This is a genomic window from Chryseobacterium pennae, from assembly GCF_003385515.1.
In the GTDB taxonomy this organism is placed as follows: Bacteria; Bacteroidota; Bacteroidia; order Flavobacteriales; family Weeksellaceae; genus Chryseobacterium; species Chryseobacterium pennae.
Genome location: NZ_QNVT01000002.1, coordinates 346,027 through 403,697, shown reverse-complemented (window position 1 = coordinate 403,697; position 57,671 = coordinate 346,027). Strand labels below are relative to the sequence as shown.

The following is a 57,671-nucleotide window of genomic DNA, read 5'->3' as shown; positions in this document are numbered from 1 at the left end:
GAAAAAGTGATCCAAAGTCACTACAGTTTATCTCCCAAATACCTTTATAACTTCCTTGCAGACAACAATACCTCTCCGGAAATTATCTGGTCTTTAAATATGGATGGCGTAAAATCCAAAACCTATGGCGGAACTACCTTTTATGTATTGGCACAAACCGGGGGTACCATGCTGAATTACCTGAATATGGGAATTTCAGGAGGCTGGGGGAATATCCGTTTGCGTCCGGAGTTTGTAAATAAATTCCAGACTGCAGACCAGAATTTCAATACTTCAGACCCTAATGCATTTACAAAAGGGGATACCAGGGCATTGATCTTTAATGTGGGACATAAAAAAGAAATTGCAGCTCTTCCGGGAACCTTCCAGGACGGATATGCCTTTACCAAATGGAGAAATGTAGACAAAACCGGAAAAGCAGGATCCGACGCAGCCTATGTAGATACAGATTTTCCAATGTTCCGCCTTTCAGAAGCTTATTTAACAGCTGCTGAAGCGTATTTCAGAGTAGGGAATGCTTCATCTGCACTTAGTAATATTAATGTAGTCAGAAATAGGGCTTACAGCAACGGAGCCGGAGCCATTTCTTCTTCCGATCTGAATCTGAATTTCATCCTCGATGAAAGATCAAGAGAGCTTTCCTGGGAATTAACCAGAAGAACCGATCTGATCCGTTTCAACAAATTCACATCCGGAGATTATGTATGGAGCTGGAAAGGAAATACCAAAGACGGCAAAGCGGTGGATTCAAAATTCAATATTTTCCCAATTCCATCTGCAGATATTACAGCTAATCCTAATTTAACCCAGAATGCCGGTTATTAATTAATTTAAAAATAAAGCGGGAAAGTTTCAAAAACCTTTAAGCTCAGAAGTTTTTGAATTATCAAGCCTAAGTTTGAAGAGTGGTGGTTCTCTCTTTTCCCTGCTAAGGGTCTTCATTATGAAGGCCCTTTTTTGGTTTCTAATACCTTCAAAATTGATAGAAAAAGTGAGATTTTATAAACATTAAAAATTGCTTTCTCACCATAGCCTATGTAATAAAAAAACAAACTGAATATCTACCTGTTTTTAGCCATTAAAATATTTAATTCGAGCATCTGTGGCCATCAAAACATTATTCAGAATCTGCGTAATCCGCGTGAGAATATCTCTCCACATTCAATTTTATCGCAGATAAAATCCTTGCGACTTAAAAACATACAGTATATAAAAAAATTAGCGCCCTTGCGTTTCCAACAAAACAGCCCTTTTGAAATTGGAAATAATAAAATTGTATTATTTGTAGAAAAAATACGTTTAAAGCAAAAAAATCCCTACTTTTATTCTAACCAAGTAAACAATTCGTTTTGAGAACTACTCTTAAACCTGTTATCGCTTAAAATTAGCCTTCAGAAACCGCAGGCTAATTATTCTTTCGTTCGGGTAACTCTACCCGAACAGGTTTTCATTTAATCCTATCATTTACTGTATTGCCAATGAAGGCAACTGTATCTCTATTTCTGTTTTTGACGGTTTTACTGTTCAGAAGAGAATAGGAGAGGGTATTTCTATTCAATAGCTGTACTGATTTTGTAATGCGTGAATAATAGGTGAAAAATTACTAAAGAATATTAAGCACAAATTATAATGAGTATAGAGTATACGTGGGTAATCAAAGCGAAAAATACACCCCTTTTAAAAAAGAAATGCAACCATTGTGACAGCGAAAGGTTTCATTGCAGTGATAAATTCAGGCTGAATGCCCAAAAAAAGAACATCGATATCTGGTTAATTTACAGATGTGTGAAATGCCACCACCGATACAATATGACGGTATTTTCCAGGATCAGAACGGAATCTATCAGTAAAGAAATCTTTAATCGACTTTCGGCGAATGATACTGATTTGGCCTGGGAATATGCTTTTTCCCGCGAAACAAGACGAAAAAATAATGCCGAAGCGGACTTGGATAGTGTAGAATATGGAATTCAGTTTGATGAGGTTCCGATTGAGCAGATAATCTCTGGTGACGATGAAATGATGAGCTTTACCATCAAGTGCCTTTTTGAATTTAATCTCAGATAATCAACGGTGATCAGAACCTGTTTGAACCTTTCATCAAGTAAGTTGAATCAATTAATTGATGCAGAAGCTATTTTCGTTCATGAAAGACTTTTACAAAAAAAACATAAAGTTCAGAACGGAGATGTTGTCAGGATTCATAAGGATAAACTGAAGACGATCTTATGGAAGGAAGAGCTATATGATGAAGTTGCTGTAAAATAGCCTTAATCAAAAGGATCGCTTCATCTGAGGCGATACTTTTATTTTATTATTCAGAAGAAATGATTCTATGAAGAAAACTCATCCATCATATCTGCTGAAGGAACAAAAAATAAAGTTCCCGTCTGGGCGGTACTGAAATCCAGGATTCTGTCGTAATTTCCTTCAGGATCACCAATGAACATATTCGTCAGCATTTTTTCTACTGTACTGAATGTGCTTGCATAACAGATAAAATAAGTACCCATTTCATTCGTAGAAACATTTCCAAAAGGCATATTATCTCTCACTACCTTAAAATCATCACCTACATTGGCCAATGCAATATGGGAGTTTTTAGGCTTTACTTCATCATCCATTTCAATATCCTGTTCCTTTGATCTTCCGATCACTTTTTCCTGATCTTCCACAGAAAGAGATTTCCAGGCATTCATATTATGGATATATTTCTGGACAAAAAGATAACTTCCGCCTTCGTATTCAGGATCTGCATCTCCAATAACAGCAAAATAATCACGGTCTTTACCATGCGGATTTTCTGTGCCATCTACAAAACCTAAAATAGATCTGCTGTCCCAATAACGGAACCCTTGAACCTCAACCACACAATCAGAAATTTCTGTCATAAAATCCGAAATCGTGGAAGCCATATCATACGCCAGACTTTTTTCATCAGAACGAATGTGAAAATGAATATCTCCTCTCGTACTTACTGCTGTATGTTTACTGCCTTTTATTTCTTCAAATTTTTTAAACTCTTTAGGTAACGGGCTGGGTAAGTCAAGCTGTAACCAGGCTTCATAGCCAATTCCCAGAACACAGCTTGCTTTAGAATTGGGAAAACGGTCAAGTGCCGAATTATTCAGGTTAGTGACTAATGCACAGACTCTCTGGAATACCGATTTAACTTTTGATGGATCTGCATCCTGTTTGAAATTCCATACCAGAAAATAAGTATTGTTGTTAGGATAGTCGGTGACATTTTGAGAACTCATGTTTTTTTGTGTTTCGTTTGCAGGCATTTTTACTGTTTCTAATGAATCAAATTTAATAAATGATAATGGTACCTCATCACTTTATTCTTGAGATAAACAATTTATGACAATTTTTTCACAAATTACCGTAGAGACTTTTATATTTTCTGGCAGTATGCAAGCCGTAAAATGAGTATTATTGTAATAAAATTAACCTTCAATACATAATATGGGGCATTGGGAGATTTTTCTGTTGTTTTTGATAATTGCTTTTGTCTATTCCTCAGTAGGATTTGGTGGTGGTTCCAGTTATTTGGCAGTATTGGCAATGTATAGCCTGCCATATCAGGAAATCCGTTTAACAGCGTTGATCTGTAATGTGATTGTAGTTGTGGGAGGCGTATATATTTACATTAAGAACAAGCAGATCGATTGGAAAAAAGTATTGCCCATAACGTTGGTGAGTGTTCCCATGGCCTATTTGGGAGCCGTAATGAAAATAAGTCAGGAAACTTTCTTCCTGATCTTAGGAATTACGCTCGTCATAGTTGCCATCTTATTATGGATTAAAACGGAAACCAAAAACATAGAGAAATTGCAACAGGATTCAAAATCAGCAGTCTTTGGGAACAGTCTTTTGGGAGGCGGAATCGGGTTTTTATCCGGGCTGGTAGGAATAGGAGGCGGAATTTTTCTTTCCCCTTTACTGAATCTGATGAAATGGGATACACCAAGGAAAATAGCAGCCACTTCCAGTGTGTTTATACTGGTGAACTCTGTATCAGGCATTTTCGGACAGTTATCAAAACTTTCTGTAGATATGGATTATTTCAGGATCTTAAGTTTATGTCTTGCCGTTTTTATAGGCGGACAGATCGGATCCAGAATGTCCCTGAAATGGAATCCTTTGATTATAAAGAGAATGACCGCTATTCTTGTATTGGTAGCAGGAATAAATATTCTCATGAAATATTGGTAAAAATTTAGTTTAAAAATAAAATGAAACTTAAAATATTGGCTTTTGGAATAACGAAAGATATTTTCGGAGCATCAGAAAAAGAACTGGAAGTTGAGGTTGGTCTGAATGTCAGGCAATTAAAAGAAAATTTAGAAAAAAAATTTCCTCAACTTATAAAACTGAAATCCTATTTCATTGCTGTGAATGAAGAATATGCTGAAGACGATCAGATCCTTATAAACACAGACGAAATAGCCATCATTCCTCCTGTAAGCGGAGGATAAAACTTAAGCATTCAGGAATAATTCGTGCATTCGTGGCATTATTTACCACAAACACAGGAACAAAAATACTGTGTAGAATCAAAGTTAAAAATGTAAAGAAATGATTGATATCAGAATAACAGAAAATCCATTAAATATCACCGAATGTCTTGGTCTGGCGCAGGATCTGAGCAGTGGCGGGATTGCAACATTTATAGGAACTGTTCGTAACATTACTCAAAATAAGTCTGTTGTCCGTTTGGAATATGAATGTTATCAATCGATGGCCACAAAAGAAATTAAAAAGGTAGCAGATCAGGCCATGACCCTGTTTTCTGTACGAAATATTGTTGTTCATCATCGTACCGGAATTTTGTTTCCAGGTGATGCTGCTGTAATCATTGTGGTAAGTGATGGGCATCGGGATGCTGTTTTCGATGCATGCCGTTACGTTATAGATACCATAAAGAAAACGGTTCCTATATGGAAAAAAGAGATTTTTGAAGATGGGGAAGAATGGGTTTCGGCTCATCCGTAATTGAAGACCGGAAATTCGTATATTTACTATAACAGATTATTCAGATATGAAAACCAATACATTAGAAAATAAATCTGTACAGAAAATAGAGATTGTCAAAGTAAAAGAAGACAAAAGTTTTCCTTATACAGACGATATTTCTGTAGAAGAACCGCTGGAGATCCGGATTTCTTATGGCTCAAAAGGTCAGAGGGAGAGTAAAAATATATCTGTAACCATGAGAACTCCCGGTAATGATGCAGAATTGGCTGCAGGATTTCTATTTACGGAAGGAATTATTTCAGATGGAAATCAAATTCAAAATATAGATCATCTACAGGCAGAATGTTCCAGGAACGGGGAAAACATTATTGTAGTGGATGTGGCCGAAGATTTTATTCCTCACTTAAAAAATGTTGACAGAAATTTTTATACCACCTCCAGTTGTGGAGTATGTGGGAAAGGCTCTATAGAATCAATAAAAACCGTAAGCACTTTTCAACATATCGAAAGAGAACAACAGACCTTATTATTTGAGGTGTTGTACAAGTTATCCGATAATTTACAGTCCTTTCAGAATAATTTTAGTGCTACAGGCGGGATTCATGCCTCTGGGATTTTCGATTTTGAAGGAGAGCTCCTTGCGCTACGGGAAGATGTAGGAAGACATAATGCATTGGATAAGCTGATCGGACATGCATTATTTACCGGGCAGCTTCCACTGAAGGATAAAATCTTAGTGCTCAGTGGGAGAGCAAGTTTTGAGCTTATTCAAAAAGCAGCTATGGCAGGAATTTCTGTGGTGGCAGCAATAGGAGCTCCATCCAGTCTGGCGGTAGATGTAGCAAAAGAATTTGATATGACATTATTGGGATTTCTTCGGGACAACCGTTTTAATATTTATAACGAGAGCAGTTTCCACAAAATTGTTGAAAAATAGATTATAAATGCCACGAATGAACGAATAAGATTAATGGATAATAATAATGAAGTATCCTAAAAGGTGTAAAATAAATATAGATAAGTAGTTATGAGCACAAAAACCATTCGTGGATTCGTGGCGAAAAAAATAAGAGATTTAGTAATCCATGATCTATGAATCCGTGGTAAAAACAGAAATAAACAAATGAAAATAAGAATAAAAGACAACTCCATCAGATTCCGTTTAACCCAATCCGAAGTCTCAGAACTGGGAAGAAACGGAATGGTTTCAAGCTTTACAGAATTTGTAGACAGAACCTTCATCTATACCATAGAGAAAACAAATGATACTACATTATCAGCAGCATTTATTGAAAATAAAATTGTCATGAAAATGCCGGAAGCTATGGTTGAAGAATGGATATCTACAGATATTGTAGGATTTGACGGGCAGGCTGGCCTGGTAAAACTTTTGGTAGAAAAAGACTTTGTCTGCATAGACAATACGATGGAAGATCAAAGCGATAATTACCCGAATCCCAGTCTTAAATGTTAATCACTTTACAAAATAAAAGGGTATGGAAGAAAATAATAAAAAGAAAGTAGAAGAAGAAATCGGTAGAGAACCCAATGCCGAGAATCCATTCACTTTACTTGACCTTAAGTTGACCCATGTGGAAAAAGCCGCCGCAGGAGTTCCTGCTGTGATGGCTGCTTTTAGTGATTTATTTGAAGAAAAAGCACCTATCCGTGGAATGAGAGCGCTGTTCAAAATGAATCAGATGGGAGGCTTTGACTGTCCAAGCTGTGCCTGGCCGGACCCTGATGATGAGCGTTCCGTTCTGGGAGAATATTGCGAAAATGGAGCAAAAGCCCTGGCAGAAGAGGCTACCACTAAAAAAGTGACCCCTGAGTTTTTCAAACAGAACTCTGTGTACGATCTGGCAAAATTAGATGATTATCAGATCGGGAAAATGGGCAGACTTACCGATCCTATGTATCTGGCTCCCGGAGCAACTCATTATGAACCTATCAGTTGGGATCATGCCTTTAAAAAAATAGCAGAACATTTCAATGCGCTGGAATCTCCGCATGAAGCTGCTTTTTATACTTCCGGCAGAACAAGTAATGAAGCATCCTTTGTTTATCAGTTATTTGCAAAGGAGTTTGGAACGAATAATATGCCCGACTGTTCCAATATGTGTCACGAAACTTCAGGTTCTGCACTCCGTCCAACCATTGGAATTGGGAAAGGAACCGTAACATTGGAAGATTTTTACGATGCTGAAGTCATTGTGATCATTGGCCAAAATCCGGGAACCAATGCCCCAAGAATGATGAGTGCGCTGGCAAAAGGAAAGAAAAATGGAGCTAAAATTATAGCGGTCAATCCATTACCGGAAGCAGGTCTGATGGGGTTTATTAACCCTCAGAGTGTCAGGGAAGTTCTTGTTGGCGGGGTACAGTTGGCAGACCTTTATTTGCCTGTAAAGATCAATGGAGATATGGCCTTATTGAAAGCATTGGAACTTCTTTTAATCGAATTTGAGAAACAAAACCCGGGTCAGGTTTTTGATGAAGACTTCATTAAAAATAAAACAGTAGGGTACGAGGACTTCATGAAGCAGTTTGATCAGTATAAACTGGATGAATTGGCTGAACTTTCAGGAGTACCGAAGGATGCTATCCGTCAGGCCGCAGAAATGATGGCTTTCAAAAAGAAAATTATCGTCAGTTGGGGAATGGGGCTCACTCAGCAGCCTAACGGAGTAGATATGATCCGCGAAATACTGAATATTCTTTTGCTGAAAGGAAGTATCGGTAAACCCGGAGCTGGTGTTTGTCCGGTTCGTGGTCACAGTAATGTTCAGGGAAACAGAACGATGATGATTGATGAAAAACCTACGGAAGAACAGCTTGACCGTCTGGAGAATTTCTATGGTTTCAAAGTTCCCCGTAAACATGGATATGATGTAGTACGGGCCATAAAAGCCATTCACGAAGAAAAAATAAAGATGATGTTCTGTATGGGTGGAAATTTTCTTTCTGCCACTCCGGATACCACATATACGGCCAATGCTTTGAGAAAACTTAACCTGTTGGTATGTGTTTCCACCAAGCTGAACAGAGGACATCTTGTTCATGGTAAAGAAGCTTTAATTCTTCCTACTTATGGGAGAAGTGATAAAGATATTGTCAATGGTGAAGTCCAGATTATTACGACAGAAAACTCTATGGGCGTTGTTCAGAGTTCAAAAGGAATGCTGGATGCTATATCAGATAACCTCATCAATGAAACTCAGATCGTATGCCGCATGGCAATGGCTACATTAGGAAGCCGTTCCGTAGTAAATTGGCAGCGTTATCATGACAGTTACGATGCAGTAAGAGATGATATTGAACAATGTATTCCCGGTTTTACAGATTATAACGTCCGTGTCAGACAAAAAGGAGGATTTTATCTTCCCAATGCGGCAAGAGACGAACAAAGCTTTTCAAAGGAACTTGGCGGACGTGCTCCATTTACATTAACAGAAGTACCGGATAATACGCTGGCTTCTGATGAATATATGATGGCTACAACCCGGACTCATGACCAATTTAACACGACTATTTATGGATTAGATGACCGTTATCGGGGAATTAAAAATGAACGCCGTGTGATCTTCATGAATCAAAAAGATATTGATAAAGCAGGATTTAAAGCAGGAGATAAAGTAGATCTTTTCAACTATGATGATGGGATAGAAAGGGTAGCTCCTTTATTCATTATTGTATCCTATCAGATTCCTGAAAAGAATACGGTCACTTATTTCCCGGAAACCAATGTGTTGGTCTCTGTCAATAATGTGGTGAAGGAAAGTAATATGCCTGCATCCAAGTATGTGAAAATCAAGATTAAAAAACATGATCCTGAAGTGTATAAAAAAGTAGATGAAATGCTATATCAGGGAGCCATCCAAAGACCATAATTATTCTTATATTGTTGTATGAAAAAAATACTGCCTGTAGCGCTGTTGTTACTTTCTGGCTGGGCATTCTGTCAATCCGGATTCAAACTTAAAGTGAGTGGGGAAATTCCTGCACCTTTAGAATTGAGTCTTGCGGATTTATCAAAGATGCCAAGAAAAGAAGCTTTACTTAAGGACAAGGACGGAAGCGTTCACATATATTCGGGAGTTGCTGTTCAGGATATTCTCGCAAAAGCGGGAGCTCCTTCAGGAAAGGAACTTCATGGCGAAAATATATCAAAATATGTATTGGCAAAATGTGCAGATGGCTATCAGGTTTTATTTTCATTAGCTGAGCTGGATGCTTCCATTGCAGATAAAAACGTGATTGTTGCAGACACCATTGACGGAAAACCTTTGGCTGAATCAAAAGGTCCGTTTCGCATTGTTGCAGAAGGTGAAAAAAAACCTGCACGCAGCTCTTATCAGCTACAGTCTTTAGTGATAGGTCAGATTAAGAAATAAATTTTAAGATAAAAGCTTTACAAGAAACAGTATGATTATAAGGAAGAAGGAACATTGGTTTAAAATGCTTTTTGTATGGCATGGTTCAGTATTACCAGGACTGTTGCCACGGCTTTTTTTGCTTTTTATTTTATCGTTGGGTGTAGTGTATCTGCGTGGGGTTATCTTTTCCTTTAAAATACCGCTTAATCCGGCACCATTAACGTTATTTGGTTTTGTATTGGCTTTATTTTTAGGGTTTAAGAATAATGCCAGCTATGACAGATTCTGGGAAGGGCGTAAATTATGGGGTGCTTTATTGAATACAGCCCGTTCATTAACCAGACAGGCTTTAACTTTAAAAAATACAAAAGAAAGCAAAGTTTCTGCCTCGGAATTTATCAAGCTGTTAGGCGCTTTTGTTTTTGCATTGAAACATCAGTTGAGAGGAACCGATGCTCATGAAGATTTAAAAGACAGATTGAATGAAGATCAGCTAAAAATAGTTTCTGTGGCAAAGTATAAACCTGCTGTCATTATGAGATTATTGGCGGAATGGGTTCAGCAGGCAAAAGAAGAAGGAAGTATAGATACGATTCAGCAAGCCCGTTTTGATGAAAATTTTGATAAACTTTCTGATATTGTAGGCGGGTGCGAAAGAATTGTTTCCACTCCGCTTCCTTACAGTTACCGTGTTTTATTGCACCGTACCGTATATATTTACTGTTTTCTTTTACCCTTCGGACTGGTTGATTCATTGAGATGGTTTACACCACTTATTGTTGTGTTTGTTGCTTATACATTTGTAGCATTTGAAGCCATTGCAGATGAAATTGAAGAACCATTTGGTACGGAAGCTAATGATCTTGCTCTGAACAGTATGTCTGTAATGATTGAGGAAACGATTCATGAAATGGCAGGAGAGGAGATTACCACTTCCAGGAAAGAGAAACAAACGATCATAGACTGATTTGGCAGATTGTAAACTTATGGAATCTTTGGGAAAACTGGCTATTTATACCATCGGACACTCTACTCGCCCTTTGGAGGGATTTTTAAAAATGTTGAAGTCATTTAATATTGAAGTTCTTGCTGATGTACGGAGATTTGCAGGGTCAAAGAGATATCCGTGGTTCAGCAAAGAAAATCTTGAGAAAGTATTACCGGAAAATAATATTGAATATATTCATTTTGAAGCATTGGGAGGCCGGAGAAAAGTTCAGCCTGATTCAGTCAATAGCCGTTGGAGAAACGAATCTTTCCGTGGATATGCTGATTATATGCAGACTGAAGAGTTTACCAAAGCGATTGGAAAACTGGAAACCATAGCAAGGACAAAAACAACTGTTTTTATGTGCTCAGAAGCCGTATGGTGGAGTTGTCACAGATCTATGATCTCAGATGATCTCAAAGCAAAAGGTTGGGATGTGGAACATATTATGAATATTGGAAAAGCTGAAAAACATCCTTATACTGCCCCTGCAAGAATAAGTAATGGCAAAGTCTTCTATTCAGATGCAAGTTTATTTGATTAAATAGATACTTTATGTCATTGCGAGCAAAGTGAAGCAATCTTACTTACTGGAAATTATTAGTTTTTAGCTTATTCCGTAGGAATCTATACTATAATAGTCTAAAAACAAAGTTGAGTTTCTTACGGAATGACAAAGCACTGTGTTGATTTTCATGTATGTAAAAAAAGATCTTATTCAACTAAAAATTATTCGTGCATTTGTGGCTAATAAACCTTTTGTCCCTTTTGGCTTTATTGAACCTTCTATTTGCAATTAAGAAACTAGCGTGGTATTTCATTAATACCGTTTTTCAAAGAAAACACCTCCTTTTCAGGAAATTCTTTTTTAATTTTCCTCACAGCTTCCATACTTCGTTTACCAGACTGGCAATAAATAACAATAGGATTTGAAATTGAAGAAATAAAGGAGAAATGTTCATCCAATTCATCCAACGGAATGTTTTTTCCGCCAATATTGAATTTTTGATGTTCTTCCTTTGTTCGTACATCTATAATTTCAAAGTTTTTCTGATTCTGCATAAATTCTTCACAACTTATGAGCTGCACAGTCTGAACCAGACCTGTAATCTGAGGAGAAGTCTTCCTTAACTTAATGATTTGCGTTCTGCCATTCATCACATTCATCATCCATAGTTTTCCCACTAAGGTTTCTTCAGACCGGATGAGGTATTTTATGGCTTCATTAGCTTGCATACAGCCTACCATTCCGGCTAAGGGAGGAATGACACCGCCTTCTCTGCAGTTAGGAACCTGAGACTCTTCTGCATTAGGAAAAACATCCCGGTAATTGGGAGAATAGGTACCGTCCTTTTGTAAAACATTCCAGATGCTTACCTGACCCTCATGTTGGTAAATAGCTCCATATACTAAAGGTTTTCCAGCTAAAACACAGGCATCATTCAATAAACATTTGGTTTCAAAATTATCGGTTCCTTCAATGATGAGGTCAAACTCCGAAATCAGCTCCATCACATTGGAAGAAGTAATTCGCAATCGATAAGGAATAATGGAAACAGAAGGGTTTTGCTGCTGTAATCTTTTGGCTGCAACATCTACTTTGTAAGCTCCTACATCCTCAGGCGTATATAAAATTTGGCGATGGAGGTTGCTTAAAGAAACAAGATCATCATCCGCAATACCAATGGTCCCTATGCCGGAAGAAGCCAGATATTGGGCAGAAGGACATCCCAGGCCTCCCATTCCTACAATAAGAACTCTTGCATTTTTCAGCAGTTCCTGAGATTCAATACCAAACCCTGGTAAAGCTATCTGACACTGATATCTTTCAAATGATGTACTCATAATCTGTTTTTTTTTCTTTTAGCCACGAATGCACGAATTTTTAATGTTTACTATTCAGTTTATTCCTTTTAACTTATTTCTAAGAATCCTTAATTATAGATTCTAATTATTACATCTGAGAATCTTATTCGTGCATTCGTGGCGTATATTTTTCACAAACATCTACTTAATTAGCGTAATCTGCGAGATATAAATTATATCCACAAGCTACTTACAGCATTCAATTTTATCGCAGATAAAATCCTTGCGCCTTAAAAGTATAAGCAGACAATCAATTTGCGCCTTCGCGTTTCCAAAAAAGTTTCCAATAAAATTAATTTTTCAGGATTCGTTGCGCCTTTTCAGCATCCTCAGGCGTATTCACATTCATTAAAGCATCCGGATTACCCGGTTTTAAAATAAGCGTGTCACTATTGATTAAAACCTTTCGCGGACAGGTATTTCCCATTCCCAGAAAATTAAGTAACAAAGGATAGCTTTTAGGCTCCCAAATCGTAATTAAGGGTTCAGGTAATCCATCAAAAGGACTTTCATAAGTAGTAGCTGCTTTTTCAGGATTTCTCGACTGTATTAAAAATTCCAGAGATTTTGGATCTAATAAAGGCAGATCACAGGCCACAACCAACCATGCTTTATCTCTCTGAGCCCGTAATGCTGAAAGAATTCCGCCAAAAGGTCCCATATTCAGGAAAGTATCAGTAAGAGCTTTATAATGAGGGTTGAAATTTTCCAACTGATCCTGCCGGCAGGAAATGAAAACTTCATCACAAAAAGGGGCCAGAAGATCAGCTGCAAAATAACGCTGTTCCTTTCCATGCCATTGAAGGAGATCCTTAGCTGTTCCCATTCTGGCACTTTTTCCACCAGCGAGAACAAGGCCGTTGATTTTTGGATTTGTATTATGCTCTTCTGAAGTCATTTTTTCCACCTGTTTTTTCAATTAATTTAATTTCTTTGATGACAATATCATGGCTCAATGCTTTGCACATATCATAAATAGTAAGGGCTGCAACAGATGCTCCGGTCAATGCTTCCATTTCCACTCCAGTCTTAGCCTCTATACTGGCTGTACATTGGATGACGATATCGTTTTGATTGTTCAGCTCTATCTGTAAATTACAGTTGTCAAGTCCGATAGGATGGCAAAGAGGTATGAGTTCACTTGTTTTTTTAGCCCCCATAATTCCTGCAATAATGGCAATCTGGAATACGGAGCCTTTTTTTGTTTGGAAATCATCTTTTTGCAAAGCCTCCAACACATTGTTGGGTAAAGAAATAATGGCTTGTGCAACGGCTTTTCTCTTGGTAACATTTTTTCCGCCAATATCTACAATGGCAGGTTCTCCGTTTTTATTAAGATGGGTAAATTCTGACATATATTCTTTTTTAAACCACTGATGGGAATTTTTTTGCCACGAATGCACGAATTTTTTTATTGCGCTTTCCTAATTAAACTGTACTGTTGAGTAATTTAGTAATAATTCTCAATAATCAAAATATTCTCAGTATTGTATTCGTGCATTCGTGGCATCTTTACAAATTATTTTAATCATTATACTTCCATACTCGATATACTTCTCCCTTTTTAAAACTATTCTGCTCCAAAGGAAGTTCCATAAAAGCATTCGTGTCCGCAAGATGAGAGAAATCCCCTGAACCATTTGTATTCACCGCCTCAGCAGTGACCTGCCCCAATTGATTCGTACCAAGTTTCACCTGAACAAAATATTGCAGGGAAAAGGGAACTTCGATATCGTTTTGTAACACTGCGAACCCAGAAAAGCATCCGGATATTTCCAGAGATTTTTCCAACCAGGGAATAAAATACCGATGTAAGCACATGAATACAGAAACAGGATTTCCCGGAAATGCAAAAACAAGTTTCTGAGTATTACTTTTACCAAACCAAAATGGTTTTCCCGGTCTTTGTTTTATTTTGTGAAAAAGCTTTTTTATCCCAAGTTCCTCGCAGGCCTGGGGTAAATAGTCGAATTTCCCCATAGATACACCGCCACTCATAAGGAGAACGTCATATTTATTAATACAACGGGAAAGTTCTTTTTTTATCTCTTCATAATCATCATTGAGATGAAGCGTATCTGCTTTAATATGATACTTTTTCAAAACAGACTGTATGGTGATTCCGTTGGAGCGTCTTAATTGATAAGGAGAAGGGATAGATTCCGGACTTATCATTTCATCTCCCGTAGAAATAATGATAATCTTGGGTAATTTTTTTACAGCTATGGTGGTTTTTCCAATGGACGAGGCTATTCCAATGATAGCGGGAGTGATCATCTGATGGGCTTTTACCAATATTTCACCCTCTTTTTTATCTCTGCCTTTCAGATGGATATTTTGTCCTTTTTTAATCTCAATGCTAAGACTTGCCACTCCATTATGGGTTGAGATATCCTCATATCGGATTACAGTATCCACTGAATTATCCAAAGCAGCGCCAGTCATGATTTCTATACATTCAGTTTCTGAATCAATAGGCACAGAAGACTCTCCTGCAGACTGTATCGCTATGATAGGGAAGGATCGTATTCCTTTTTCATAAGCAGTATAGCGGATGGCAATTCCATCTACGGTAGGGCGGTTAAAAGGAGGTAAATCCCTGTCTGCAGTAAGATCTTCAGCCAAGACTCTTCCTAATGCCTGGTTGTAGGCAATATATTCAATTCCAAAATTATTCGTCTGGGAAAGTATAATATCTTCTGCCTGTTGTACGGTGATCATTTCCATAGTTATCCTCCTATTGTAGCCATAGACTGATGAATAGATGAAGCGTTCAGGCTTTGTTGTTCCGCTTCCCATCCGTCTTTGGGCTTATGATGTATACTGTTGATAATTATATTTTTTAATTCGTCATCGGTTACACCTGAGCGAATCATATCTTTTAAATTGATCCCGCCGCCTTCGTACAGGCAGGTTCTCAAAATACCAGAAGGTGTAATCCGTATTCTGTTGCAATCTCCACAGAAAGAACGTGTATACGCTGCAATAATGCCGATATTTCCTATAAAACCGGGTATTTTATAATTATAAGATGTGGAACTTTTAGGATCTTCCAATTTTTTAATCCCGGGAAAATGATCTCTGATGTGATTATAAATTTGCGGATAAGTCCACTTTGGGGTTATGTCGCTATTATTATTTCCATTGAATGGCATTTCCTCAATAAAACGTACATCTACCGGAAGTTCTTTGGTAAGCTGAACCAGAGGAATAATATCTTCTATGTTCTGATGATCCATAACTACCGTATTAATCTTTACCTTGATGTGATGTTTCAATAAACCATCCAAGGTTTTCATTACCTTATCGAAGCTTTTGCGGCGCGTAATTTTGAAAAAACGATCTTCATCCAATGTATCAAGACTGAGATTGACAGATTTTATTCCAAATGCTTTAAGCTGTGGGATGTATTGTTCAGTGAGAAGCCCGTTTGTGGTTAAACTGAGATCAGTAAGGCCTTTAAGCTCCGAGATTTTTTCGATAAGACTGACGCAGTTTTTTCTGACAAAAGGTTCTCCACCCGTTATTCTGATCTTATCTACACCAAGATCCGTAAAGACAGTACATATGCTGAGCATTTCCTCATCTGTCATCAGGTCATCCTGCTTTATCCATGCAAGCCCATTTTCCGGCATACAGTAAGTGCATCGGAGGTTGCACCTGTCGACAACAGCCAGCCTTAAATAATTGATATGTCTTCCGAATTTGTCTGTTAACATAGGAGTAAAGCAAAAAGAACTTACACAAATATACTTATTGTTTTAACGAAAAACTAAAAATATAAATTTTGAAAATGATGTGTGGAAAAATAGGATTAAAGGTCTTAAAATCAAGATATATAAGGAAATAGAGCCTGGTCTTATGGGTTTTTAATATTCTTATTGACAGCAAACAATATGAAAATACGATATTCTTATCACGGTTTCTGATATTTCCAGACGGAGAAGAAGAATGTATCTTTGCATGCTGCTAAAAAACAACAGGAAATAAAATATATTGTAACGGTCATCGATGATATATGAGGTATTTTTATAAATTAGTATTGAAAAGGGTTATATGATAATAGATAAAGAACTGATTAATAAAAATTCGGTAGAAGAGGTGTTTAATAAAGGAATTGACGTTGTTTTTCAGGATGAGATCAGTGGTGATTCACTCAACTTTTTTCCTGAAAACTGTTTTACCATTATCTTACTGGATCAATGTGAGGGCGGAAAATGCACCACTGGCTTGAATCAATATGGGTTAAAAGCTCAGCAACTATTCATCCATCTTCCGAAAAGAGAGTACAAATGGGAACTGGCTCCTCATACTGTCGGAAGAAGGCTTATTATTAATGATGCTATTCTTAAGACATTTTCTCCGACGCTTAAATTTACTTTTTCCTCTTACAGTAAATATGAAATGATAGAACCTGATGATGAAACCTATCACAGATTCAGCCTTGAATTTAATGCCATCAGGAAAGAAATTGCTGCTGATGTTGTTTTTCCGGAACTTATCAATGCAAGGGTGCGTCTGTTAGCACTAATTATTAATCTTTGGGTAGAACATGCTTACGGAAATAAAGCATTGAGTACGCCGGATAATCTGGCTTTCCGTTTTCATATGTTGGTGGATAAATATTATAAAACGCAAAAGAATGTAGCTTTTTATGCTGGCGAGCTATGTATTACTCCTAATTATTTGGGGGTGCTTTGTAGAAAACAGTATACAATTTCACCACTCGAGTTTATTAAAGAAAGAATTATTCTTGAGGCTAAAAATTTACTTCACAGTTCAGACAAATCCATTAAAGAAATAGCTTTTGAGCTCGGTTTTCAGAATTTTTCTCATTTTTCTTATTTATTTAGAATAAAAACCGGATCCACCCCGAAAAACTACAGGAAAAAGCTGGAAGAGACCAAACTTGATTCAGAGTAAGTATCAGACATGCATTATTGTACGGAATACACTTATAGCATTCCCAGTAATTCTGATGACTTCAGGAATATGATTTTTTATGGTAACCTGAACCTTCATCTGTCCAATCCGATTGATGGTTTCCCCTTGTCTTCCGATAAACTCAAAAGTTCCGTAAGGAGCTTCTATAATTTTATTCTGAATAAGATACCCTCCCAATGGTCCATTCGCATTACCGGTAACAGGATCTTCCTGAATACCGATAGCAGGAGCAAACATTCTTCCGTATGTTAAAATATCATGATCATCAGAATCAAAGGTAAATACAAAGTAACCATTGCAATTGATTTCCTGGCTAAGACGGGTTAAAGCTCCAAAATCGGGAGCCAGAGTATTCAGGAGAGTTCTGCTGTTAATGCCAATCATCACTTTAGAATGGCCTGTAGAAGCAATCTGTACCGGGCATTTCTGATTAAGATCTTCCATTTTTAATCCCAGAGCTCCAACAATTCTTTGAGTTGTTGAAGGATCAAAAGCAGATTCCAGGCTAAAGCTTCCCTGAGTCATTGTAATCATATAGTCATTATCCTTTTTTAGAATATCAATTGGTAAGATGCCAACCTGAGTATTGATTTTAATAGTACAGGAGTCTAATTTATCCTCTATCGCCTTGGCATAAAGAGCTCCAATGGTGGCATGTCCGCAGATAGGAACCTCTGTAGTTGGAGTGAAGTACCGTATATGATAATCAAAATTGTCATCCTGGTCAGGTTTTAGCACAAATGCCGTTTCCGAATTATTGAGTTCCCTGGCAATAAGCTGCATTTCTTCAGTGGTCAGATTTTCAGCATTTAATACAACACCTGCAGGATTACCTTTGAATTTTTCCTTTGTAAAAGAATCAATTTGATACACGACTACTTCCTTCATCATAACTTATTAAATCAGGATAAAGATAAGTATAAATGAAACGATCTGCATAATATTTAGCCACTAATACCGAATAAAATCATTCGTGCATTATGATATTTTGCAGATTATAATCTGATATTGTTTTTTGGAAAACGCAATGGCACAAAGGTTTTTAATAAGGATGTTGTTTTTAAGGCGCAAAAAAATCAAAGGTTTTCAGCAAGGATATCATATATTTCTGCCACAATATTCTATGTTATTATATGGTTAGGAATAATTTTAAAATCTCATAACCAAAGGTTTTAAGTTCTTCAAGTTCCATTATTCCTATGTATGGATCCATAGCCAAAAGCTCAACAGTTCAAAATTTTATCGGAGATAAAATCCTTGCGCCTTAAAAACGTGTTAAAGTGAAAAAAATAGCGCCTTTGCGTTTTCCAACTAATCCCACTTATTAGCAACTGAAACCGCATATTTGCCGGCTCCGGTAAAGAAGAAGCTTATTCCTACTAACATATAGATTGCCAGTAACTCCAAAGCCCATCCACCAAAATCATTAAGTTTGAAAATATTAGCTGTCTGAGCAAGAATTGTTGCAGTAAAACAGTTTATAGCGAAAATTAAACCTGCCAGACGGGTTCTGAAACCTATCATCAGCATAACCGGAGCTATAAGTTCACCTGCAAATACTCCATAAGCGAAGAATGAAGGAAGGCCGTGCATTGTGAGCATATCCTCAATAAATCCGATTCCGTGAATCAATTTGTTAACGCCATAAACTGACATGGGAAATCCGATAGCTATTCTGCTGATTAATAGTCCTAAATCAATGTTTTTTTTCATTTTATTATTATTTAAAAGTTATATTTTACAAATGCCCCTACATTTTCAAGGGTCTTTTTTGCGTTGTTGAACTGGTCGAAATTAGAGGCCACTCCATACATTATTTTGTCCTGTTTTACCCCCAGACGGATAAACTGTAACCCTCTTGGATAACCATTGTCATCCAGGTTTCCAATGGCTAGCACACTGAAGTACCCCTGAAGGTTTTCTTTCAGATAAGGAGTGTATTCAAATGATACCGACTGTTCAAGAGAAAATCCTTTCTGATAGGTTGTTCCGATGGAGTAGGAAAGGGAATAAGTGGGCTTGGCAATCCGGTATTGTACATAAGCGCTGAAGAATGCACCCGGATTTTTGATACCGAATGCTGCATTTACGCTGAATCTTTTGGTAAAACTGTAAGCAAGAGTATTTCGGATGAAGAATATATTCTCTTTGTCTTTGGTATATTCTGTATCAAATAGAGTGAGATTATTGAGCTTAAGCCGATCATTGAAATAATAATTGACATTATGCATATAGGTATAGGAGCGGTGTCCTAAAACAAGGTCCGGAGTAAAGTTTAGTTTCTGTGCATTCAGACTTAGAGAGACTGATGCAAGAGCTGTTATGGCGATAATTTTTGCCTTCATATTGCACTCATTAAATTTCTGAGAGCAAAACTATTCAGGCAGGGACGGAATAAACTTAAGATATCTTAAGAAACGTCAGACAGATGTTTTTTCCTTAAATAACTGAGATATTCTACAGTGATTCCAAGATAGGATGCAATCATGTACTGAGGAAAACGCTGTTCAATATTACGATAGGAAGTAACAAAATTTCTGTATTTGGTATAAGCATCTACTCTTGAATGTTCAAACGTTCTTTCCTGCAACGTAACATAGGCAGACTGCATTTTCAGGCGCCAGAACTCAGAGATGGCAGGAATTTCTCTGTATAATAATTCAAGGTTGGTTTTACTGATCTGAACGATGGTAGCCTCTTCATTAGCCTGAATAAACATTCTTGAAGGAAGCTCACTCAGATAACTGTACAGATCATTGATCCACCAGTTTTCAATACCGAGCTGAGTAATATTTTCTTTGCCTTTTTCATCAATATGATAAGCATACAGGCTTCCTTGGGCAATAAAACGCATATGTCTTGAAATTTGTCCTTCACGAAGCAGATACTCTTTCTTTTTTAGCTGAATAAATTCCAGTTTTTGAATCACAAGAGCAATTTCTTCCTCTTTTAAAGGAACAATTTCCTGAAAATGTTCTGTTAGCTGCGAAATAATAATATCTGTATCCATAATGAAGTTTCAATATCGTCTGTCTTGCTTATTAACAGACAGATCAGGGCCAAATTTACGTAAATATTATGGCTAATGTCAAGAATGATTAATAGTAAGATTAAATGCTCAAATAGACTGAAGATTGGATGGTTAAATTTTACTATCTTAACTGATGCAATTGTAAACCATCAGAATATGAGTCATTTTGATAACGAATTTCAAAAATATCTTGCAGAACTGGTTGAAACAGGCTTTGAATTTGTCGGTAGTAATTCAGAAGAAGTAGATGCTGTTTATATCATCGGATTGATAGAATCTGGTTATTTTTATAAAGTATTTTATGAAATCAATGGTTATCTGGTAAAATCCCATAAAGTGAATGAAGTGTCTGATATGCAGTATGACATCAGTAACGAGAGGGCTTTTGGAATGCTTAATAGAGGTAATCAGATATTGAAGAATATTGAACACCTTTTCAAAAATGATGGGCGGGAAGTTCCGGTGATGTTTAAGTTATCCTATCATCCTAAAACAGATAAATTCAATAGTGATTTTAGTTATCATAAAATGTTTACAGACTATACAACAAAAACAGCACAGGATGTATATGAAGAATGGTTTGTCCAGATGGAGAGTTTGAAAGGATAATAATACTGTTTTTATAGGATTATATACCTTTTCTTCAGTATTTGTTTTATTCGTGATAAGCTGGTTGGTATTGAATGCCTTATATCATTACAGCCTATTTGCTGGAATCGATAAAAATCTGACTCCTGTAAAACCTGTAAAAGAAATCAAAGAGGAGCCGGAACAACTGAAAATACTTATAAGTTTTATGAAAACGGAAAAGCCTTATCGGGATGATAGGCTTACCTTACAGAAACTGGCAGAGCAGATGAACATGTCTGAAAAACAGCTTTCCCAGCTCATTAATCAACATACGGGTAAACATTTTTTTGACTTTACAAATGAGTTCAGAATCAATGATGCAAAGGTACTCTTAAAAGAGAATCTTCAACTTACAGTACTGGAGATTCTGTACGAAGTAGGATTTAATTCCAAATCATCTTTTTACACAGCCTTTAAAAAAGAAACCAATCAAACACTTACAGATTACATAAAATCAGTGAGTTTGTTGATGTCGGGCTTTAAATCAGACTGATTTTCCCCTATAAAAAAGTCCGATTTCAATAATCAGATATTTAAATTGATACAAAATTCCTGATTTGCTTCATCATTTAAAACTAAATATAATGAAGCCATCAATTCAATTTATTTTATTCCTTTTTAAATTTTGGAATATAGCCCGGACAGTCTTAGGGAGAAAAAATGAAACTTTCTTTAGATATCCACTTGGACAAATGGAAAATGGTTCCTCAAATATTTTCACTTAAATGATCTCTTTTTAATCATAAATCATCCTTTTTCATAGGGAAAAGAATCCTTTGTTTTGGAAATGGAATACTATTTGTAATGCATACCGAAACATGAAATGGATAGAATTTATTAGCAATCAGATATTTATGTTGAACCTATAGATGATTTAAAATTTAACAATTATTACCTTTAAATAATAAAAAAATGTTCCCTCCTCAATTAAACAGAATATTTTATTCATATAATCTCCTCTTTTTTCTTCTGTTGTGCTGCACCGGATCTGCTTATGGTCAGGGTGTATTTTCACATCAAAGGTTCGATAGTATCCTGTTGAAGAAAACAGAATCACTCCGGATCCAGGGAGATTATGAAAATCTTGTGCGTCTTAATAAAGATTATCTGAATCTGGCAGAAGAAAAAAACTATAAGGAAGGAATTATTCTTTGTTATATCAATATTTCCAATATTTCAGCCACCATCGGAAATTATAAAAGAGGACTGTCTTATCTTTCCCTTGCTGAAAAGGAACTTAAAAAGATCAGTAATCCGGCTTTAAAAGCAAGACTTTATCAGGAGCATGGCCAGCTGAATGGAGTCATAGGACTCTATAAAAGTGCTCTTGATCTGAATGCGAAAGGGCTATATTATTTAAAAAATATTCCGGATAAGGAGAAAAGAAAATTTTACCTATACAGGCTTTATGCTAATAGAGCAGACTTTCTATATAAAGCCAATAAAGCAGACTCAGCGTACATTTATTTACAGAAAGGAAAAAGGATTGACGGACAGGGAGTTCTACTGAATACGCTTTTGGCCAAACACCATTTAATATATACTAAAAGAAAAGATTCTGCTCTGATCTATCTTCAGAAAGCTTCAGATAAGATTGTAAATACCGGTAAAGTGAATGTTCAGAGTGGGTTTGTATATTTAACCTATGGAGATTATTATTTTGCGCTGGAGGATTATAAAATGGCACTGGAGTATTACAGTAAAGCTTTGGATTACTACAGTAAGACGAACAGAATGTATAATATTCCGGGAGTTTATGAATCCATAGCTAAAACCTATAAGATGCTGAATGATCCTCAGAAGGAAGAAGAAGCCATGCAAAAATATACAGATGAAAAAACGGAATTGGAAAATATTCAGAATGAAGCGATCAATATTTCAATAGATCATATGCTGAATGATAAAGAGGAAGAGTCTAACGGCTTTCAGCAGAAAGTTTATCTTTATATTGGCTTTATTGTTATTTTGTTATTGGTTGTATTTATCTTACTCTACAATCATAACCGGGCATTAAGACAAAAGAAAAATCAATTTAAAAGTGAAGCTCTTTCACTGAAAAACAGGATCAATGATTCGTTTGATGAATTAGTAGTCCTTGTCAAGAAGAATGACTCTACATTTTTAACAAGGTTTCAGGAAGTCTATCCTGAATTTTGCCCGAAACTTCTGGAGATCAATCCAAGGCTTGGCGCTTCTGAACTGGCATTCTGTGCGATGATAAAGCTTAATTTTACGTCAAAGGAAATTGCAGAATATACCTTTATTCAACACAAGTCTGTACAGCAGAAAAAACACCGTTTAAGGAAAAAACTGAACGTTCCTACCGAACAGGAGCTGTTTATTTTCTTTGATTCTTTATAAATACAACATTTAAATAGAAAGAACTTCTTCCAAAAAGAAGAACATCTTTACTGCTCTGGATTTTTAAATAACTGCAAGCAATGTAGTATATGTGTGGTAGCTGAAGATTCTGAATATTCATGTATTGTTTCTGATTAATATAAGACAGGTATTATGTGGTAAATACTTAAAAAGGAAAAAATAATTTCCAGACTTTTCCTTACCCTTGTGTTAAAATGAGAGAGTCTTCATTTTCGTGGGCCAGATTCAAAGTGTTTTTTATAGATTTTTATCGATAAATGGCCTTATTTAGGGGTGCGACAGCAAATGTGGTATAAATGTAGTATGATAAAATTGTGGTTTTTTTTAATAAGTTTTTAAAATTTGCAAAACCAAAAGAGGGGCAAAAATAAATATATTAAAAAATAATAAAGATTCTAAAAACACAAAGCGAAGCCCCTCTTTATGATGAATGGAATTAATGAAAAAATGGTGTTGGAAAATTATAAGATAAATTTAATGGACCAATAGAACTCCATCTAAGGAAAAATAAGTAAATTAATTTGCGCAATTACATACTTTAATGTACCAATCATACCCGATTTCTTCACTGAGATAGTATAATAGTTATAAACAACTAATATGTCTACTACAAATTTACATAAAAATACATTTTTCAAATCTATAATTGACCTTATTGACAATCTTAACACTGATAATGATTGTATGGAATATTTGGAAAAAATTAGATGGAATGGTGAACCGGAATGTCCTCATTGTGGAAGTAAGTCAGATAAACATTATAGATTAAACAAGAAAAATTTCAAAGGACTTTACAAGTGTAAGGACTGTAGAAATCGTTTTACAGTAACTGTGGGAACTATGTTTGAATCTTCACACATTTCATTAAGAAAATGGTTTACCGCCATTTGGTTGTTTGCCAGCCATAAGAAAGGAATTAGTTCTGTGCAGTTGCACAAAGACCTCCATATCACTCAGAAAACAGCTTGGTTTATGTTGAGTCGAATTAGATATAACTTCAATCAGGATCATATTGTGGTTTTTGATAGCGATACACAGGCTGATGAAACTTATGTAGGTGGAGAAGCCCGTAAAATGAATAACCAGCATGTCAATACACAGGGTAGGTCTTTAAAAATAAAAACACCTGTATTTGGCCTTATTTCTAACGGAACTGTTTTTACCAAAGTAATACCCAATGCAAAAGGAAAAACGCTTAAATCTATTATTTCTTCTCGTGTATTGAAAGGAACCACACTTATTACAGATGGTTGGAGAGGCTATAAAGGCTTACATGAAGATTATCGTCATGAAGTGGTAGAACATAGTAAAGGAACCTACAAAAGAGGTGAATTCCACACAAACGGTATCGAGGGATTTTGGAGTATTCTAAAACGTGGATTGATCGGAATTTATCACTTCTGTTCAGTAAAGCACCTAGAGAAATACTGTAATGAATTTTCATTCAGGTTTAACACACGTGAAATGACGGACGGCCAAAGGTTCGTAGAGGTATTGAAAATTATAAATACTAGATTAACATATAACAATCTTAAAAATACAATATCAGTAATTAAAACTTAATTGTAATAAAACAAAGATAACTAATGTTTATTATTTGGTTATAATAAACTGGAAACCCTATTCTATAATATTTATATACATATATAAAATATACCGCACGATGGCTAAGTAGACTGTTAAAGAAAAATTTCCATTTTAGAAGCTATCTTTGCTGCTTTTTTATAAATTAAAATCGTTTATTAGAAGCTATCTTTGCTGCACTTGTTTGTAATAATTTAACAAACATAAAATAAATTTCTAATACAACCAAATAAAGTCTCACAATTGTGGGACTTTGTTTAGTTTATTATCTAATTATAGATTAAAATTAATGTTGTTTTTGTGGTAATGTATAAGGGCTAGGTGCACCAAATGTTGTATCTGACATATCAATCATTTCTAAATCAGAATTATAACTAGAGTCTATAGATTTTTCTTTTAAAATAAGCATCCAATCAAGTTGGTCGTTAAATACAATTTTTGGAGTGTTATTATCTAATATTACCTTTTTATTTTCTACAATTACAGGTATTTCATTAATGGATATATTTTCTTCAAATGGTCTTCTATAATCAGTCACAGTTGTACTTTTTATTGTTTTATCATTAACAAAATAAAAAGTATTTCTGAAAGATAAATCTTCACCAATTTCAAATTTAGCAATGTTTTTTATTTTGCCATCCTGTGCATTACCATAATAATAACATGAACAATGTAGGCTATCGTAGAAATAAAATTCACCATTTAATTTACCATCTTTAAAGTTTATTGTATAATTTGGTAATTTGAACTTATTATCAATATTTGATAACCTACCATTATTAAATATAAATTCTGATTTACTCCATTTATTATCAGAATTTAAATAAGTGTAAGACTGGACACCATTATAGCTACCATTATCAGTGTAATTAAAAACTTTTTGTATAGTACTACCATTCATAAAAGGCTGTGCGATATATACTATTTTGTTGTTGTGGTAATATCTAATAAGACCTACGCTTGAATCACTTCTATATTCAATGTTTATTCCATGTAATTGACCCATAGCATTGTATTCAGTAATATTGGTAACTCGTTTAGTGAAGTTGTTCACATTTTTAACTGTTTTTGCCGATTTAACTAAATTGGATTTGTTGAAATGTGGTAGATCGACATTGTAAAGCTTAACCTGTGCATTTAGACTGGTAGTTGAAATAATAATTCCTAATGATAAGATAATTTTTTTCATATTTTCTGATTTTTTAGTTAACAAAACTATTCTGTGAAATGATGAATTCCTTACGGTATTCCGTAATTCGATTGAACATAAATAGTTTTAGGTTCTTCTCACCCACTATGAAGAAAATTATACTTATTGAAAAGAGAAAGCGTGAGGGTTACTAACTCATTTTATCAGATAGGGTACTGGTATACCGCAGGAGTAAAATAAGTAGCAGACCCCTCACGCCATATAGATATGACATGAGAGTTGCTAACATATTCCCCTCCATTTTAAAAATTACCAGTTTCTATCTGAGAGAATGTTGTTAAACACTTTCGATGTTTATTCCGTTGAAATTTGAACGCAAATGTAAAACAAATATTTGGTACTATAAATACAATTATGAAAATAAAAAATCCACTAACAGATTGATGCTAATGGATTTATAAAATGTATTAAGTTGATAATCTTTTGATTATAAAGATTGGTACATTGAAGTATGTAATTGCGTTAATTTGATTAAATTAAACATATATGAAAAACGTAAAACGATTTATTACAGCAATGACAGTTGTTATGTTTGCTTCAGTAGCTTCAGCACAACTTAGTCCCAAAGGTGCAGATAAGGATAAACACGGTTGTAAAGGATCTGCAGGATATACATTTTCAGTGATAAAAAATGACTGTGTAAGAATCTTTGAAGAAAAAATACAGTTGAAAGAAGTAGATAATAAAAAATCTTACATCTCTAATGCTGCTGTAATTCTTAGCGAAGATGGAAAAAAAGCAGAAATATTTCTGCCTTCATCTGATGGAAGTTTGGTACTTGATAAATTAGCTTCTAAAAAAGCCGTAGTGTACAAAAAAGGACAGTATACTTTGACAAAAAACAAAAATGCTTATACATTAAAACTAGCGAACAAAGTAGTTTTTAAAAGCTAAAAATAATCTTCATTAGTATTAAAGCACAACGATTTTAGATAAAGTGCTTAAAGGCTGCCTCATTTTGAGGCAGCCTTTTATGTTTTTGAAAATCACCCTTTATTTATCCTGTCCGATATCCAGGCGGTCAAACTTTCCTTCCGTATTTTTATGAAATCTGAAGAATACCGGAAATGTTCCCCATTGTCCGGCTTTAAAATTGCCATAAATATCCTTGCCATCATTTTCTACACGGTCTATACTGAGAAAGACTTCTTTACCCAGTGCATTGGCAAAAAAAGATTTAAAATCTACCTTATTGCCATCATCAGTCATGGCTGGGTTTTCAATGAAGAAGCTATACCAGCTTTTATCTCCCGTCTGAAGAGCTTCTATTGCCTGTTTTACCTGTGAGTCTGTTATTTTTGATACATCCATTGTCTGTTGTTTTTTTGAAGTTGGTGTTGAGATTTGTTTTTCTTTAATGGTATTCTGACCACAGGCTGTATATGAAAGTCCTATAGCCAATAGTATTGCAAAATTGGAATATTTCATATTGAAGTTAATTTTTAAGAGGATGCTGCAGATAGATAATCAGGAGATTGAGGAAAAGAAAGGGGAGTTCTATCAGTACTCCTTTGAAATCTTTATCCAAAAGATGGAAGCAGATGATCAGTAAAATTCCTGCAGCCATCAGAAAGTTTCCCCAGACAAATGTTTTGGGAAAGAGAATCAGTACGGCAGCAAGGATGGTGATGGCGCCATTAATCATCAGTCCGGTTTTATCAAATCCCCATTTTCCAAACATAGTGGTCATTTCAGGTTTTCCTGAAAACATGGCAATTCCCTGTTTAATCCCCATAAAAACAGCAGTAAGAATAAGGATGGAATTAATAATTTTTAAAATCATGTCGAGTGTTTTTTGTATTAATGGAATAATAGATTAATACAAATATGCGCGAAATGAATGAAGTACGCATGGTGAGTTTTTCGGATTTTTTTTAATTTGTAGATGACAGCATAGATGTTTTGAAAAAAACTTTTAATTTAACCTCAGAGTATTGATTAGACATTTCTTATTCTAAAAAGAAAACCACAGTTTATGATACTAAACTGTGGTTTTCGATAACTAAGAACTATTTAACTACGATTCTGTCTTCAGATAGCCAAAATGCAATGCCGGTTCTTTCCCGAATAAACATGAGAAAATGTTCTGGAACTCATGGATATATTTACATTTGATGGCATTCCCGTAAATTTTCAATCCTTCCAGCATTTTTCTGGAACTCAGATCGATGTCGTATTTTATAAAAGTTTCCGGTCTTTCGTATCTGATGCTCTGATCCGAACTGAACGTTTTTGAAAATCCCAGCTTTTCAAGCCATTCCTCAGTTATCTTGATAGGCTTGATAGAATCTGCCGGAACTGAAATACTTTGAATATCATTTTCAATTTTAACAAAATATGCCGGTTCTATACTCTGAAAAATTTCAGTGATCGTATAAATCTGATTTTTGTACTCGACTAAGTTTTTGATTTTAAGATCTGCTACATTCATAATATTTTGAATTTTAATGGATGATATGGTGATATATAAATAGCAAATATTATGCCCTGCATTATAGTGTAAAGTCGTGTTTACGTGAATATTAGGTTAAATTTTCAATAAGAAAAATTAAGAGTATGTTAAAACAATAATATTATAGCCATTTGGAATGAATTTCCAATGAAATAAAATGTGGTATGGATGTGGTATCAGTTTTTTTTATCTTTCGGAGATTGATTTGCTGTTGCCAGAATAAGTGCAATTACCACAGAAACAATAAGAAAAGCAATAAAGACATTCCAGGAGTAAGAGTGAAGGAGATAACCTGTACCGCTTCCCAGAATACTTGATCCAAAATAATAAAACAGCCAGTAAATAGACGTAGCCGAAGACTTTCCCCGTTTGGCATAAAGAGCAGTCATCTGGCTAGCCATGGTATGAGCTGCGAAAAAAGAAAAAGTAAATAATCCAAGGCCAAAAATAAGAATATATAGATTTTCAGACAACAGTAATAAAGCTCCGACCAGCATACTGAGAATAGAACACCTCAGAATACTATTTGAAGAAAACCTTTTGGAAAGCCGGCCAACGGTCATGGTTCCGAAAACTCCGAAGATATACATCAGGAAGATAAAAGCGATGATAAAATGACTTAACGAGAACGGCTGAGCCTCCAGTCTGAAGGTCAGATAATTGTAAACACTCACAAAAACTCCCATAACAAGGGCTGCTATAAGATATAAGCGAAGCATATAAGGATTGGTGAGGAAAAATTTCATCTGCTTTGCCTTAAGATGATAATCTGTTTTCTGTGGATTGAAAAACTTTGATTCAGGGAATAATTTCCAGAATATAGCTCCCAAAACCAGGCTTTCTATACCAATCACCAGCACTGCATTCCGCCATCCAAATTCTCCGGCTAAAATGGTTGCCAGTATTCTTCCGCTCATTCCACCAATCGTATTTCCACTAAGATACATACTGATGGCAGCACCAATTACCGCGGCACTTACTTCTTCGGTAAGATAGGCCAGGGCAACGGCTGAAACACCGGAAACTACAAATCCTTTAAAAATTCCGATAGCAATCAGAAGGCTGAGGCTGGGAATCCATGTTGAAATAATAGTGAGCAGAGCGGAGGAGACCAATGAAAAAGTCATCAGTCCTTTTCTGGAATAACTATCCGCCTTAAAGGCAAAAAACAGCAGTCCCAGAGCCATTCCGATAGTGGAGGATGAAACAAGAAGAGAAGTGTCACCAACAGATACATTGAAATGCTCCGCAGCCATGGGCAGCATTGGCTGAAAAAGATAAAGCTGTGCAAATACCGACAGTCCGGAAAAGAAAATACAAAGTTTTATATATCGGAAACGTAGGCTTCCCTGATCTGCTTTTTCCAATAGATTTTTGATTTTGCAGTTAAAATGCAGTGTTTCTTAGAAAATATGGTTCTGTAAATTTCCTGATTATTTTTTAATTGTAAAAATCATTATCTCAATCATGGTGATAGGAATTGGTAATGAGGCTGGATACTGGAATAGAGAACAAAATCAATAATTTTCCAATTAATAAAATGAGATTACATTGATTCTGAAGGCTTGATAACCTCTCTCTTCCAGTTTCCTGTCTTCCAACTGTCAGTGCATCATTTCATACACCTTGATAAGCTCAGCAATATTGGCTACATCAAGTTTCTGGAAAATTCTTTTTTTATAGGTGCTTACTGTTGACATCTGGATATTGAGCCTGTTGGCAATTTCAAGGTTTCCGTTTCCATCTGCTAAAAGTTTAAAAATTTCATATTCTCGGGATGAAAGTTTCTCAGCGGGATTGCTTTTTTTATTCTGAATGATAAGTCCTATCAGCTCTGCAGGGTAGAAATAGCCTTTTTCAATCACTGTACGTACTGCATTTTTAATTTCCTCCTCACTGCTTTGCTTGTTCAGGTAGCCCTCAGCACCTTCCCGGATGTATTGGATGGCTACATCTTTATCATATCCTGAAAATACAAGGATTTTTATATCAGCCTGTATGGCTTTAAGCTCAGAAATCATCTTTTTATATTGTGTACCCGGCATATCGATATCCAAAATAATAAGACTGTAATCCTGAGATTCCAGCATTTTCTTTACCTGCCCGTAGTTTTCCGCAAAATCTATTTTCAGTTCCGGAAATCCGGATTCAAGAACCAAAGCGGTTCCTGCTCTGACTACATAGTGATCATCAGCAATTAAGATTCTTTCATTCATAATAAGTTAGTTTTTATTGAGCATTAATTCTACAATCGTTCCCTGAGGCTGGTTGTGTCTGAAACTGATTTCTGCATTTATTTTTTTGACCAGATGAATTACCATATGCAATCCCAACCCTTTTCCTTTAAAGCTTGGAGTTTCCAGTTTAGGGTTCCTGAACAGACTCATATACATATTGATCTGTTCATCAGGCATTCCTGTTCCCGTATCAGAAATTGTTATGGTAATATTTTGATTATTTTCTGCTGTATTAAGGTGTATCTCCCCATCAAAGGTATTTTTCACAGCATTATCCAGAATATTATGAATAATAGCTGTTAGAATACTTTCGTTCACCTGGGAATAAACATTACTTTCTGCTGCATTGATGATTGTAGTACCTCTTTCTTTTGCAATTTCACAGAATAGTTTTTTCTTGATCTCCAGGATCCTGTTGATCAGATATTTTTCTTCTTCAAAAATATTCTCAGCCTTATAAAGTTCAGTGTATTCTTTTAAATTAAGCGTAAACTGATATAGCTGCTCTGAAGACTTATAAATACTGTCAAAATATTTTTTCTGAAGTTCCAGATCATCAGATTCATGAAGTTTCTGTGAAAGCATGGCAATAAACCTGATAGGAGTAGTAATATCATGACTGATCGTCTCCACCAGCTTTTTCTGGTATTCCGTTTCTTTTCGCAGATCACTTTTTACCACTTCAAGGTTAAGTGAGGTTTCTTTCAGTTCAGAATTTTTATTGTGGACAATCTGTTTCAGTACCCTATTCTTGATTCTTAAAAAATTGGTCATTAGCTGAACAATCACAATGATGATGACAAGAATAATAATTGAAGCTGAAACCCGGAACACTAATGTCTGATAAAAGAGTGGTTTTATTTTGAACTTAATAGATTTTTGTTCAAATTTTCCATCCGGAGAAAGCAGTATTCTTACACTTAGGGTATACTCTCCAGGATCAAGATTACTGATCGTATATTTAAGCTCTTTTCCCGTAGTGACAGGCTCCCATTCAGAGTTTTCTTTTCCTGCTATCTTAGCTTCTAAATAAAGATTTTCCAGGTTAGAATAATAAGGAATGTCAATAAATATCTCTGCCGTTTTATAATTGTTTTCCAGATTCAATCTGTCATGAAAATATTCTGTTTCAGAATTTCCAATCTTTACCCGTTCTATGAATATTTTATCTTTGTCTGGGTAAAAGGTTCTGACATGGTCCGGATTGAAAAACACAAATCCATCCATCGAAGGAAATACAAAATCTCCATTTTCCAGTGCATAGGCATTAGGCTGCGAACTGCCGTTGAACTCATTGGTCAGAAATCCGTCTCTTTTCGTAAAACGATAATAATAGACAGGGTTTTTCCTGTTTTGTGCATACTGCAGCAGCTGTTTCTTTGGAACTTTGAAAAGTCCGTTATTGGAAGATATCCAGTAGAAACCATTCCTGTCCTCCAGAATATAATGGGCAGACATCAGATGGTTATTTCTGTCGGTAGGCATTTTAATGAGTTTTCTATCTCTGAGAAGATAGAAGCCACTTTTATTGGTCATCACCCAGATCAGATTGTCCTTTGTCCTGATAATGCTTTTAACATGGATGTTTTTGTGAATGGGAGTAACTGTTTTACTTCCCAAGACTGCAGAATACAGACCGTCACTGTTGCCCACTAAGATCTCATTTTCACGGTATTGAAAGAAAGTGTTGACGAAACTGTCAAATTCGTAGGTATAATCAGGTTTTGAGAAAGTATCTTCTTTAAAAATCTGAAGTTGACTTTTTGAAGAATCTGAAAAGGAAGCTCCATAAAGACTTCCACTCTGTAAGAAAGCCTGAAATCCATGTTTTATAAAAGTAGAATCCTTCCTTTTGTAACCAGAATCTTTGTAAAACTTAATGACGCTGCTTCTTTTCCGGATCAGTATATTTCCGGCTTTGTCATACATCATAAGATAGTTGTCATTATTACCCAAAGGATATTTCTTTACAATTCCGTCTCTTCCGAATTCCGTTCCGTCTTCCGCAATGATAGTCTTCTTACTCATGGGTAGAGAAGCATAGTAAACATTATTGGAGAAGTCTTCTTTTTTCTTGGCTACATAGAAGTCGGAGAGCTTCAGTACATTTAAACCATTGTTCAGGGTTCCGAGATAAAGTTTGTTGAATTTCCATCCATAAAACATAGAACAATAGGAGTGACTTCCTATTTCATCATATTCTACAAGGAATTTCAGATCAAGTTTTTTCTCATTACCTACTACAATATAGATATTATTGTGATTGATGATAAAGGTTTGATTGGTAATCTGCTGCCAATACACTCTGGTATTTGGGTCATTAAAAAGACTTGGACCTTCATAAACAGACACCTTTCCATTATCAATAGAGTAGGTTTTTCTGTTCTTCATATCATTAATGAAAAGAACTTCATTAAATACGAACATATTGTTCAAATCTTTATTGGAAAAAGGGATGGAGATTTTGGTTTCTCTTCCTTTATGGTCTTTGTAGACAATACTGTTCTTTTCAGTAAAACTGTAAGTTGAATTTTTGAGTCTTACAAAATACTGAACGTCATTATAAAAATTACAGGCCAGGATATTATTGGCAACCCGGTGCAGAAATTCATTCCCCGTTGTGAAAGTTATTTTATCACTGCTGTGAAGTTTTGTCAGTTTAGGAAACCTGTTTTTAATAATGACTTTGTTCTCCTGGAAATCATTAAGGACGGTAATACTGTCCTGAGAAGGATCACCAATGAATTCACCAAAGTGAAGATTGTTTATTTTAAAACTGTTGAAAGTAATAAAGGAACTTCCGTCATACCGTACAATTCCGTTTTCTGTAGCGATCCAGATAAAGCCATACTTATCCTTAACAATGGCCTTTGCACTGCTTTGTGGAAGTCCGTTGTCAATATTATACCAGGTAGATGTATAGCGTTGTCCGTATATGTTGAAATATAAGCAAGTGAAAAACAATGCCCAAACTCTCATGCAAAACTGATCTTTATCTCTTGCCCTAAAGCAAAAAACGGTTAATAATAGTTTTTGTACAAGTCGAAGTTTTTTTAAAAGATAGGAACGATTGGAAATAAATTTTTGTCATTAATTCTTTGCCTCTGTGTTTTTAAGAGTTAAATAGTTTTGTTTGATGCTGTAAAAATAATGAAATTATATAGATAAATCAGTATGTTTTGATTTGTTTTATTATAAGTTTTGTCTGTATTTATTGACAATAGCACTGATATTAGTCGGCTTTTTTGTAGTAATATTTCTACATGATGGGACAATTTATTTTGCTGAATCTGGTTTTAGGAGAATTCTTAGCCTGCAGGTTTATTTCTGAAATTCTTGTTTTATATAAAAACTGAAACATTTTCATACAGCGCAGGGCAGGTTTTGGAGAGGGCTTTTTATTGTTTTTTAGTTTAATTAATTACAATTCAGTAATCTAAAGTCTGCAGGTGGTCTACCTGTCTGTTATGAAATTTACGTTGGTAGTTTTCATTGATTACTGTTGTTTTGTAGTAAAAATTTTACAGAAAAGTTGTGATTATTCTACATTCTTTTTTTGACCGGATTCAGAAAGGTCCATACTTTTGCAAACAAATCCTATAGCGGTATAAAAGAGTTTTTATTATGCTGATGATTCTGAAAGCACAAATGATTTCCCTCCAAAAAAAGGTCTCTTCAGGAGATCTTTTGCTTTTTAATAAAATGAAATTTGAGTAACCTGGGATCCGACAGATTTTTTAATTTTAAAAGCAGGAAAACCTTATTCTTTCTTATAGTAACCCGAAAAGTTCACCATGTTGTTTTTAATTCGTATTTTTAGATTTATAGTTTTAATTAATTATAACAAAAAAACACATGAAAAGAAGCGAAGAAATTACGACTCAATATTTTGACTTTTTGATAAACCATATCCGGCAGGTGGTTTCAGGAGAAGTTCCTGAATTTATGGAAGTAAACGAGATTGCAGGGGAACTTGCAGTATCCCACAAGCATCTTACTGATACCATTAAAAAGAAGACCGGACAGCATCCCTGCTACTTTTATGACGAAGAAATTATCCGGCAAGCCAAACAAATGTTAGTTGATTCAGATAAATCCGTTGCAGAAATTGCCCGTATTCTTACTTATGATCCTTCAAATTTTTCAAAGTTCTTTAAAAAAGTGACAGGTAAGACACCTGGTGATTTTAGAAGTTCTTCCAGTAGGTGAAATTTAATTTGTTATCAAAAAACCTTATTATAGTATGGTTTTATATAATTTATTTCTTTATTTTGTGATAAATTTAGAAGGAGTATTGGTTGGTATGTTCTTGTAACAGCAATCATGTTAATTAAATTGTTAGATAATAAAAAATAATCTTTTATAAATGAGGTAGTTGTGTTGTACATGGGAGTTTTTTTATGGTTTCTTTATTAATATTGCTTTATGGATTTCTTTTTTTTGTTAAATTTAAATCTAGAAAATTAATTAAATCAAAAATTAAAGAAACTACTGATATATAAATTATTTGACTTCAGAAAATATGCTTTTAATAATTTTTTAATTTCATTAAACTTTTGAAGCCTCTTGAATAGTCATATATTTGTTACATGAACCCCACTAAATAACTTAGGATGAGTATTGATTTTGCAACAGCAACATTTAAAGATTTTGAGAATATCCCAGACTACGATATTGCTCAAAGAGCAGATTATTTTTATGAGTTTCTAGATACTATGAAATCTAGAGGGCACATGAATTACAGACTGAAAAATACTTCAGGAACCGACGCAATATTAAATATTGATATTGCAGACCAGAATAAACAGTATGTAAGCTTTGTGACCAGTGATTATCTTGGATTAACACAGCACCCGAAAGTAAAACAGGCTGCTATTGATGGAATAGAAAAATATGGAACAGGTACAGGAGCATCACCTCTTATCGGGGGATACTTTGATTACCATAGTGATATAGAAAAAAAAATAGCCAATTTCTTTGGAAGAAATGAAGATGAAGTAGTGTTGTTTACTTCCGGATATACGGCTAATAGTGCCACTTTGCAGATTTTAATGCAGAAAGAGGATATTGCGATATTAGATATGGGGGTGCATGCCAGTGTGCATGAAGGATGTGCTTTTACCAATAAAAAAACATTTCCTCATAATAATTTGGAGGCTTTGGAACATATTTTGAAGGTATGTGAAAATACGTACCGTACAAAGCTTGTTATCGTAGATGGAGTATACTCTCAGGAAGGAGATGTTTCACGCGCTAAGGAAATTTGTGATCTTGTTAAAAAATATAATGCTTATCTTCTGGTAGATGATGCACATGGAGTAGGGGTTTTAGGAGAAACCGGGAGAGGAGCTTTAGAAGATGATGCATTATTTGATAAAATAGACTTTATAACAGGAACATTTAGCAAGACTTTCGGTAATCTGGGAGGATATGTGATCGCAAACAAGAAAATTGCATCATTTCTTAAATTCCAGTCGAGACAACATATTTTCTCAGTGACGCCTCCACCTTCTTCCTTTGGAATATTGAAAGCAATTGATTTGATTGATGAAGAGCCTTTCTGGCAGCAGAAACTATGGGATAACATCAATTACTTTAAAAAAGGACTTAATGATTTAGGTTTGGATACCGGGATTACCTGTTCTGCAATTATTCCGGTGAAGATCGGTGATCAGAATAAGATGTGGGATATAGGACGCATATTACTGGAAAATGGTGTTTATACCAATCCGATTATGTATCCGGCCGTAGCCAGAAAAGATGCCCGAATCAGGATGAGCGTAACAGCAAGACACGAGAAGGAGCATCTCGACAAAACTCTTAATGTCTTTGATGATATTAATAAAAAAATGCATATTGCAAAAAAATAATAAATTATGCCTAGAAAAGTAGTGCAGGGCCCTATTAGGGACAAAGAAAAAACAAAACAAAAACTGCTTGCTGCAGTTGGTAAAATTTTGAGAGTAAAAGGTTATTCCGGTCTGAAAGTAAGTAAGATCGCCGCAGTAGCTGGATTCGATAAAAAGCTTATCTATGAGTACTTTGGAAGTACAGATAAACTGATTGATGAATATATTAAATCTCAGGATTATTGGAGTAAATTCAGCCCGGATATTGAAGAAGAAATACATGTTGGAAAAGGCCAGGAGGCTTTAACCCAGGGAATTCTTGCACAATTCGAGAACCTGAAGAAAAACAAAGAGCTTCAAAAAATTATTCTTTGGGAACTTTCTGAAAGTAAGCCAATCCTTAAAAATATTCTTAAGCAAAGAGAAGAAGTAGCTGCTAATCTTTTTGAAAATGTAACAGATCCTTATTTTGGAGAAGATGCTACAAAAATCAGAGCAATGTTAGCTTTAATTGCAGCAGGAGTTTACTATCTGAATTTATTCCCTGCATACAACGGGACAGAGTTTTGTGGTATTGATATGAGAACAGACGAAGGAAGAGATGAAGTGAAAAAAGTAATTGTAGAGATTATCAACCATTACTATACTACAAAAAAATGATAGTTAAAAGTTTTCTAATTGAAACAGAATAATAATTCTTGTGGATAATTTGAAAACTTTTAATTTTCAAATTAAAACTATATTTCTTATTTTTGACCAATGGAAAATTTTATAGTATCTGCAAGAAAATATCGTCCTCAGGAATTTGACACTGTAGTAGGACAATCCCATATTACGGATACTTTAGAACATGCAATTGAAGAGAGCCAGCTAGCTCAGGCATTACTTTTCTGTGGTCCTCGTGGTGTAGGTAAAACTACCTGTGCCAGAATTCTGGCTAGAAAAATTAACGAGAAAGACGGCTCTGTTTCAGAAGATGGCTTTGCTTATAATATCTATGAACTGGATGCTGCATCCAATAACTCTGTAGATGATATCAGAGAACTGATAGATCAGGTACGCTTTGCACCTCAGGTAGGTAAATATAAAGTATATATCATTGACGAGGTTCATATGCTGTCTTCTGCCGCTTTCAATGCTTTCCTTAAAACCCTGGAAGAACCGCCGGCTCATGCCATTTTTATTTTGGCTACTACAGAAAAGCATAAAATTATTCCAACCATTTTATCCCGTTGTCAGATTTATGATTTTAAAAGAATCATGATTGAAGATATTCAGGGACATCTCAGAAATATTGCTCAGAAAGAAAATATCCAATACGAAGATGATGCCTTGTATCTGATCGCTCAGAAGGCTGATGGTGCATTAAGAGATGCGCTTTCTATCTTCGACAGGCTTTCCACGTTCTCTCAGAGGAATATTACCCTGGCAAAAGCCGCCGAAGTACTGAATATTCTGGATTACGATCAGTATCTGAATATTGTGGATCTTGCCAAGGAAAATAAAATTCCTGAAGTACTTTCTGCTTTTAATGAGATTGTTAAAAAAGGTTTCGATCCCCATATTTTTGTTGCCGGACTTGGAAATCATTTCCGCGATTTAATGATGGCTCAGAATACGTCTACCATAGACCTGATCGAAGTGGGTGAGAAGACAAAATCTAAGTTTGTGGAGCAAGGTCAGAAATGGTCCGCACAACTGCTGATTGATGGTATTGAGATTTGCAACCACGCAGATATTAATTATAAAAATTCCAAGAATCCAAGACTTACTGTTGAGATTGCTTTAATGCAATTGGCTTCGCTGACTGCTAATTCAGACGTTACTAAAAAAAAAAATTCCTGATACTGGCTCCGTTTCTCAGTGAGAAACAGGAAGTGAAAATTCCTGAAAAAGCTCCGGAGAAAAAAGAACCCGCTAAGATAGAACAGGCCGTACAAGTAGATAATGTACAGGCTGTTATCAGCAAAACTACAAAACCTTTATCCAGACCTGGAGCTTCCTCCGGCTTCAGTATCAATTCCTTTTTGAATAAAGAAGAGAAAGTGGTTACTGAAGAAGATGCAGTAGTGAGAACTGATTATCTTCCCAAAAACCATTTTACAGATACAGATCTGCAGATGGAATGGAAAATCATGCTTAAGCAGCTGCAGGTAAAAAATAATTTCGTTTTTAATGCCGTAAAAACCTTTAAGCTGGAGAAAAAAGAAGAGAATAAAATCAAAGTTTTGTTCCCTTCCGACTCTGCAAAAGTAGAATTTGATAAAATAAGTGGAGAATTTTTTAATCATTTCAGAAGAAAAGTTCAGAACTATTCAATTGAGGTAGAATACGTGAGAGACGTTGAAAATCTGAAGATTGAGGTAGTGACCAAAAGGAAAATATTCGAAAAATTTATTGAAAAAAATCCACTTTTGAAAGATCTTGATGATTTAATGAAGTTTGATTTGACATAATTTTTATATATTTGTCAAAGTTTTCTGCGAGAAATAACTTTTCGACAAAAAACAAATTATAGTACGAAACGCTAAAACAAAGACATTTCCAGAACAAAATGGAAAAATTATCTAATACATATCTGTCTTTCTTTGCACCCGCTAATTATTTTAGCGGTTATTTTAGCTTTTCTGCTTCTTATTTTAGAAATTTTAGAACGTATTACCGATTTTATTGGTACTGTTAATAAAATTTCTTTCCAAAAAATACAGGAGAAGTAGAGCCCTTTCATTTTCCTGATTCCTTTAAATAATTTTGAACGGCATTTTTTGAAAAGAATTATAAATTAAATTTTATGATCAAAAGGGCTATTGCTGTAGACTTAACAAAAAATATAAAAACAATAAAATTTAGAATATGAATTTAAAAGACTTAAAAAACGAGTGGATTAGTGGGCTTACACAGCCGTTAATGATTGCAGGACCTTGCAGTGCTGAAAGTGAAGCTCAGATGCTTGAAACAGCCAGAAGAATTAAAGAATCCAATGCTCAGGTATCGGTTTTCCGTGCAGGAATCTGGAAGCCTAGGACTAAACCTAATGGGTTTGAAGGAGTAGGAGTAATCGGTTTGAACTGGCTGAAAAAAGTAAAAGAAGAGTATGGTTTCAAAACAGCGACTGAAGTTGCTAATGCTCACCATGTATTTGCAGCGTTGGAGGCAGATGTAGATGTTCTTTGGATTGGTGCACGTTCTACAGTAAACCCTTTCACGGTACAGGAAATTGCAATGGCCTTAAGAGGAACAGACAAGCCGGTATTCGTTAAAAATCCTGTAAATCCAGATCTTGCTTTATGGGCTGGAGCATTAGAAAGACTTTTGGGGCAGGATATTAAAAATCTGGGAGTTATCCACAGAGGATTCTCAACATACCAAAAAACAAAATACAGAAATAACCCTAACTGGCAGATTGCTCTTGATTTCAAAAGCCAGTTCCCGAATATTCCAATGCTGATTGACCCGTCTCACATTTGCGGAAACAGAACAGGTTTGGCAGATATTACTCAGGAAGCACTTAACGTAGGGTACCAAGGAGCCATTATTGAAACCCATTCCAATCCTGATGAAGCATGGAGTGATGCAGCACAGCAGATCACCCCTGAAGTTTTGGCTGATTTGATCGGTAATTTAAAAGTAAGAAGTACAAATCTTGCAGGTTTCGAAGGTGAAATGGGAAGACACAGAACCCTGATTTCTGACCTTGATTTCCAATTAATTGAACTTCTTTCTCAAAGGATGAAAATCTCAGAAAAAATCGGGAAACTTAAAAAGGAAAACGATATTGCAATCTTCCAGCCTGAACGTTGGAAAGTGATTACAGAATACGCAACCCAAAAAGCAAAAGAAACAGGAATGTCTCAGGACTTTATTGAGAAAGTATTCAAAGCGATTCACGAAGAATCTATTGAAGTACAGAACAGTATTATGATCGATAAGAAATAAACTGTCGACAAAGGATAACAAAGAATAGGGCTTAGGGAATAGAATTTAGGAAATCGGAACATTGTTTTCACCTATATTCGAAACCCTAAGCCCTAATTCCTTATATTTGCACCATATTATTTATGAAAGGAAAAATCATTAAATCTACAGGCAGCTGGTACCAGGTTTTGGAATTGGAAACAAATAAAATTTTCGAGGCCAGGATCAGGGGGAAATTCAAACTCATCAAAACAAGACTTACCAACCCGCTTGCTGTAGGAGATTTTGTGGAATTCCAGCTGGAACAGGATGATATTGCATGGATTACAAAGATTGAGTCCCGCAGAAATTACCTGATCAGGAAATCCGTAAACCTTTCAAAGGAAGCGCATATTATCGCTTCCAATATTGATCTGGCTTGCTTTATTTTTACTTTAAAGCACCCGGAAACGTCATTAGGTTTTCTGGATCGGTTTCTGGCATGCTGTGAAGCTTATAACATTAGGCCGCTAATTCTTTTCAATAAGATTGATGTTTTACATGAAGAGGAGATTGAAATTGTAAAAGATGTTGAATCTGATTATCAGGGAATAGGGTATGATACATTAGAGATTTCATCATATTCAGGATTGAATCTCGATCAGCTTCAGGATCTTCTGAAAGATAAAACCTCTGTTTTTTTCGGACATTCAGGATGCGGAAAATCTACATTGGTAAATGCTTTACAACCTGGATTAAATCTGAAAACTTCTGAAATTTCGGATACGCATTTGAAAGGTAAACATACAACGACCTTTGCGCAGATGCATTTCTGGCATTTCGGGGGAAATGTTATTGATACTCCAGGAGTCCGTGAATTTGCAATGATTGATATTGAAAAGGAAGAAGTACAGCATTATTTCCCTGAAATATTCAAAAAAAGAGAAGAATGTAAGTTCCATAATTGTCTTCACGTCAATGAGCCGAAATGCGCCGTAATTGATGCTCTTGAAACCGGAGAGATCCAGCATTCCCGTTATGCAACTTATATAAAGTTGATGGATGAAGCTGAAGAAGCTACCCAAAAATAATTATAAAATATTTCTACCAATATGCCTCCATATAATAGTATGGAGGTTTTTTTTATCTGAACCTAACAAATTTTAAAAACCTATTAAGTTTTCTTTGTCCTGTTTTAGCAAATAAATTTTCTTATTTCATTTATAATCTTGGAAATAATTTTTAAAAAACTGTAATAAAAATAATTTCAGGAACTTTTTGTTTTTTGGAGATAAAAAAATAAAAGATTTTAAAATAACTCTACTTTTTGTCATGGGAATTTATAGTATAACTCCACTTTTTGATGTCAGAATTTTCTACCATGAAAAAAAAGTGAAAAATATCAATTATTTCATTGATTGAAATGGAAGCAATACTATATTAATATAGTTTTATATGTATTTTAGTTTTGTCAAATTGATAATAAAATGCATGTTTTTTTACAAATAAAAAACCCAGCCGAAGCTGGGTAAAAACTAATAACCATGAAAACTCAAATTAAACATGAGAATCGTAATAGAATTAACAATTACTGTGCCAAAGTTTGGTTCATGATTTCTTAATAAAAGTTATTTTTATGTTAAAAAAAAATTAAAATAAAAATCAAAGATATTTTTTGTAATTTTGCGGCATTAAAAAAATATACATTTATGTCTAACATTACATTCACTATGATTAAGCCAGATGCAGTAGCTGACGGACATATCGGTGCAATATTGGGTAAGATTGCTGAAGGTGGTTTTAAAATCAAAGCTTTAAAATTAACTCAGCTTACAGTTGCTGATGCAAAAAAATTCTATGAAGTACACGCTGAAAGACCATTTTATGGTGAATTGGTAGAGTTCATGAGTTCTGGTCCTATCGTAGCTGCAGTTTTAGAAAAAGACAATGCAGTTGAAGATTTCAGAACATTGATCGGTTCTACTAATCCTGCAGAAGCAGCAGAAGGTACAATCAGAAAAATGTTTGCTAGAAGCATCGGAGAAAATGCAGTTCACGGTTCAGATTCTGACGAGAATGCATTAATCGAAGCTCAGTTCAATTTTTCAGGAAGAGAGATTTTCTAAGAAAATTACTTTACAAAATAAAAGATCCGGAGAATTTTTTCTCCGGATTTTGTTTTTATGAACTCCTGTTTCAAAATTGATTAAAGGTTGTTTTCGATAGCTCCTACACTTTCTCTGTACAGTTCAATAGGTTTATTAAGTAAAACGGCGATCACAGTCATCTGTTGATCCAGTCTTTCTTTTGGGATATCAATGTAAATAATTCCCGGACGGTCACTCCAGTAAAGTTTATTGTAAATAGTATGGGTAAGCATACTGCCGTCACCTACGATTCTTATCCTGGAAATATCATTTTTTATTCCTTTTAGAGCAATAGGGCCGGTAGGGATTCCTTCCACAAAAAGATAAAGAGTCTGTTTGTCTTTTGATAAAGCACTCATTCCAGGAAAATGCCCCTCCGGAAGACCTTTGCCTGTTTCAAATAAGGCCTCTGCATGTTTGCTTATCCATTGTAAGGTCTCTGGGTTTGCCTTAGATGTTTTTTTAATTTTCATGTCAAGGCCATCATTAGTCAGTCCATCAAGTGTTACTAGATTATTATCGTAGTTCAGAGCATTGGTGATATCGTAAACTGCTTCATAAGTGTTTTTCATTTCCAGTATTTCGGAAAGCGGGCGTTCTTCCTTCTTAAAATCTTTAATAAATAAAGGTGGATGGTCAAAAGTAACTTCTGCTACGGTAACATCTTTGTCAAACTTTACATTGGAGAAGTTCAAGGTGAGTATTTTTTCAGCATTATAATCTGTTTTAACAACAGCCGATGGATCTCCAACGATTTTTACTGAAATTGGCTTTGTTGCCAATCCATAGATCTTTGTAAAATTTTTGGCTTCATCAAGATAAAGAAATAAAGATTTTTTAGAGACTGACAAAGCCGACTTCCCTTTGTAATTGTCGAAAGGAATCCCTTGAGTCGTTTCGTAGATGGCATGCTGATGTTTGGATGTCCAGCGCCCAAGGTTTTTAAGAATTTCAATCTGTTCTTCGGGAATGGTACCGTCTGACTTCGGACCGATATCAAGTAAAAGATTTCCACCCATACTGATTACATCTGTGAAAGTTCTTACAATCATATTAGGGGTCTTGTAATTTTTGTCATAAGGCTGATAGCCCCAGGAATCATTCATGGTATAGCAAAGCTCCCAATATGTTTTTTTTGGTGGAACTACAGGAATGCCCTGTTCAGGAGTGTCATAATCCCCATGATTGTTGAGTCTGGAGTTGATGATAATATTAGGATTGTATTTCTTGAGTAAATCTAGAGTCTGAGAAGCTTTCCACTCCTCAGAAGTGTGTTCCCAGTCTCCATCAAACCAAAGAAGATCTGGAGAATATTGAGTGGAAAGTTCATTTAGCTGACTTTGATAATAACTGATGAAATTATGCCAGCGTGTTGGCTCATCTTTTATTTCATAACGTTTTTTTGTCCTGGTATTGATATCATAATATGGATGGCTCCAATCCGGTAAAGAGAAATAAAGCCCTGTTTTTAAGCCCGATATTTTCAGAGCAGAAACAAAAGGGCTTAAAATATCCTTTTTTGCCAGAGAGTTTTGAGGAATACTTGTCGCTTTTTCGGCCTTTGAGTTCCACAAGGAAACTCCATCGTGATGTTTTGTGGTGATGACAGCATATTTTGCTCCAGATTCCTTAATAAGATTTACCCATTGTTCTGGTTGATATTTTGAAGCTGAAAAACCATTCAGCTGTTTCATATAGTTTTCGTGATTAATGTAATTGTTGAAGAATGACCAGGATTCAGAGATCCCGTTAACGGAATAGATTCCCCAATGAATAAAAATACCCAGTTTTGCATTTTTGAACCACTCCATTTTTTTGCTGTTGTCAACTGTTTGGGCTTGTACATCAATACTATTCGCAGATAATATTAATCCAAGGAAAACAGCTTTAATCAGACTGATTTGCATATTTATATTATTTAACATTAAATATAAATAAAGAAAACCTTACAGTATAAAATAGTTTTTAATATTTGATAATAATTGTTGTTAAAACGTTTCTTATTATTGTATTTTTAAAAATGGAACGTTTATTGTAAATTTTTTAAAAAAGAGATTATGAAAATTCCAACGTTATTAATGGCGAGTTTATTGGCAGCAGGAGTTTCTGCACAAACAACAAAACCTGTTTCAAAAACTAAAAAGCCAGTGAAGAAAGTTAGAAAAGTAGCACCGGCTTCTGAAAGTCCGGAAAAACCTAATCCGACTACTCCTAAAGCCATTGTTAAAAAAGACACCATTAAACTTAACGGGTTTTCCTGCCCGGCTTGTGGAATGGGATAGGTTATGGGAAAACCTCTGTTAGGGCTGTCTATGATGGCAGAAGCAGAATTTCTGTCTGCTGTTTTGCCTTTATTACAAAGCAATTCTATTGAAGTGCTTGAATGGTCATTTGATACATTCTACAATACGGAAGAACCGGATTGGTTGAGTGATCTGCTTAATTTTTACTCAGAAAATAATCGTCTGATTGGTCATGGAGTGTATTACTCTCTATTTGATGCCCGATGGACCAAAAGGCAGGAACTTTGGCTGCAAAAATTAAAAGAAGAGTTTCATAAAAGAAAATACAACCATATTACGGAACATTTCGGTTTCATGAATACCGAAAACTTTCATCAGGGAGTACCGCTGCCTGTCTCTTTGCATTCAAAAACACTAGCGATAGGTAAAGACAGGCTTTACAGATTACAGGATGCTGTACAGGTTCCGGTAGGAATAGAAAATCTTGCATTCTCATTCTCATTGGATGATGTGTTGGAACAGGGTGTATTTCTTGACAAGCTGACAGATGATACTGATGGATTCCTGATTCTTGATCTTCACAATATCTATTGTCAGTCCTGTAATTTTGAAGTACAGATGCAGGATATTATTAAACTATACCCACTCGATAAGGTTAAAGAGATTCATCTTTCAGGAGGAAGCTGGCAGGAAAGTGCCTATGGAAAAAAGTGGGTACGGAGAGATACCCATGATGATGTAATTCCTGAAGATATTCTGTCTGTATTGCCTTCAGTCTTATCTCAATGCAGAAATCTGGAATATATAATTATTGAACGGCTCGGCCATACAATCAATACGGAAGAAAAAAAGAAAAGTTTTCTGGATGATTTTGCAAAGGTCAAAATGCTGATCGATTCATCAGATTGGCATGCCCAAAATAAGGAGAACCGAAACAGGAAAGAAATACAATTCCCGGAACATCCTTTGGAAGATAGGATTCTACACGAGGAGCAGACATTACTCACAAAATTACTGTTTGATAATGTTGAACCTGAATCTGTTAATCATCATACATTTCAATATTTCAAAACAGAAAAATGGGACCCGGAAATGATTATTACGGCCCGGAATATCATTAAAAAATGGAATCCCTATTAATCCTGATAAGAAGCTAATAATAACAAACCAAATTATATGAAAATGACCATAGTATTGTTAATCATCACAGCTGTGCTTATGGCTCTCATTGCCGGACTTTTCTACGCCTACTCCTGTTCTCTAGTTCTGGGACTGGGAAAATTGTCTGATGTGGAATATCTGAAGGCTATGCAGAGCATCAACCGTGAAATTCTTAATCCGGTATTTTTCCTGAGCTTTATGGGAACGGCTATTCTTCTTCCTGTGTCTACCTTTTTTCTGCGTGGGGAACAACCTGTTTTTATTTTTCTTTTATTGGCTACATTGGCTTATCTGATAGGTGTTTTCGGAATTACGGTAGTTGGGAATGTTCCTATGAACGATCAGCTTGATCAATTTGATATTTCGGGATCTACTGCTGAAGCTATTAAACAAATGCGTGAAAATTTTGAAGCCAGATGGAACTTCTTGAATAACCTACGAACTGTTTTTTCTGTGGTAAGTATTGTTTTGGTAGTTTGTGCCTGTGTATGGCATAAAGATGTATAGAAAATCTTGTAATAAGTGGAAATACTCAAGTATAAATTCCGTATTTCTACGGATTGACCGATGTCTATTTTATGTTGATCTTTGTGTTGTTAGTAAGAAGGAATTTAAACATTAAAAGAATTTTGAAAAAAAATTAATAACCAGGACGACTCAATTTCAAACTGAAAAAGGCAGCTCCATTGGAACTGCCTTTTGTATGTTTAAACTTGTAACTTTTATTAGATTTTCAAAAGTTCAATGGTTCTCTCCGGACTCTCGGCAGAGAATACTGCATTTCCGGCAACCAAAACATCAGCTCCGGCTTCAAAAAGCTTAGAAGCATTATCAAGATTTACTCCACCATCTACCTGAATAAGTGCAGTAGAGTTGTTGCTCAGGATAAGATCTTTTGTTTCAGCAATTTTTTTGTAGGTGTTCTCAATGAATTTCTGTCCTCCAAATCCTGGATTTACACTCATCAATAATACAAGATCCACATCAGTAATAATGTCTTCAAGCATTAGAACAGGAGTGGAAGGGTTCAAAACAACACCTGCTTTAGCTCCTTTGCTCTGAATATGATGAATGGTTCTGTGAAGGTGAGTACATGCTTCATAATGTACAGATACAAGGTCAGCACCATGGTTGATAAATTCATCAACATATTTTTCGGGTTCTACGATCATCAGGTGAACATCCACGAATTTTTTAGCATGCTGCTGAACGGTTTTCATCACCGGAAAACCAAATGAAATGTTAGGAACAAATCTACCATCCATAACGTCAATATGGAACCAGTCGGCCTGAGAGTTGTTCAGCATTTCAATATCTCTTTGCAGGTTCCCAAAGTCTGCAGATAAAAGGGATGGAGCAATAAGCTTCGTTTTCATTTTTACTTTTTATACTTTTACTTAGATTTCTCTCTCTTAAAATGGATTATCAACCAGAATATGATACAGGAAAATACTTCCAAATATCATTGTTTCTATGATAGTCAATTTGATGTGATTAATTTTAATGACCAACAATCTATCAATTATAAATAATCCTAAAGGCACGAAGCTGACAATGAATAACATTTCAAGAATCATGTTGTATGGTGATCCTATTTTGGGCGGATCAAATAATTTATATACAGTTAAAAAAGCTACATAAAGAAAAAAAAGAGCAGTTAAAACTGATATAAAAGTTGGTTTTCGGATTAAATGATAAAAGAAAACTTTCATCTTAATGATACTTCAGCTTCATTTCCGGTTTAATCTTCAGAATTGTTTCGTAGATCAGCTTAATAACATTTCCTACGTCTTCTTTAGATACCATTTCTACCGTTGTATGCATATAACGCAAAGGTAAAGAAATTAATGCACTTGGTACACCGCCGTTGGAATGTGCAAAAGCATCAGTATCTGTCCCTGTAGCTCTGCTGGCTGCTGCTCTCTGATAAGGAATTTTCTTTGTTTTTGCTGTGTCAATAATCAGTTCTCTGATGGTATGGTGAACACTTGGAGCAAAGAATACTACCGGTCCTGCACCACATTTCTGATCTCCTTCTTTTTTCTTTTCGATCATTGGAGTAGTGGTATCGTGCGTTACATCAGTTACAATGGCAATATTAGGTTTAATGGTGTCGGCAATCATATCAGCGCCGTATAAACCAACCTCTTCCTGTACGGAATTGGTGATATAAAGACCGAATGGGATCGTTTTTTTATTTTCTTTTAAAAGCCTTGCCACTTCAGCAATCATGAAACCTCCGATTCTGTTGTCAAGAGCTCTGCAGACAAAATACCTGTCATTCATTTCGAAGAACTCATCGGGGTAGGTAATCATGCATCCAACAAAAATTCCCATGTCTTCCACTTCTTTTTTAGAAGTAGCTCCACAGTCGATGAAGATATTTTCAATTTTTGGAGTGGGTTCATTCTGGTTTGTTCTCGTATGGATAGCCGGCCATCCGAAAACACCTTTTACAATCCCGTTTTCTCCGTGAATGTGTACTACTTTTGATGGAGCGATCGTCTGATCTGAGCCTCCGTTTCTGATTACATAAATCAGTCCGTCATCTGTGATATAATTAACATACCACGAGATTTCATCCGCATGAGCTTCAATCACTACTTTAAATTCAGCCTCAGGATTAATGATTCCATAGCATGTTCCGTAATGATCCACTTCAATCTTGTCTACATAAGGTCTGATATAGTCCATCCAAACCTCTTGTCCCTTGTGTTCGTAACCTGTTGGAGATGAAGTGTTTAAATATTTCTCTAAAAATTTTAAAGATTTCTTTTCAAATTTCATAAAAAGGAATGATTTTTGCGTTTAATTTTTGTTATTATAAGTGTAAAAATAATGAATTTTAGTAAGATTGTCTGTCTTTTTATGTTCTTTTTTGGAGTCAGTGTTTTTGGACAGAACGATACTGTGGTGGCAAAACCACTGAATCAATACCCCGCTGAATCTTTGAAAGTAGATGAATTTGGTAATAAATATTATTACGACGAGCAGCAGAAAGTCAAGATCTATGAAGTGAACGGAGAGCCTGTGGTAGTAATGGATGAATTGGTTTTGGTTAATAAGCCGAGGTTTAATAATCAGTTGGATAAGAATTACTACTATTTCTTAAATAAGAAGTTATACAGAGTATATCCGCTATTTGTAACCGCTTTGCAGCAGTACAGAGACATTCAGGTAGACATGAATGATATGGATAATAAAGCCAAGAGAAAGTTTGTAAGAGAAAGACAAAATATGCTTGCCGATCAATATGAAAAACAGTTGAGAGATCTTACCACTACCGAAGGGCAGGTTTTTGCAAAGTTGATGAATAGAGCAACCGGTAAAAATGTATACGAAATCATTAAAGAGATGCGAGGCGGGTTTAGTGCCTTTTGGTGGAACCTGAAAGGGAAAATGGCTGATATTGATTTAAAAGAGCGATATGATCCCCATAAAAACAGAACAGACGAATTTGTAGAGTCATTACTGCAGTCTAACTGGAATTCAGGATATCTGAAACCTTATCCGGGTGCAACTGATTTTAAAGTAAAGAAATAATAATATAAAAAATTCCTGTAAGCTCACTTACAGGAATTTTTCTTTTAATTTATCAAATACGATTTTATCAATAGGAAGGGGGAAAGGGTTATCAGGCCTGTCAATATCCATCCATTCCGTTTTTTCAATACAAGGATCCATAATAAGGAATTCGTTCTCGTCCACAATGTTTACAATATAATATATGGTAAGAAGCTGTTCGTTTTCTCTGAAACGGGAAACAAGAAAGTTTTCCTGAGTATAGAAGTGTTCTACAATATCTACTTTCACATTCAGTTCTTCATCAAATTCACGATGGAGACATTCTAATGTTCCTTCACCATATTCCAATCCGCCACCCGGAAATTTCACTAAAGGTTCGCCGGCATATTCTTCAAATAAAGTGAGTACTTTCTTATCTTTTACTGCACAGCCATACACTCTAATGTTGATCTTGTCTATCATATATATAATGTATAATATTTTGTATAGCTAAGGTAAGGAATTTTTATGAGGCATATATTGATGAAAGGATGAAAATGTAATTTCACTGGTATGCATTTTTACTTGATTAAAGCTTGATTGCATTAATCATTTCCCTTTTCCCTGGAGGTCCTTGTTTCTTCTCGACCTGAAAGTTCAGCTCCTGAAGGATTCGCCTCACACTTCCTTTAGAAGAGTAGGTTGTTAATAATCCGTTAATGGCCATTTTGTCAGCTACTAACTCGAAAAGTGGTTTTTCCCAAAGATCCGGCTGTACTCTTGCTCCGAAACAGTCGAAATAAACAAGGTTGATTTCAGGCAGATTAATGTTCTTCAGATCAAAAAAGTCACATTCTATCTTTTTAAGGTTGAATCCACTAATGATTTCTACTGACTTTTCCCAATCTGCCAGATGAATTTTCTGATAAATATTTTTAAACTCAGGGTTATCAAAAAGTTCAAAGTAGGCTAAATCATTAACTTCAGATTCATTTATGGGATATTTTTCGAGCGAAAAATAATTAATGACATGATTTTTGTCAGTTTTTAAATATTCATTAATTGTCACTAAAACATTCAAACCTGTTCCAAAACCTAGTTCTAAAATATTAATTTCGCAATTATTTATTAAGTTTAATCCATTTTTAATAAACACATGTTCTGCTTCCTGAAGAGCACCATGATGAGAATGATAATTTTCATTTAAATCATTGATAAACAGTGTTTTACTTCCGTCGTTTGTTGTCTTAATTTCTCTTTTCAAGCTAATTTTTTGTCAAATTTACTCTAAAATTTTTATATTTAGAAAATTATGTTAAATTTGTAGAACATCGTAAAAATTTTAAAAAATGATAATTCAAAAAACTGAAAACTCCAGAATTTCTACATTTGACCCTAACAATTTTTCATTTGGTGGTACCTTTATAGATCATATGATTATATGTGAGTATGAAAATGGAAAATGGGGTGATGTGAAACTAGTTCCTTACGGTCCAATACCATTTACACCTGCCATGATGGGCGTAAACTATGGACAAGCTTGTTTTGAAGGTATGAAAGCCTATAAAGACAAAGATGGACAGGTTTTCCTTTTCAGGCCTGAAAAGAATTTTGAACGTATCAACAAGTCAGCGAAGCGTCTTGCTATGCCTGAGGTGACTGAGGAAATGTTTTTAGACGGATTAAAAGCATTAGTAGATATCGACAGAGACTGGATCCCTCAGGGAGAAGGTATGTCTTTGTATATCAGACCATTAATTTTCGCAACAGAGGAAGCTTTGAAAGCAAGAGTTTCTGAAAAATATATGTTTGCTATCGTAGCAACACCAGCAAAGAGCTATTATTCAGAACCGGTTTCTGTAAAAATTTCTGATCACTATTCAAGAGCAGCAAACGGTGGAGTAGGTTCTGCTAAAGCAGCGGGGAACTATGCCGCTTCTTTCTATCCAACTCAATTAGCTATTGAAGAAGGTTATGAGCAAATCATCTGGACTGATGATGCAACGCATGAGTATTTCGAAGAAAGTGGTACTATGAATGTATTTGTTAGAATCAACGATACAATCTATACACCACCTACATCTGAGAAAATCCTTGACGGAGTTACAAGAGACAGCTTCCTTCAATTAGCTAAGAAAAGAGGAATCGAAGTTAAAGTTGAGCCAATCCCGGTAAAAACCGTCATTGAAGCTTTGAAAAACGGAGAGCTTAAAGAAGTATGGGGAGTAGGTACAGCAGTGGTAACCACTCAATTCCAGGCTTTAGGATATGAGGGTGAAAAATTAGCACTTCCAAGATTATCAGATGAAGAAAGCTATGCAGCGATCCTTAAGAAAGATTTAGTAGACCTTCAAAATAATCTTGCTGAAGATCCATTCGGATGGAGAGTGGTTGTAGACCATGCTCTTGAAACAGTTTAAAAGTATTTAAATACATTATAATAAGCCGGGAATCACCCGGCTTTTTTTATTATTCTATAGATTTAATTCACACAAATTAAGAAACTGGAGTATATGTAGGTAGATTTTAACCACAGATGACGTAGATTTGCACAGATGTTTATATGTAATCACTGCTCATAAATTGAGTGAGATCTGGCCCAACCAAAGAAATCTTTCATTTTTTAAACTTAAGTGCTCTTGCCCACGTTATACTTTTAATTTATAAGACTTAAGTGTCTAAAAACTTTTGTATCTTTTGTGATTGGATTTTAATCATAAATAGCAATGGAGGTTTTTATATAATTTACATTAATGGTTTAAAGCTTTTGTAATTGATTCACAAAATGTGTATTTTCGCAAAAGTTTATGAAAAAAATACTCTTCATATCAGCCATAAGCCTGTTGAGCTGTAATAGAAATGTACAGACGGCACATCCTCCGGTAGGAGGTGTTTTGAGCCAGAAAGATCTGGATGTTTCTAAGAACAGAATGAAAAATCTGAATACCATTGAAAGAGGACATATTCAGGATTGGATTAGTGGACAAACGATAAAATTTTATCCTACACAGCTTAATTATTGGGTAACGGTTGATGGTTTTGATTATAGAGAAAGAAGAGCAGATAATACTCTGATTTCCTATTCTTATGAACTGTATGATTTTGATGAGACCAAAATTTATGATCAGCCTTTTGAAAGAAGAGATGCCAAATTCGGGCATTTTGATGAACTGAAAGCGGTGGAAAATGCTTTGCGTTTTATACATGATGGAGAGGAAGTGACGCTTTTGGTGCCGTCTTCTTTGGCTTATGGAACTTTTGGAGACGAAAAGAAAATAGACAACGATATACCATTAATCATAAAATTAAAAGCTTTATAATACATGAAATTGTTTAACAAGAATATAATTCTGGCAGCGGCAAGTGTTTCGCTGATGAGTTGTACCCCAATTTATAAAAAAATGAACGTAGACAAAGAAACTTACGAAGGTCTTAATGACGGGCTTTATGCCAATCTTCAAACTACAAAAGGTAACCTGATTGTGAAGTTTGAGGACAAGAAAGCACCAGTAACTGTAGCCAACTTTATCGGTCTTGCAGAAGGGAAAATCGACAACAAAGCTAAGGCTAAGGGAGTTCCTTATTATGACGGAACTATTTTCCACAGAGTAATCAAAGATTTCATGATCCAGGGAGGTGATCCTCAGGGAACAGGGATGGGAGATCCTGGATATAAATTTGAAGATGAAAGAAACGATCTTAAACATACAGGAAAAGGTATTCTTTCTATGGCGAACTCAGGGCCAAATACAAACGGTTCTCAGTTTTTCATCACTGAAGTAGCTACTCCTTGGTTAGACGGAAGACACACGATCTTCGGAAAAGTGGTAAAAGGTAATGATGTAATTGACACTATTGCTAATGTTGAAAAAGGAGCTCAGGATAAGCCTAAAACAGATATCGTTTTAGAAAAAGTTTCTATCTTCGGTAAAGGTGACGAGTATAAAAATTACGATGCAGCTAAAACTTTCAACGAGGGAAAGGCTAAAATCGCAGAAAATAACAAAGCTTTCATTGCTAAAGAAGAAGCGGAAAAAAAGAAAAAAGAAGAAGAGTTCAAAGCAAACCAGGAAAAATTAGTTGAAAACCTAAAAGCCGGAATGCAAAAAACTGAATCAGGTCTTTACTATAAAATCACTAAAACTGCCGATGGTAAAGCACCAAAGGTAGGTGATAACGTTTCTGTACACTATGCAGGAAAATTAGTAGACGGAACTGAATTCGATTCTTCATTTAAGAGAAACGAACCTATTGATATTCCAATCGGAATGGGGAGAGTAATCAAAGGATGGGATGAAGGAATCCTATTATTGAAAGAAGGTGAAACTGCTACTTTATTGATCCCGCCAGCAATGGCTTATGGAGAAAGAGGGGCAGGAGGAGTTATTCCGCCAAACTCTTGGTTAGTTTTCGATGTTGAGCTTGTAAAAGTAAAATAATTGAATCTTTAAAGATATGAGAGCCGCCCCGAAAAGGGCGGCTTTTTTGTTTATATTAATGAGATGGTTTTGTCTGCACTCTGAAAATGACTACTTTAGTAAAAACTGTTTCATGAAAAAAATCTTCTATACTCTTTTTATATTTTCCAATCTTAGTCTTATTGCCCAAGGGAAGAAGTTCTTTGAGAATGGTGATGTTCAGCTAAAATCGACAGTTGAAAAAATCAATTTAAAATATTCCACAGATTTACCTTTTGTAAAAGTAAGCATTAATGGAAAAATATATAATTTTCTTTTAGATACCGGAGCTCCAACTGTTATTTCTACGGCAGTTTATACAGATCTGGGTCTTGAGAAGAAATATAAAAGCAGTGTGAAAGATTCGCAGAAAAATAAGCAGGATCAGATATTTACGGTATTACCTGAAATGATTGTAGACCAGCTGGTTTTTAAAAATATTGGAGTCATGGTAATGGATCTTACGGCAACTGAATTCGAATGCTTTAAAGTGGATGGAATTCTTGGTTCTAATCAGATGGCTAAACTTTTCTGGAGGATAAACTATGATGAAAATTCATTGGAAGCAACTCGGGATCTTTCAAGATTTGATCTTACAGGTTATGATATTATAATTCCTTTTGATGTAAAAGATCAGAAAACACCTATTATAAAAGCCAGTATTCTTGATCAGAAAATAAATTTCACATTTGATACCGGATCTTCAGGAAATATAAAAATTACCAATAATAATTACAATTCCAAAAAAGTAACAGAGAAAATAGATGTTTACGGAAACAGTTCTGTAGGGGCGTTTGGGGCTGGAAATCCTGTGTCCGGATATATTTTTAAGGCTTCTAATATCGCTGTGGGAAATAAAACGTTTAACAAGGCAATGGTAGCAACAGGGAGTTCAAACTTAATAGGAAATGATTTTTTAAAAAACTTTGTATTTGTTCTGGATTGGGAAGGCCGTAAGATTTATATGAAGCAAATTAAAGAAGCTTCTTACAAATTGGAATCCTTTGGTTTTGGGTATCGTTTTATAGACTCTAAACCTACTGTTGTCTATGTATTACAGGAAGAAAATTTCCCTTTAATGGTAGGAGATTCTATCATTAGTATTAATAATATAAACCTTGATAATCTTGACAAAGAAGGCGTTTGTCATTATTTTCTGAACAGGGTAGAAAAGGATGTTACTGCTATTGATATGAAAATAAAGAGAGGCGGAGTTGTAATGAGTGTGAACCTTAAAAAGAAAATGTATTTAAAGGCTGATTCCTAGATCTGTATGAAATGAAATACTGTGGAAATACGGGTTTTCTATGAAAGTAAATTATTCCTATCTTTATCCCTCACCAATGAATAAAAATAAAAAATATGTTTGATCTTAATTACGATTTAATAAAACAGGAAATAGAGGCTGAAGTTTGTAAAGAACATAACTTACATCCGGAATTTGTAAAAACAGATGACGGATTTGGAATCAAGGCATGCTGCCAGCCCTTTCATGCAGAATTAGTAGCAAAATCTGAAAAAATGGTTGAAGAGGAAACTACTCAGTTCCTTGAGAAGATGATGAAAGATATCTTTAAAGAATAACTTATAAAACTGTATAGAAAAAACCGCCCCAGAAGGGCGGTTTTTCAGTAAAAGAGTGAAATAAAAGTTATATGTTTCTACCGGATCTTTTATTCATTCCTGTCCCCGCAAGGGAACTAATGAATACAAGACCAAAGCCGATATAAGCGGCAAAGGCGGTCAGATATACTATTAAGCTGTTTAAACTTGGTTTTGAACTGTATACCAGTACAGAAAAGGCAGCAAAACTTAAAACCAATAACAGGCTCCAGATATGCATTTTTGCAGCGTCTTCATTTCTCTTAAAAATCATTTCAAAAAAGGCTCTCATCATTACTAACATTTTAAGGGTTATACTTTAATTAATTGAGAATAAATCAGGTATAAATCATCACGGTAAAAAGAAAGGCATATTTCTTTACTGGGCTAAGGTTCGCGATGACTTTGCCGTTTTATTCAATATTATGATACCGGGCTTTAAAGTCCGGGTTTAATAATCATTTTTGAATCAATAAATGACTCACGGGTTTATTGTTGATACCAGTTAGATACGGCGCATAACTCTGCTGTGAAAAATCGGCCAGAGGGCTAATTCATCACGTTCCCGTATCTTTTACGGCATCGTAGAAAAAAAAGGATTCATAAGATATGAACTTTGAATCAGTGGAAAACTGAAAATCCACAGAAAACCTTTTTTCTCATCCTTAGTGTTTTTTTAATTTTTTCTCACAAAAGGACATGCCAATTTCATGCCAAAGTGATAATTCTACGATTAACAGTTGGAATTATTTTGTTTTATTTTGTTGTTCTTCAATGTTTTATATTGTTTATTTCCTTAAACAAAGAAAAAATAGATTTTGAATGTAAAATTCTTAGATCTAGGTTTTAGCTAAAGTCAATGAAATTTAATGTATAAAATATGAACGGATTAAAATCTGTTTCTATTGAATTTTTAGAGCACAGTTTTTAGGCCTCGTCACTGGGATAATTGTAAAAAAGTTTAATTTTGGAAAAGTGAACAAAGATAGCTTAAAAGATAATATTGAGATTTGTATTGTTAATCTTCAACGATTGGCAAAGATGAATTGTTGGAATAAGATATCTCCTGATTTTGTTTTTATAGTGTCTGATTTCAATGAGTTTGAAAGGCCAAAATTTTTTGAACAAAGGAAAGCCCGGAATAAAATAAATAAACATAAAGATGTACTAGGATTAGATTCAGTAATTGAAATTTTAACCAATGAGTATCATGATCTTTATGATATTACATTATATATCTTCAAAGCGGGCCGAAAAGAAACTGTAATTGAAATTCAATATTACAGGAAATCGAATTTTGAACCTGATTATTTTGCTATAGTGAAAAAAGAACCACCTATGTTTCATTCAAAAATTTCGCTTCCTAATTATGTAGTAAAAGGAAGAAAGTTTGATGTCAATTGGGAATTAGGTGGAATAAGAGATTCCTGGAATTATTTTCTACATCAAATTAAGCACAAAATAAATACTTTCTGTGGCTAGACCCTTACATTAAATAATATTTAGTTTGTCATCCCGTAAAAATCCAGACCATAATTTTTAAAAGCTTTATTTGGATTTCTAAGGAATAACAAAGCACCATTAAATTTTTAAAGCGAAAACTTTCTAAAATCTATTCAGTGTCCTCTTCTTACATAATCATTTCTGAGATTTATGTTTTTAAAGTAATAAAAGAAACCCCCATCAAATCTTATAGAATTTAATGGGGAGTTAATTTATATCAAGCTAGTATTTCATTACCAGTTCTTATCAATCATATAAATAATATGGGTCATAGCTACAGCGCCTAATAAAAGCTCTCTTCTATTAACTTTTTCAAAAGTGTCTTCTTCTGTGTGGTGAATATCAAAGTAACGCTGAGAATCGGGCATCAGCTCAGCTGCGGGAATTCCCATATCATGAAGCGGGTAGAGGTCTGTTCCGGAAAACTTTTCTTCGAAATTATACACTCCATAAGGCAGGAATAGTTTGGACCAGCCTTGGATCTGTTTTCTTTTGGTATCATCCATATCCAGTGCGATCCCTCTCGGAGCAAAACCTCCGGCATCGGATTCTATGGCAAAAAGATGTTTTTCATTCTTTTCTTTTACTGTTTTTCCATATTGAATACCACCTTTTACCCCATTTTCTTCAT

General features: G+C 35.1%; 60 protein-coding genes (2 of these 60 only partly in view). 36 read left to right on the top strand and 24 right to left on the bottom strand.

Going from position 1 to position 57,671, the window contains the following annotated elements:
• The 3 genes from DRF65_RS04405 to DRF65_RS28375 form a co-directional block, all read left to right on the top strand.
• On the top strand, positions 1-825 hold the 3' portion of the coding sequence (locus tag DRF65_RS04405; RefSeq protein WP_115969207.1) for a RagB/SusD family nutrient uptake outer membrane protein. Its footprint begins 789 nt before the window's first position; 825 of the gene's 1,614 nt are visible here — the last part of the coding sequence; its start codon lies beyond the left edge, outside the window; its stop codon occupies positions 823-825.
• Positions 826-1,629: 804 nt separating this feature from the next.
• The gene (locus tag DRF65_RS04400; RefSeq protein WP_115969085.1) at positions 1,630-2,067 is read left to right on the top strand and encodes a DUF1062 domain-containing protein; all 438 of its coding nucleotides are present in this window, start codon (positions 1,630-1,632) and stop codon (positions 2,065-2,067) included.
• Between the two features lie 42 nt (positions 2,068-2,109).
• On the top strand, positions 2,110-2,268 hold the full coding sequence (locus DRF65_RS28375; protein WP_165852167.1) for a hypothetical protein: 159 nt from the start codon (positions 2,110-2,112) through the stop codon (positions 2,266-2,268).
• A gap of 65 nt (positions 2,269-2,333) precedes the next feature.
• Here the strand turns inward: DRF65_RS28375 and DRF65_RS04390 are convergent, their stop codons facing one another.
• A complete protein-coding gene (locus DRF65_RS04390; RefSeq protein ID WP_115969205.1) occupies positions 2,334-3,260 on the bottom strand; it encodes a Dyp-type peroxidase in 927 nt (308 codons plus the stop codon).
• 208 nt (positions 3,261-3,468) lie between these two features.
• Here DRF65_RS04390 and DRF65_RS04385 point away from each other — a divergent pair, with 208 nt between their 5' ends.
• The 9 genes from DRF65_RS04385 to DRF65_RS04345 all read left to right on the top strand — a co-directional run bounded on the left by DRF65_RS04385 (position 3,469) and on the right by DRF65_RS04345 (position 10,888).
• Positions 3,469-4,218, top strand: a complete 750-nt coding sequence (locus tag DRF65_RS04385; protein WP_115969081.1) for a sulfite exporter TauE/SafE family protein — start codon at positions 3,469-3,471, stop codon at positions 4,216-4,218.
• Positions 4,219-4,238: 20 nt separating this feature from the next.
• The gene (locus DRF65_RS04380; protein ID WP_115969079.1) at positions 4,239-4,481 is read left to right on the top strand and encodes a MoaD/ThiS family protein; all 243 of its coding nucleotides are present in this window, start codon (positions 4,239-4,241) and stop codon (positions 4,479-4,481) included.
• A gap of 100 nt (positions 4,482-4,581) precedes the next feature.
• On the top strand, positions 4,582-4,998 hold the full coding sequence (locus tag DRF65_RS04375) for a molybdenum cofactor biosynthesis protein MoaE (RefSeq protein ID WP_115969077.1): 417 nt from the start codon (positions 4,582-4,584) through the stop codon (positions 4,996-4,998).
• Between the two features lie 46 nt (positions 4,999-5,044).
• On the top strand, positions 5,045-5,917 hold the full coding sequence (fdhD, locus tag DRF65_RS04370; RefSeq protein WP_115969075.1) for a formate dehydrogenase accessory sulfurtransferase FdhD: 873 nt from the start codon (positions 5,045-5,047) through the stop codon (positions 5,915-5,917).
• A 186-nt stretch (positions 5,918-6,103) separates the two neighbouring features.
• Positions 6,104-6,454: a DUF7009 family protein gene (locus DRF65_RS04365; RefSeq protein ID WP_115969073.1), complete on the top strand. Its 351-nt coding sequence runs from the start codon at positions 6,104-6,106 to the stop codon at positions 6,452-6,454.
• Positions 6,455-6,476: 22 nt separating this feature from the next.
• On the top strand, positions 6,477-8,870 hold the full coding sequence (locus DRF65_RS04360; RefSeq protein WP_115969071.1) for an FdhF/YdeP family oxidoreductase: 2,394 nt from the start codon (positions 6,477-6,479) through the stop codon (positions 8,868-8,870).
• 18 nt (positions 8,871-8,888) lie between these two features.
• Positions 8,889-9,374 carry a molybdopterin-binding protein gene (locus DRF65_RS04355; RefSeq protein WP_115969070.1) on the top strand — a complete coding sequence of 162 codons (486 nt, stop codon included), beginning with the start codon at positions 8,889-8,891 and terminating at the stop codon, positions 9,372-9,374.
• 31 nt (positions 9,375-9,405) lie between these two features.
• Entirely contained in the window at positions 9,406-10,323 is a 918-nt protein-coding gene (locus tag DRF65_RS04350) for a bestrophin family protein (protein WP_115969068.1), read from the top strand.
• Between the two features lie 19 nt (positions 10,324-10,342).
• A complete protein-coding gene (locus DRF65_RS04345; RefSeq protein ID WP_115969066.1) occupies positions 10,343-10,888 on the top strand; it encodes a DUF488 domain-containing protein in 546 nt (181 codons plus the stop codon).
• Between the two features lie 260 nt (positions 10,889-11,148).
• Here DRF65_RS04345 and DRF65_RS04340 read toward each other — a convergent pair whose 3' ends face one another.
• The 5 genes from DRF65_RS04340 to moaA form a co-directional block, all read right to left on the bottom strand.
• Positions 11,149-12,189 (bottom strand): HesA/MoeB/ThiF family protein, encoded by a 1,041-nt coding sequence (locus DRF65_RS04340; RefSeq protein ID WP_115969064.1) that lies wholly within the window; start codon positions 12,187-12,189, stop codon positions 11,149-11,151.
• A gap of 313 nt (positions 12,190-12,502) precedes the next feature.
• Positions 12,503-13,108 (bottom strand): NTP transferase domain-containing protein, encoded by a 606-nt coding sequence (locus tag DRF65_RS04335; RefSeq protein WP_115969062.1) that lies wholly within the window; start codon positions 13,106-13,108, stop codon positions 12,503-12,505.
• Positions 13,089-13,565, bottom strand: a complete 477-nt coding sequence (moaC, locus tag DRF65_RS04330; RefSeq protein WP_115969060.1) for a cyclic pyranopterin monophosphate synthase MoaC — start codon at positions 13,563-13,565, stop codon at positions 13,089-13,091. Before moaC ends, DRF65_RS04335 begins: the two co-directional genes overlap by 20 nt.
• A 169-nt stretch (positions 13,566-13,734) precedes the next feature.
• The gene (locus DRF65_RS04325) at positions 13,735-15,009 is read right to left on the bottom strand and encodes a molybdopterin molybdotransferase MoeA (RefSeq protein WP_228438513.1); all 1,275 of its coding nucleotides are present in this window, start codon (positions 15,007-15,009) and stop codon (positions 13,735-13,737) included.
• Positions 14,940-15,929 carry a GTP 3',8-cyclase MoaA gene (gene moaA, locus DRF65_RS04320; RefSeq protein WP_115969056.1) on the bottom strand — a complete coding sequence of 330 codons (990 nt, stop codon included), beginning with the start codon at positions 15,927-15,929 and terminating at the stop codon, positions 14,940-14,942. Before moaA ends, DRF65_RS04325 begins: the two co-directional genes overlap by 70 nt.
• Positions 15,930-16,266: 337 nt before the next feature.
• Between moaA and DRF65_RS04315 the strand changes: the two genes are divergently transcribed.
• Positions 16,267-17,133: a helix-turn-helix domain-containing protein gene (locus tag DRF65_RS04315; protein ID WP_115969054.1), complete on the top strand. Its 867-nt coding sequence runs from the start codon at positions 16,267-16,269 to the stop codon at positions 17,131-17,133.
• Positions 17,134-17,136: 3 nt separating this feature from the next.
• Here DRF65_RS04315 and DRF65_RS04310 read toward each other — a convergent pair whose 3' ends face one another.
• The 4 genes from DRF65_RS04310 to DRF65_RS04295 form a co-directional block, all read right to left on the bottom strand.
• Positions 17,137-18,045: a PhzF family isomerase gene (locus DRF65_RS04310; RefSeq protein ID WP_185148451.1), complete on the bottom strand. Its 909-nt coding sequence runs from the start codon at positions 18,043-18,045 to the stop codon at positions 17,137-17,139.
• A gap of 420 nt (positions 18,046-18,465) precedes the next feature.
• Positions 18,466-18,867 (bottom strand): DoxX family protein, encoded by a 402-nt coding sequence (locus tag DRF65_RS04305; RefSeq protein ID WP_115969050.1) that lies wholly within the window; start codon positions 18,865-18,867, stop codon positions 18,466-18,468.
• Between the two features lie 11 nt (positions 18,868-18,878).
• The gene (locus DRF65_RS04300; RefSeq protein ID WP_115969048.1) at positions 18,879-19,499 is read right to left on the bottom strand and encodes a hypothetical protein; all 621 of its coding nucleotides are present in this window, start codon (positions 19,497-19,499) and stop codon (positions 18,879-18,881) included.
• Between the two features lie 65 nt (positions 19,500-19,564).
• A complete protein-coding gene (locus DRF65_RS04295; RefSeq protein WP_115969046.1) occupies positions 19,565-20,164 on the bottom strand; it encodes a Crp/Fnr family transcriptional regulator in 600 nt (199 codons plus the stop codon).
• Between the two features lie 177 nt (positions 20,165-20,341).
• Here DRF65_RS04295 and DRF65_RS04290 point away from each other — a divergent pair, with 177 nt between their 5' ends.
• From DRF65_RS04290 to DRF65_RS04275, 4 genes are all read left to right on the top strand, one after another.
• Positions 20,342-20,794 carry a hypothetical protein gene (locus DRF65_RS04290; RefSeq protein ID WP_123947271.1) on the top strand — a complete coding sequence of 151 codons (453 nt, stop codon included), beginning with the start codon at positions 20,342-20,344 and terminating at the stop codon, positions 20,792-20,794.
• A gap of 70 nt (positions 20,795-20,864) precedes the next feature.
• Positions 20,865-21,308, top strand: a complete 444-nt coding sequence (locus DRF65_RS04285; RefSeq protein WP_123947270.1) for a helix-turn-helix domain-containing protein — start codon at positions 20,865-20,867, stop codon at positions 21,306-21,308.
• Positions 21,309-21,853: 545 nt separating this feature from the next.
• On the top strand, positions 21,854-23,176 hold the full coding sequence (locus DRF65_RS04280; protein ID WP_228438511.1) for a tetratricopeptide repeat protein: 1,323 nt from the start codon (positions 21,854-21,856) through the stop codon (positions 23,174-23,176).
• A gap of 621 nt (positions 23,177-23,797) precedes the next feature.
• Entirely contained in the window at positions 23,798-24,760 is a 963-nt protein-coding gene (locus DRF65_RS04275; protein ID WP_115969038.1) for an IS1595 family transposase, read from the top strand.
• 307 nt (positions 24,761-25,067) lie between these two features.
• Here the strand turns inward: DRF65_RS04275 and DRF65_RS04270 are convergent, their stop codons facing one another.
• Positions 25,068-25,970 (bottom strand): hypothetical protein, encoded by a 903-nt coding sequence (locus tag DRF65_RS04270; RefSeq protein ID WP_115969037.1) that lies wholly within the window; start codon positions 25,968-25,970, stop codon positions 25,068-25,070.
• A gap of 507 nt (positions 25,971-26,477) precedes the next feature.
• Between DRF65_RS04270 and DRF65_RS04265 the strand changes: the two genes are divergently transcribed.
• On the top strand, positions 26,478-26,885 hold the full coding sequence (locus DRF65_RS04265) for a hypothetical protein (RefSeq protein WP_228438510.1): 408 nt from the start codon (positions 26,478-26,480) through the stop codon (positions 26,883-26,885).
• 99 nt (positions 26,886-26,984) lie between these two features.
• Here DRF65_RS04265 and DRF65_RS04260 read toward each other — a convergent pair whose 3' ends face one another.
• The 6 genes from DRF65_RS04260 to DRF65_RS04235 all read right to left on the bottom strand — a co-directional run bounded on the left by DRF65_RS04260 (position 26,985) and on the right by DRF65_RS04235 (position 33,659).
• Positions 26,985-27,419 (bottom strand): hypothetical protein, encoded by a 435-nt coding sequence (locus DRF65_RS04260; RefSeq protein ID WP_228438509.1) that lies wholly within the window; start codon positions 27,417-27,419, stop codon positions 26,985-26,987.
• Positions 27,420-27,426: 7 nt separating this feature from the next.
• Complete coding sequence (locus DRF65_RS04255; RefSeq protein WP_115969035.1) at positions 27,427-27,774, bottom strand: DoxX family protein; 348 nt, start codon at positions 27,772-27,774, stop codon at positions 27,427-27,429.
• A gap of 234 nt (positions 27,775-28,008) precedes the next feature.
• Positions 28,009-28,422: a hypothetical protein gene (locus tag DRF65_RS04250; protein ID WP_115969033.1), complete on the bottom strand. Its 414-nt coding sequence runs from the start codon at positions 28,420-28,422 to the stop codon at positions 28,009-28,011.
• A gap of 197 nt (positions 28,423-28,619) precedes the next feature.
• Positions 28,620-29,810 (bottom strand): MFS transporter, encoded by a 1,191-nt coding sequence (locus tag DRF65_RS04245; protein ID WP_228438507.1) that lies wholly within the window; start codon positions 29,808-29,810, stop codon positions 28,620-28,622.
• A 237-nt stretch (positions 29,811-30,047) separates the two neighbouring features.
• Positions 30,048-30,659 carry a response regulator transcription factor gene (locus DRF65_RS04240; protein WP_115969027.1) on the bottom strand — a complete coding sequence of 204 codons (612 nt, stop codon included), beginning with the start codon at positions 30,657-30,659 and terminating at the stop codon, positions 30,048-30,050.
• A gap of 6 nt (positions 30,660-30,665) precedes the next feature.
• Positions 30,666-33,659 (bottom strand): sensor histidine kinase, encoded by a 2,994-nt coding sequence (locus DRF65_RS04235; RefSeq protein ID WP_115969025.1) that lies wholly within the window; start codon positions 33,657-33,659, stop codon positions 30,666-30,668.
• Positions 33,660-34,535: 876 nt separating this feature from the next.
• On the opposite strand from DRF65_RS04235, the gene DRF65_RS04230 reads away from it, so the two are divergent.
• From DRF65_RS04230 to DRF65_RS04195, 8 genes are all read left to right on the top strand, one after another.
• Complete coding sequence (locus DRF65_RS04230; protein WP_115969022.1) at positions 34,536-34,889, top strand: helix-turn-helix domain-containing protein; 354 nt, start codon at positions 34,536-34,538, stop codon at positions 34,887-34,889.
• 404 nt (positions 34,890-35,293) lie between these two features.
• A complete protein-coding gene (locus tag DRF65_RS04225; protein ID WP_115969019.1) occupies positions 35,294-36,550 on the top strand; it encodes an aminotransferase class I/II-fold pyridoxal phosphate-dependent enzyme in 1,257 nt (418 codons plus the stop codon).
• 6 nt (positions 36,551-36,556) lie between these two features.
• Positions 36,557-37,189 (top strand): TetR/AcrR family transcriptional regulator, encoded by a 633-nt coding sequence (locus DRF65_RS04220; RefSeq protein WP_115969016.1) that lies wholly within the window; start codon positions 36,557-36,559, stop codon positions 37,187-37,189.
• 99 nt (positions 37,190-37,288) lie between these two features.
• Positions 37,289-38,374 (top strand): DNA polymerase III subunit gamma/tau, encoded by a 1,086-nt coding sequence (gene dnaX / locus DRF65_RS04215; protein ID WP_115969014.1) that lies wholly within the window; start codon positions 37,289-37,291, stop codon positions 38,372-38,374.
• Positions 38,375-38,406: 32 nt separating this feature from the next.
• Positions 38,407-38,985 carry a hypothetical protein gene (locus DRF65_RS28780; protein ID WP_228438505.1) on the top strand — a complete coding sequence of 193 codons (579 nt, stop codon included), beginning with the start codon at positions 38,407-38,409 and terminating at the stop codon, positions 38,983-38,985.
• Between the two features lie 397 nt (positions 38,986-39,382).
• Positions 39,383-40,465: a chorismate mutase gene (locus DRF65_RS04205; RefSeq protein ID WP_115969011.1), complete on the top strand. Its 1,083-nt coding sequence runs from the start codon at positions 39,383-39,385 to the stop codon at positions 40,463-40,465.
• 122 nt (positions 40,466-40,587) lie between these two features.
• A complete protein-coding gene (gene rsgA / locus DRF65_RS04200; protein ID WP_115969009.1) occupies positions 40,588-41,514 on the top strand; it encodes a ribosome small subunit-dependent GTPase A in 927 nt (308 codons plus the stop codon).
• 618 nt (positions 41,515-42,132) lie between these two features.
• Positions 42,133-42,549: a nucleoside-diphosphate kinase gene (locus DRF65_RS04195; protein WP_115969007.1), complete on the top strand. Its 417-nt coding sequence runs from the start codon at positions 42,133-42,135 to the stop codon at positions 42,547-42,549.
• An 80-nt stretch (positions 42,550-42,629) separates the two neighbouring features.
• On the opposite strand, the gene DRF65_RS04190 is transcribed toward DRF65_RS04195, so the two are convergent.
• Positions 42,630-44,477, bottom strand: a complete 1,848-nt coding sequence (locus DRF65_RS04190) for an alpha-L-fucosidase (RefSeq protein ID WP_115969004.1) — start codon at positions 44,475-44,477, stop codon at positions 42,630-42,632.
• A 150-nt stretch (positions 44,478-44,627) separates the two neighbouring features.
• Here DRF65_RS04190 and chrA point away from each other — a divergent pair, with 150 nt between their 5' ends.
• From chrA to chrI, 3 genes are read left to right on the top strand one after another with little or no spacing between them, the layout of a single operon-like run.
• Positions 44,628-44,852, top strand: a complete 225-nt coding sequence (chrA, locus tag DRF65_RS04185) for an MNIO class RiPP chryseobasin precursor ChrA (RefSeq protein ID WP_123947269.1) — start codon at positions 44,628-44,630, stop codon at positions 44,850-44,852.
• 3 nt (positions 44,853-44,855) lie between these two features.
• Positions 44,856-45,953, top strand: coding sequence for an MNIO family chryseobactin maturase (gene chrH / locus DRF65_RS04180; RefSeq protein WP_115969000.1), 1,098 nt, complete (start codon positions 44,856-44,858; stop codon positions 45,951-45,953).
• Positions 45,954-45,989: 36 nt separating this feature from the next.
• Positions 45,990-46,481, top strand: coding sequence for a chryseobasin maturation helper ChrI (chrI, locus tag DRF65_RS04175; protein WP_115968998.1), 492 nt, complete (start codon positions 45,990-45,992; stop codon positions 46,479-46,481).
• A 218-nt stretch (positions 46,482-46,699) separates the two neighbouring features.
• On the opposite strand, the gene rpe is transcribed toward chrI, so the two are convergent.
• Positions 46,700-47,350 carry a ribulose-phosphate 3-epimerase gene (gene rpe / locus DRF65_RS04170; protein ID WP_115968997.1) on the bottom strand — a complete coding sequence of 217 codons (651 nt, stop codon included), beginning with the start codon at positions 47,348-47,350 and terminating at the stop codon, positions 46,700-46,702.
• Between the two features lie 337 nt (positions 47,351-47,687).
• A complete protein-coding gene (gene chrP, locus DRF65_RS04160; RefSeq protein ID WP_115968993.1) occupies positions 47,688-48,761 on the bottom strand; it encodes a chryseobasin maturation metalloprotease ChrP in 1,074 nt (357 codons plus the stop codon).
• Positions 48,762-48,812: 51 nt separating this feature from the next.
• Here chrP and DRF65_RS04155 point away from each other — a divergent pair, with 51 nt between their 5' ends.
• Positions 48,813-49,517: a DUF4294 domain-containing protein gene (locus DRF65_RS04155; RefSeq protein ID WP_115968992.1), complete on the top strand. Its 705-nt coding sequence runs from the start codon at positions 48,813-48,815 to the stop codon at positions 49,515-49,517.
• A 27-nt stretch (positions 49,518-49,544) separates the two neighbouring features.
• Here DRF65_RS04155 and DRF65_RS04150 read toward each other — a convergent pair whose 3' ends face one another.
• Positions 49,545-49,961 carry an NUDIX domain-containing protein gene (locus DRF65_RS04150; RefSeq protein ID WP_115968990.1) on the bottom strand — a complete coding sequence of 139 codons (417 nt, stop codon included), beginning with the start codon at positions 49,959-49,961 and terminating at the stop codon, positions 49,545-49,547.
• 106 nt (positions 49,962-50,067) lie between these two features.
• A complete protein-coding gene (mnmD, locus tag DRF65_RS04145) occupies positions 50,068-50,742 on the bottom strand; it encodes a tRNA (5-methylaminomethyl-2-thiouridine)(34)-methyltransferase MnmD (protein ID WP_115968988.1) in 675 nt (224 codons plus the stop codon).
• 85 nt (positions 50,743-50,827) lie between these two features.
• On the opposite strand from mnmD, the gene DRF65_RS04140 reads away from it, so the two are divergent.
• The 5 genes from DRF65_RS04140 (at position 50,828) to DRF65_RS04120 (ending at position 55,519) form a co-directional block, all read left to right on the top strand.
• The gene (locus tag DRF65_RS04140) at positions 50,828-51,898 is read left to right on the top strand and encodes a branched-chain amino acid aminotransferase (protein WP_115968986.1); all 1,071 of its coding nucleotides are present in this window, start codon (positions 50,828-50,830) and stop codon (positions 51,896-51,898) included.
• A 387-nt stretch (positions 51,899-52,285) separates the two neighbouring features.
• Positions 52,286-52,798, top strand: a complete 513-nt coding sequence (locus DRF65_RS04135) for an FKBP-type peptidyl-prolyl cis-trans isomerase (protein ID WP_115968984.1) — start codon at positions 52,286-52,288, stop codon at positions 52,796-52,798.
• An 81-nt stretch (positions 52,799-52,879) separates the two neighbouring features.
• On the top strand, positions 52,880-53,917 hold the full coding sequence (locus tag DRF65_RS04130) for a peptidylprolyl isomerase (RefSeq protein ID WP_228438523.1): 1,038 nt from the start codon (positions 52,880-52,882) through the stop codon (positions 53,915-53,917).
• Between the two features lie 112 nt (positions 53,918-54,029).
• The gene (locus DRF65_RS04125; protein ID WP_165852166.1) at positions 54,030-55,202 is read left to right on the top strand and encodes an aspartyl protease family protein; all 1,173 of its coding nucleotides are present in this window, start codon (positions 54,030-54,032) and stop codon (positions 55,200-55,202) included.
• A gap of 95 nt (positions 55,203-55,297) precedes the next feature.
• Positions 55,298-55,519, top strand: coding sequence for a hypothetical protein (locus DRF65_RS04120; RefSeq protein ID WP_045496073.1), 222 nt, complete (start codon positions 55,298-55,300; stop codon positions 55,517-55,519).
• Between the two features lie 67 nt (positions 55,520-55,586).
• Here DRF65_RS04120 and DRF65_RS04115 read toward each other — a convergent pair whose 3' ends face one another.
• Positions 55,587-55,832, bottom strand: coding sequence for a hypothetical protein (locus DRF65_RS04115; protein WP_123947268.1), 246 nt, complete (start codon positions 55,830-55,832; stop codon positions 55,587-55,589).
• A gap of 680 nt (positions 55,833-56,512) precedes the next feature.
• Between DRF65_RS04115 and DRF65_RS04110 the strand changes: the two genes are divergently transcribed.
• On the top strand, positions 56,513-57,019 hold the full coding sequence (locus tag DRF65_RS04110) for a hypothetical protein (RefSeq protein WP_123947267.1): 507 nt from the start codon (positions 56,513-56,515) through the stop codon (positions 57,017-57,019).
• Positions 57,020-57,273: 254 nt separating this feature from the next.
• Here DRF65_RS04110 and DRF65_RS04105 read toward each other — a convergent pair whose 3' ends face one another.
• Positions 57,274-57,671 carry the 3' portion of a M20/M25/M40 family metallo-hydrolase gene (locus DRF65_RS04105; protein ID WP_115968977.1) on the bottom strand. The gene runs 961 nt beyond the window's last position, so 398 of the gene's 1,359 nt are visible here — the last part of the coding sequence; the start codon falls outside the window, past its right edge; it ends in the stop codon at positions 57,274-57,276.

Bases quoted from the DNA above. Each gene is read 5' to 3' on its own strand.
- DRF65_RS04400 (WP_115969085.1), top strand. From the start codon at position 1,630: ATGAGTATAGAGTATACGTGGGTAATCAAAGCGAAAAATACACCCCTT.
- DRF65_RS04390 (WP_115969205.1), bottom strand. From the start codon at position 3,260: ATGAGTTCTCAAAATGTCACCGACTATCCTAACAACAATACTTATTTT.
- DRF65_RS04385 (WP_115969081.1), top strand. From the start codon at position 3,469: ATGGGGCATTGGGAGATTTTTCTGTTGTTTTTGATAATTGCTTTTGTC.
- DRF65_RS04380 (WP_115969079.1), top strand. From the start codon at position 4,239: ATGAAACTTAAAATATTGGCTTTTGGAATAACGAAAGATATTTTCGGA.
- DRF65_RS04375 (WP_115969077.1), top strand. From the start codon at position 4,582: ATGATTGATATCAGAATAACAGAAAATCCATTAAATATCACCGAATGT.
- fdhD (WP_115969075.1), top strand. From the start codon at position 5,045: ATGAAAACCAATACATTAGAAAATAAATCTGTACAGAAAATAGAGATT.
- DRF65_RS04365 (WP_115969073.1), top strand. From the start codon at position 6,104: ATGAAAATAAGAATAAAAGACAACTCCATCAGATTCCGTTTAACCCAA.
- DRF65_RS04360 (WP_115969071.1), top strand. From the start codon at position 6,477: ATGGAAGAAAATAATAAAAAGAAAGTAGAAGAAGAAATCGGTAGAGAA.
- DRF65_RS04355 (WP_115969070.1), top strand. From the start codon at position 8,889: ATGAAAAAAATACTGCCTGTAGCGCTGTTGTTACTTTCTGGCTGGGCA.
- DRF65_RS04350 (WP_115969068.1), top strand. From the start codon at position 9,406: ATGATTATAAGGAAGAAGGAACATTGGTTTAAAATGCTTTTTGTATGG.
- DRF65_RS04345 (WP_115969066.1), top strand. From the start codon at position 10,343: ATGGAATCTTTGGGAAAACTGGCTATTTATACCATCGGACACTCTACT.
- DRF65_RS04340 (WP_115969064.1), bottom strand. From the start codon at position 12,189: ATGAGTACATCATTTGAAAGATATCAGTGTCAGATAGCTTTACCAGGG.
- DRF65_RS04335 (WP_115969062.1), bottom strand. From the start codon at position 13,108: ATGACTTCAGAAGAGCATAATACAAATCCAAAAATCAACGGCCTTGTT.
- moaC (WP_115969060.1), bottom strand. From the start codon at position 13,565: ATGTCAGAATTTACCCATCTTAATAAAAACGGAGAACCTGCCATTGTA.
- DRF65_RS04325 (WP_228438513.1), bottom strand. From the start codon at position 15,009: ATGGGAAGCGGAACAACAAAGCCTGAACGCTTCATCTATTCATCAGTC.
- moaA (WP_115969056.1), bottom strand. From the start codon at position 15,929: ATGTTAACAGACAAATTCGGAAGACATATCAATTATTTAAGGCTGGCT.
- DRF65_RS04315 (WP_115969054.1), top strand. From the start codon at position 16,267: ATGATAATAGATAAAGAACTGATTAATAAAAATTCGGTAGAAGAGGTG.
- DRF65_RS04310 (WP_185148451.1), bottom strand. From the start codon at position 18,045: ATGATGAAGGAAGTAGTCGTGTATCAAATTGATTCTTTTACAAAGGAA.
- DRF65_RS04305 (WP_115969050.1), bottom strand. From the start codon at position 18,867: ATGAAAAAAAACATTGATTTAGGACTATTAATCAGCAGAATAGCTATC.
- DRF65_RS04300 (WP_115969048.1), bottom strand. From the start codon at position 19,499: ATGAAGGCAAAAATTATCGCCATAACAGCTCTTGCATCAGTCTCTCTA.
- DRF65_RS04295 (WP_115969046.1), bottom strand. From the start codon at position 20,164: ATGGATACAGATATTATTATTTCGCAGCTAACAGAACATTTTCAGGAA.
- DRF65_RS04290 (WP_123947271.1), top strand. From the start codon at position 20,342: ATGAGTCATTTTGATAACGAATTTCAAAAATATCTTGCAGAACTGGTT.
- DRF65_RS04275 (WP_115969038.1), top strand. From the start codon at position 23,798: ATGTCTACTACAAATTTACATAAAAATACATTTTTCAAATCTATAATT.
- DRF65_RS04270 (WP_115969037.1), bottom strand. From the start codon at position 25,970: ATGAAAAAAATTATCTTATCATTAGGAATTATTATTTCAACTACCAGT.
- DRF65_RS04265 (WP_228438510.1), top strand. From the start codon at position 26,478: ATGAAAAACGTAAAACGATTTATTACAGCAATGACAGTTGTTATGTTT.
- DRF65_RS04260 (WP_228438509.1), bottom strand. From the start codon at position 27,419: ATGAAATATTCCAATTTTGCAATACTATTGGCTATAGGACTTTCATAT.
- DRF65_RS04255 (WP_115969035.1), bottom strand. From the start codon at position 27,774: ATGATTTTAAAAATTATTAATTCCATCCTTATTCTTACTGCTGTTTTT.
- DRF65_RS04250 (WP_115969033.1), bottom strand. From the start codon at position 28,422: ATGAATGTAGCAGATCTTAAAATCAAAAACTTAGTCGAGTACAAAAAT.
- DRF65_RS04240 (WP_115969027.1), bottom strand. From the start codon at position 30,659: ATGAATGAAAGAATCTTAATTGCTGATGATCACTATGTAGTCAGAGCA.
- DRF65_RS04235 (WP_115969025.1), bottom strand. From the start codon at position 33,659: ATGAGAGTTTGGGCATTGTTTTTCACTTGCTTATATTTCAACATATAC.
- DRF65_RS04230 (WP_115969022.1), top strand. From the start codon at position 34,536: ATGAAAAGAAGCGAAGAAATTACGACTCAATATTTTGACTTTTTGATA.
- DRF65_RS04225 (WP_115969019.1), top strand. From the start codon at position 35,294: ATGAGTATTGATTTTGCAACAGCAACATTTAAAGATTTTGAGAATATC.
- DRF65_RS04220 (WP_115969016.1), top strand. From the start codon at position 36,557: ATGCCTAGAAAAGTAGTGCAGGGCCCTATTAGGGACAAAGAAAAAACA.
- dnaX (WP_115969014.1), top strand. From the start codon at position 37,289: ATGGAAAATTTTATAGTATCTGCAAGAAAATATCGTCCTCAGGAATTT.
- DRF65_RS04205 (WP_115969011.1), top strand. From the start codon at position 39,383: ATGAATTTAAAAGACTTAAAAAACGAGTGGATTAGTGGGCTTACACAG.
- rsgA (WP_115969009.1), top strand. From the start codon at position 40,588: ATGAAAGGAAAAATCATTAAATCTACAGGCAGCTGGTACCAGGTTTTG.
- DRF65_RS04195 (WP_115969007.1), top strand. From the start codon at position 42,133: ATGTCTAACATTACATTCACTATGATTAAGCCAGATGCAGTAGCTGAC.
- DRF65_RS04190 (WP_115969004.1), bottom strand. From the start codon at position 44,477: ATGCAAATCAGTCTGATTAAAGCTGTTTTCCTTGGATTAATATTATCT.
- chrA (WP_123947269.1), top strand. From the start codon at position 44,628: ATGAAAATTCCAACGTTATTAATGGCGAGTTTATTGGCAGCAGGAGTT.
- chrH (WP_115969000.1), top strand. From the start codon at position 44,856: ATGGGAAAACCTCTGTTAGGGCTGTCTATGATGGCAGAAGCAGAATTT.
- chrI (WP_115968998.1), top strand. From the start codon at position 45,990: ATGAAAATGACCATAGTATTGTTAATCATCACAGCTGTGCTTATGGCT.
- rpe (WP_115968997.1), bottom strand. From the start codon at position 47,350: ATGAAAACGAAGCTTATTGCTCCATCCCTTTTATCTGCAGACTTTGGG.
- chrP (WP_115968993.1), bottom strand. From the start codon at position 48,761: ATGAAATTTGAAAAGAAATCTTTAAAATTTTTAGAGAAATATTTAAAC.
- DRF65_RS04155 (WP_115968992.1), top strand. From the start codon at position 48,813: ATGAATTTTAGTAAGATTGTCTGTCTTTTTATGTTCTTTTTTGGAGTC.
- DRF65_RS04150 (WP_115968990.1), bottom strand. From the start codon at position 49,961: ATGATAGACAAGATCAACATTAGAGTGTATGGCTGTGCAGTAAAAGAT.
- DRF65_RS04140 (WP_115968986.1), top strand. From the start codon at position 50,828: ATGATAATTCAAAAAACTGAAAACTCCAGAATTTCTACATTTGACCCT.
- DRF65_RS04135 (WP_115968984.1), top strand. From the start codon at position 52,286: ATGAAAAAAATACTCTTCATATCAGCCATAAGCCTGTTGAGCTGTAAT.
- DRF65_RS04130 (WP_228438523.1), top strand. From the start codon at position 52,880: ATGAACGTAGACAAAGAAACTTACGAAGGTCTTAATGACGGGCTTTAT.
- DRF65_RS04125 (WP_165852166.1), top strand. From the start codon at position 54,030: ATGAAAAAAATCTTCTATACTCTTTTTATATTTTCCAATCTTAGTCTT.
- DRF65_RS04120 (WP_045496073.1), top strand. From the start codon at position 55,298: ATGTTTGATCTTAATTACGATTTAATAAAACAGGAAATAGAGGCTGAA.
- DRF65_RS04115 (WP_123947268.1), bottom strand. From the start codon at position 55,832: ATGATGAGAGCCTTTTTTGAAATGATTTTTAAGAGAAATGAAGACGCT.